The sequence below is a fragment of the Mesorhizobium sp. PL10 genome, assembly GCF_053714315.1.
In genome coordinates, this window is sequence record NZ_JBSKBR010000021.1 from 1 (window position 1) to 56680 (window position 56680).

Below are 56680 nucleotides of genomic sequence, written 5' to 3' on the forward strand. Positions count from 1 at the left end.
AGGAGCCCGACATGTCGCGCGAATGCACTACTCAATCTGGGTGCAGAGACCGGACGCTTACCGACCGAAGAGGGATGGCAAGATAAAAGGCCGCGATGTGCGGCTCGGTCGGGCGGTTGTTTTGATTGGCCTTTTTGCAATTTTCTGCACCTCGCGGGCAATGTCCGCACCTCGCGCGAGGCGACTTTCTGCAATCATTTCAATCGAGATCGCACCTCGCGGGCCAAGTGCCAGTGAGCCGCGACGAGGATTTTCGGGTCCGGCCTGGTCGCATTCGATCGCGACAGAGCCAGCGTGCAAGGCCGTTCGTGGCCCAGGCCCTGGCCGCCGCGCAGAAAGCCGGCGGTCGCATCTCACGCAACGGCAAGATCACAGCAGGTCGAGGCTCGCACTTCGGGCGAGGACGTGTGGCGAGCATCCGCGCCAATCGCTTCATCGGCAGCCACTCCCGATCCTGCACAGTCAAGGCGCTTGTCGTTCGACACAGGGGACGGAACGGCCCGCTTGTCCGGCACCTCAACTATCTGCGCCGCGAAGGTGTGACCCGTGACGGTGAGAGGGCGCGTATGTTCGGTCCAGAAACCGACAATACCGAGGTCAAGGAGTTTGCCGGACGGTGCGAGGGCGACCGACATCATTTCCGTTTCATCGTATCTCCTGAGGACGCCGTCGACATGGCTGATATGAGAGGGTTCACGCGCGATTTGATGAGCCAGGCTGAAAAGGATTTCGGCACGAAACTTGATTGGCTAGCGATCGGCCATTGGAACACCGACAATCCCCATATCCATATCATTCTTCGCGGCCGCGCCGACGATGACAAAGACCTCGTCATCTCCCGGGATTACATCAAGGAAGGCATGCGCGGTCGCGCACAAGATCTGATTACCCAGGAGCTCGGCCCGCGCAACGATCTCGACATTCGACGCGCGCTCGATCGGCAGATAGATGCCGAACGCTGGACGCAGCTCGACCGCCAACTCGTACGTGACACCAACAGCCAGGGCATCATCGTTGTCGCGCCCGCGCCAGACCGAACTCCCGACGAACACTTGAGCCAGAAGGTCGGTCGCCTGCGCAAGCTGGAAACCCTTGGGCTCGCGCGCCCAGTTGGACCCGGCCAATGGGCGATCGCCGAGGAAGCCGAAGTCACATTGCGTGCCCTGGGCGAGCGAGGCGACATCATCAAGCGCATGCACCGCAGTCTCGCTAATCATCGCCTCGATCGAGGGGCTGCGGACTTCGTTCTGGCGGGTGAAGCGGCTAACAAGCCGGTCATTGGGCGCCTGTTGGAGCGCGGCCTGGATGATGAGTTGCGGGGCTCTGCGTACGCGACTGTCGACGGTATCGATGGACGTGCTCATCACATTCGCTTCGACGATCTCGACGCCACCGGCGATTCAGAACCAGGCTCGATCGTTGAACTGCGCCGCTACGAAGATGCGAAAGGCCGTGGTCGTGTCGCGCTTGCCGTCCGTTCTGACGTCACCATCGACGACCAGATCCACGCCGGGGGAGCGACCTGGCTCGATCGCCAACTCGTTGCGCCCCTGCCGGCCAAGGTGGGCGAGGGCGGTTTTGGCGCGGACGTCAGCAAGGCGTTGCAATCGCGTATCGACCATCTCGTTGATATGGGACTTGCACAGCGTCTGGGGCAGAGGGTCATATTCGACCGGAACCTCCTCGCGACGCTACGGCAGCGCGAGCTCGAGACGGTTCGCGAGAAACTCGCGGCCGAGTTGAACCTGCCGTTTCAGGAGTCAGCGGCAGGAGATCAGATCACCGGTTCCTATCGCAAGCGGTTCACGCTCGCTTCCGGTCGTTTTGCAATGGTCGATGACGGGCTGGGTTTCAGGCTCGTTCCGTGGTCGCCTTCGCTCGAAAAGCAATTGGGCAAGCATGTCTCTGGGGCAACTCGTCCCGACGGTAGCGTGGACTGGTCCTTCGGCAAGAAGCGTGGACTGGGGCTGTGACTGACGTCTACCTATTAGATCGGCTGGTAGTCGAGACCGATATCGAGGATTGGCGCACTGTGGGTGAGCCAGCCGATGGAGATCAGGTCAACCCCGGTCGCGGCGATGGCCGGCGCCGTCGCGGGTGTGATCCTGCCCGACGCCTCGGTGATCGCCCGGCCGCCGACCATGGCCACTGCCTGGCGTAACTCGTCAACCGACATGTTGTCGAGCAGGACGGCGTCGGGGGCGAGGGCCAGGGCTTCATCCAACTGGGCCAGCATGTCGATCTCGACTTCGATCTTGACGAGATGGCCAACGCTGCTTCGTGCCCGCTCGATGGCGGGACGGATTCCGCCGGCGATGGCAATGTGGTTGTCCTTGATCAGGATCGCGTCGTCGAGGCCGAAGCGGTGATTGGAGCCCCCACCGGCGCGCACGGCGTATTTCTCGACCGCCCGCAATCCAGGCGTCGTCTTGCGCGTGCAGACGATCTTCGCTTTGTGGGCGCGGATCGCCGCGACGACCGATGCCGTCACGGTCGCGATGCCACTCAGGTGACAGAGAAAATTGAGCGCCGACCGTTCCGCGGTGAGGATAGCCCGCGCCGGGCCGCAGACAGAGGCAATGGTCTCGCCTTGCGCGACGTCGCTGCCGTCGGCGCGATGCACCGTCATATCGACATTCTGGTCGATCAGCCTGAAGGCGAGTATCGCCAGATCGAGCCCGGCGACAGTTCCGGCCTGGCGCGCCGAAAGCACCGTCGTCGCATGACGGTCCTTCGGCACGATGGCATCCGTGGTCAGGTCGCCGGCCCTGCCGAGGTCTTCGAGAAGAGCGGCCCGTACCAAAGGCTCGAGCATGATTGCGGGAAGTGGCGAAAGGTTCGTCATGTGACGCTTTCCAGCGCTGGCGAGTGTGCGATTTCCCGCGCTGCCGCCAAGGCGGCCTCAAGGGTGATTTCGGAGCGACGGGCGGCGGACGCATGGTGTGGAAAATCCGTGCGGAAATGCGCGCCGCGGCTTTCCCGGCGCAGCAAGGCGGCAATCGTGATCATCAGCCCGACAATGGCGGGATCTGACGCCGCGCCGTGCTGCTGCACCAGCGGCAACAGTGCGCTCGCAGTCTCCTTCAGCCCTTCGCCATCCCGCATCACGCCGAGCGCGCGCGACAGGAGAGGGCGCACAGGCGCTGGATCAGGCGCGGGCAGGTTGGTCGCCATCGCTCGCTTTCCACCGCCCTCAGGTGACCCGGCCACGCTTTCAGCGACCCAGCGCGCGCAGACGACGGCCTCGGTCAGCGAGTTGCTGGCCAGCCGGTTGGCGCCGTGCAGTCCTGTCGAGGCGACTTCTCCGCAAGCCCAGAGTCCCGAAACCGAGGTTCGCCCGGCCGTGTCTACGGCCACACCGCCCATATGGTAATGCTGTGCGGGGCGGATCGGAATGAGGTCACGCGCCGGATCGATGCCAATGCCGCGACAGGCCGCCGCAATCGTCAGGAAATGCTGCGCGAATGCCGCGCCTGGCTTTTCACATACGTCGAGGAAGACGCGATGGCCGTCGCCAAGATGTCGCCAGACGGCGCGCGCGACGATGTCGCGCGGCGCGAGCTCCGCACCGGGCATGCCATCGAGAAAACGCCGCCCCGTCTCGTCGACGATCTTTGCGCCTTCGCCGCGAACCGCCTCGCTGATCAGCGGCATCGGACGGCCAGGCCCGTCAAGCGCGGTTGGGTGGAACTGGATGAACTCGAGGTCGGCAAGGGTTGCACCGGCGCATGCCGCAAGCGCCAGACCTTGTCCGCAACTGCCCAATGGATTTGTCGTGTCGTGGAACAGGCCGCCGATCCCGCCGGTGGCGAGAACGACCCGTCCCGTGGCGAAGAACACCGGCTCTGTCGAAGAACTTGCCAGCACGCCGGTGACCCTGCCGTCTTCCATAGCCAACCGCCGGGCTTCGACGCCCTCGACGACCATTATGGACGGCGTGGACCGCACGGTGGCGACAAGCGCGCGCATGACTTCCCGGCCGCTGCCGTCACCTCCGGCATGAACGATACGCCGGCGGCCATGCGCGGCTTCCAGTCCAAGACGCAGCGCTCCGTCAGGTGACCGATCGAAGCTAACCCCAAGACGCGCCAGATCCTCGATCGCGGCGGGCGCCGCGTACAGGATGCACCTTGCGGCTTCCGCATCGCACAGGCCATCGCCGGCGGCCAGCGTATCGGCAAGATGGAGCGCAGGGTCGTCATCGTCGCCCAGGCTGGCGGCAAGCCCACCTTGCGCCCACGCGCTCGAAGCATCGGCCCCTAGCTGCGATCGCGACAGGAGAAGCACCGGCTCGGGCGCCAGATGGAGTGCGGTCATCAGCCCGGCGATGCCGCCGCCGATGATGACGGGCCGGCCGTCGAAATCGCGCACGTCCACGTTCATATCGCCAGCATCCGCTCGACTGCCAGCCGCGCGCGTCCGGCGATCTCAGGCTCGATGGTCACGACATGGCGGTTCTGCTCCAGCGCTGTCCAGATGTTGGCGACCGTTATCCGTTTCATGTGCGGGCAGAGATTGCAGGGCCGAATGAACTCGATTTCGGGATGCTCGACCGCGACATTGTCGCTCATCGAGCACTCCGTCATCAGTACGACGCGCGGCGGCTTTTTCTTTCCGACATAGTCGGACATGGCTGCCGTCGAGCCGGAGAAATCGGCCTCTGCCACCACTTCGGGCGGACATTCGGGATGCGCAAGCACCGTCACGCCGGGATGATCCTCGCGCAACTGGCGGATGTCGGCGGGCGTGAAGCGCTCATGCACCTCGCAATGGCCCTTCCAGGCGATGATCTCGACGTCGGTCTGGGCGGCGATGTTCTGCGCAAGATATTCGTCCGGCAGCATGATCACCTTGGAAACACCGAGGGACTCGACCACGGCTTTCGCATTGCCCGAGGTGCAGCAGATGTCCGACTCGGCCTTAACGGCGGCAGAAGTGTTGACGTAGGTGACGATGGGCACGCCCGGATAGTATTGCCGAAGCAGGCGTATATCCTTTGGTGTAATCGAATCCGCCAGCGAACAGCCCGCCCGCAGATCGGGAATGAGCACCGTCTTTTGCGGGTTGAGCAGCTTCGCCGTCTCGGCCATGAAATGCACGCCAGCCAGCACGATGACATCCGCTTCGACCGTCATCGCCTTGCGAGCGAGCGCCAGGCTGTCACCGACGATATCGGCGACGCAGTGGAAGACCTCAGGCGTCTGATAGTTGTGCGCCAGGATGACGGCGTTTCGCTGCCGCTTCAGGTCAAGAATGGCGTCGATGTCGTCGGCGAACGCCGGCCATTCGATGGCCGGAATGACGCGTCGCACCCGGTCATAGAGTCCGGAACTGGGTGTCTGATTATGCGCCATCACCATCCTACATATGCTCCATATGAGTATATATAGGGCATATGCTTATACTGAGCATAAGAAAAGTCAAGCACGTGAGAGCGGCAATTTTGTCCCTGCAACGGCGCGCTCCGCCAGCACCCCGTGCCGGAAGCGAAACAGCTGGGCCGGCCGGCCACCGGTCTCGGTGGTCATCGTGCCGGTCTCTTCGACCAGTTCCTGCTGCTCGACCAATCGCCGGAAATTCTGCTTGTGCACGAGCCGACCTGCCAGCGCCTCGACGCTGCGCTGCAGCTGAAGCAGCGTGAAAGTAGGCGGCATCAATTCGAAGACGACGGGACGGTATTTGATCTTGGCGCGCAGCCTGGCGATGCCTGTGGCCATGATACGGCGGTGATCCGCCGCCATGGCCGAGCCGAAGACCGACAGGGTGAGGTTCTTTGCCGGGTCGCGACGCGCTTCCTCGACAAGCGCCGCCTCGTAAAGCAGTTCGTAGCGCTGCAGCACCAGCTCTTCGTTCCAGCCATGGCTATCGAGGCCGAAGGCAACCGCCGTTCGCTGCTGGCGCTCACTGCGCATCGGACTGTTGTCGGCGGCTTCCGCCCAGGCGTTCAGTCGGGGGACGATCACCTCCGGCAACGCAGACGGAACGCCGTCGCGATGATCTTCCCACGGAAAATAGTCGTACCAGTTGCGCCAGGTCGCTTTGTCGGTGGGCTCTGCCTGTCCCTCGCGTGCCAGAGCGAGGTAACTGATCGAAATCACTCTCTGCGTTTCATCGTCCGCCCGGTCGCGGTCGGCGAACGTATAGAGTTGTTCGATGTAGCCAAGCGGGTGTCGCGTCTGCTGTTCGACCCAGCTTCTGAGGCCGGACTGCAGCGAACGGTGCCCAAGCTCGAATGGACCGGAGGGCAGAGCCTTGCCGTTTTGAATGGTCATGACGCGTGGTTGGCCGCTGGTCACCGCCACCAACACCGCAATCAGTTCCGCGGCAAGGGAATGTCGCTGATCGCGTTTCTCGGGCTGCTTCAAAATGTTTTCCGTTCCACTCGCCGACCGCCAGCCAAGGTAACCGCGACGCGCCTGCGAATCCCGCTTCGCAGATGGCAAGTCTTTTCACGTCTCGACATGACAAGCTGCCGTGATGACGCCTTTTCCTATTGCGCTAGGCTTCTTCGAACACTGTTTATTCGTTCCCGATTTCTGAATCGAGAACAATGATGCCAGCGACTAAGATATTGTGGGGGCAGACCCTTGCTGTTTTGGCTATCGTGCTCGTGGCCATATGGGGTGCGACGCAGTGGACCGCCTGGCGGCTTGGTTTCCAGGAGCAGCTTGGCTCGCCCTGGTTCGAACTGTTGGGTCATGCCGTTTATCCACCACCCGCATTTTTCTGGTGGTGGTTTTTCTACGACGCCTATGCGCCAGAGATTTTCATCGAGGGCGCACTGGTCGCGGCTAGCGGCAGCTTCATGGCGATCATTGTCGCCATCGGATTGTCTGTGTGGCGGGCACGGGAAGCCAAATACGCGGCTACCTACGGCTCGGCTCGCTGGGCGGCCCGAAAAGAAATCGAGACCGAGGGCCTGCTTAATCCAGATGGTGTTGTGCTCGGCAAACTTGATCGAGACTATCTTCGCCACGACGGTCCAGAGCATGTGCTGTGCTTCGCGCCGACGCGAAGCGGCAAGGGCGTTGGCCTCGTCGTGCCGTCGCTGCTGACCTGGCCGGGGAGCGCGATCGTTCACGACATCAAGGGCGAGAATTGGGAACTCACGGCTGGGTGGCGTGCGCGCTTCGGCCGCGTGCTGCTGTTCGATCCAACCAATGCCGCGTCGGCCGCCTATAACCCACTGCTCGAAGTGCGACGCGGCGAATGGGAAGTGCGCGACGTGCAGAACGTCGCCGACGTACTGGTCGATCCCGAAGGTTCGCTCGAGCGACGAAACCATTGGGAGAAGACCAGTCACGCGCTGCTGGTCGGCGCGATCCTGCATGTTCTCTACGCTGAGAAGGACAAAACGCTCGCCGGCGTTGCCAATTTTCTTTCCGATCCGCAGCGGCCGATCGAGACGACGCTGCGCACCATGATGCTCACGAAACATCTGGGCGACGCCGGTTCACATCCGGTCGTGGCGTCGGCAGCACGGGAACTGCTCAACAAGTCGGAGAATGAACGCTCAGGCGTGCTGTCCACAGCGATGAGCTTCTTGGGACTCTATCGTGACCCGGTCGTGGCTAAGGTGACGGCGAAGTGCGACTGGCGCATCGCCGACCTGGTGGAAAACGCGCGTCCGACCACGCTCTATCTCGTCGTGCCGCCATCGGACATCAGCCGCACGAAGCCGCTGATCCGTCTGGTCCTCAATCAGATTGGTCGTAGGCTTACCGAGGATCTCCACGCTAAAGAGCGACGGCATCGGCTTTTGATGATGCTCGACGAGTTCCCGGCTCTCGGCCGTCTCGACTTTTTCGAGTCTGCACTCGCCTTCATGGCCGGCTACGGCATCAAGAGCTTTCTCATCGCCCAGTCGCTCAACCAGATCGAGAAGGCCTATGGGCCGAACAATTCCATCCTCGACAACTGCCATGTGCGCGTGAGCTTCGCGACCAATGACGAGCGCACCGCCAAACGCGTCTCGGACTCCCTCGGCACTGCCACCGAAATGCGAGCCATGAAGAACTACGCCGGGCATCGCCTCTCGCCCTGGCTCGGGCATCTGATGGTGTCGCGGCAGGAGACGGCCCGGGCCCTGATGACACCCGGCGAGATCATGCAACTGCCGCCTACTGATGCCATCGTCATGGTGTCCGGCCTATTCCCGATCCGCGCGAAGAAGGCACGGTACTTTTCCGATCCACGTCTTGCCGAGCGAGTCCTGTCGCCACCGAAATTTGGAACTAGCGAAGGAATGTCGCGCCCTGATGACTGGAGCAGATTGTCGGATGTCTCCGTGCCTGCGAGGCCGTTGCAGCCGGCGCATGCTGCGGATTCGCAACAGGACAGCGACGCTGACAACAGCGGCATCCGTCGGCAGCCTGAACTGCCCGAGCATGAGGATATCGCGCCGGAGCGAATTGTGGCGCATCAGGACGAATTCGACCTCGACCGGGACGATACGGACGATGATGCGGCGCGGCGTCGCACAATTGACCAGACCATGCGTCGCACCGCGCGACAGGCCGCACTCGATCCCAAAGATGGAATCGAGCTTTGAACACCATGAAGAAGAAGCGGCGACTCTCGGCCTATCTCGATCCGGGCACGATGAACGTGCTCGCCGACTATGCCGCGAAGCGCGATGTCTCGCTGTCCCTGATTGCCGAGGCCGCCATCGCTTCATTCTTGTCCCCGGATGCCGAGGAGCGAAAAGAGGCCGCAATCACGCGAAGGCTCGACCAAATCGACCGCCGCGTTCAGCGCGTCGAGCGCGATGTAGGCATCTCCATCGAGACACTGGCTCTCTTCGTGCGCTTCTGGCTCACATCCACCCCGGCCCTGCCAGACTCAGCTCAGCCCGAAGCGCGCGCAAAAGGTGTCCAGCGCTATGATGGATTCGTCGATGCACTCGGCCGTCGATTGAGCAAAGGACCAAAGCTCAGGCAGGAGATCGCCGAGGAAATTCCTGCAGCTGATCCCGATGAACCCTCCGCAAAATAGACTGCGGAGCCGCGCCCGCGAGATCGCCACACCGCATTTCGCAAGTCGCTGCACGTCGCTGCCTTATCACCCGTTTTGCTTGTTGCAAGGCACCCTTTCCTGCCTCTTCTAATCATCCCCGTCAGCGGCGCGAACCAACTCGCCGCCAGGATTGGGGATCATCGTGGCAATCAGTCATCACGGCAGCGAAGCGATCTCACGAGGTGCGCGCATGCTGCGCACCGCGCTTGGTCCAGCCATCGCCGCCTTCCTTGAAGATCCGGCAATCGTCGAGGTGATGTTGAACCCCGACGGACGGCTTTGGGTCGACCGGCTGAAGGAAGGTCTATCCGCCACCGGGCAAGTTCTGACACCTGCCGATGGCGAGCGCATCGTTCGCCTGGTCGCACACCATGTCGGTGCCGAAGTGCATGCCGGATCTCCTCGCGTTTCGGCAGAGCTGCCCGAGACGGGTGAACGGTTCGAGGGCTTGTTGCCGCCTGTTGTCACTGCGCCGACTTTCGCTATCCGCAAGCCCGCCGTCGCCGTGTTCACGCTCGAAAATTACGTCGCCACCGGCATCATGACGGAAGCCCAAGCCAATGTGCTGCGGCTCGCCGTCGAACGGCGAAAGAACGTGCTGGTCGCCGGCGGCACCTCGACCGGCAAGACCACGCTCGTCAACGCGTTGCTGGCCGAGATCGCGAAAACGTCAGACCGCGTCGTGTTGATCGAGGATACGCGAGAACTGCAATGTTCCGCGCCCAATCTGGTGGCACTTCGGACAAAGGACGGCGTCGCCTCGCTCTCCGATCTGGTCAAGTCCTCGCTGCGGCTTCGCCCTGACCGCATCCCAATCGGCGAGGTGCGTGGCGCGGAAGCGCTCGATCTCCTGAAAGCGTGGGGCACCGGGCATCCGGGCGGCATTGGCACGATCCACGCGAGCTCCGGGCTTGGGGCGCTACGTCGGCTTGAACAGCTCGTGCAAGAAGCCGTCGTCACCGTTCCGCGCGCCATGATTGCCGAGACGATCGATCTCGTCGCCGTGCTTGCCGGCCGCGGTTCGGCCCGTCGCCTCGTCGAGATCGCGCTCGTTGACGGGCTTGATCCTACCACCGGCGACTACCGCATCCTCGAAGCCAAAATCGAGGCCAGCCCAAAACCGAATCCGCAGTCCTCCATGGAGTCTCAGAATGAATCCGATCCCCTTCATTTCATCGTCTATCCGTAGAATTGGTGCGGTCCTTCTGCCGGCCGCCGCTACTGTTGCGGCTGCGGTCACGATGATCGTGCCCGCCCATGCGGCCGGTTCTTCCATGCCCTGGGAGGAGCCGCTTCAGCAGATCCTGGAATCGATCGAGGGACCGGTTGCCAAGATCGTGGCGGTGATCATCATCATCGTCACTGGCCTGTCGCTCGCCTTCGGCGACACCTCGGGCGGCTTTCGCCGGCTGATCCAGATCGTGTTCGGACTGTCGATCGCCTTCGCGGCGAGTTCGTTCTTTCTGTCCTTCTTCTCGTTCGGCGGTGGAGCGCTGATCTGATGGAGGACGAAATCCGCGGCTTCTTCGCACCGGTTCACAGGGCGCTGACCGAACCGATCCTGCTCGGCGGCGCGCCGCGCGCGGTCGCCATTGCCAATGGCACGCTCGCCGGTGCGGTCGGCCTTGGTCTGCGCCTGTGGGTCGCCGGCATCGCGATCTGGGCGATCGGCCACTTGGCTGCCGTCTGGGCGGCTAAACGTGATGCGCAATTCGTCGACGTGGTTCGCCGGCACCTTCGCTATCCCCCGCATTTCGACTGCTGAGAGGCCTTTTTCCTATGATGAACCTCACTGAGTATCGCAAACGCTCATCCAGTCTTGCCGACTATCTGCCTTGGGCGGCATTGGTGGCGTCGGGGGCAGTCCTCAACAAAGACGGCTCGTTCCAACGAACGGCCCGTTTTCGTGGCCCCGATCTCGACAGTGCCACATCGGCCGAACTTGTCGGCACAACCGCACGGCTAAACAGCGCGCTGCGCCGTCTCGGCTCTGGCTGGGCAATCTTCGTCGAAGCCGCTCGAATTTCGGCGCAGCACTATCCGGAAGGTCATTTCCCCGACAGCGCTTCAGCACTGGTCGATCTCGAACGCCGTGAACAGTTCGAGGGCGAGGCCGACCAGGGATCGCTCCTTTGGGGCAATCACCAGCCGCGCGGTGAACTGTTCGAGAGCAGCTATTTTCTGACCTTCGTCTGGCTGCCGCCGGCCGAGGAAGCATCTCGGCTGGAAAGCTGGCTCTATGAGGGCCGGGAAAAGAGCGGCGTTGATTCTTGGGAACTCCTGAAGAGTTTTGTCGACCGCACCGACCGCGTGCTCAACCTGATTGAGGGGTTTGTTCCCGAAGTCGACTGGCTCGATGACACCGAGACGCTGACCTATCTGCATTCGACGATTTCGACCAAGCGCCATCGCGTGCGTGTTCCCGAGACACCAATGCATCTCGATGCACTGCTAGTCGATCAGCCTCTCGCCGGCGGGCTGGAGCCGCGTTTGGGCGATTTCCATCTGCGTACGCTCACCATCATCGGCTTCCCGACCACGACCTTTCCGGGGATCCTCGATGAACTCAACCGTCTTGCTTTCCCCTACCGCTGGTCGACGCGGGCAATCATGCTCGACAAGACTGACGCCACCCGCCTGCTGACAAAAATCCGCCGCCATTGGTTCGCTAAGCGGAAGTCCGTTGCCGCGATCCTCAAGGAGGTCATCACCAACGAGACGTCCGTCCTCGTCGATCCGGACGCCGCCAACAAGGCGGCCGACGCCGACGTTGCACTCCAGGATCTCGGCTCCGACCAGATCAGTGAAGCCTATACAACCGCGACTGTGACGGTGTGGGACGCCGATCCGTCGATCGCGGACGAAAAACTGCGGCTGGTGGAAAAGATCATCCAGTCCCGCGACTTCACCTGCATCATCGAAGGGGTCAACGCTGTCGAGGCCTGGCTCGGCAGCATTCCTGGCCACGTCTATGCCAACGTCCGTCAGCCGCCGCTGTCGACCTTGAATCTCGCCCACATGATCCCGCTCTCGGCGGTCTGGGCAGGACCGGCAACTGACGAGCATTTTGGTGCAGCACCTCTGTTCTTCGCCAGGACGGAAGGTGCGACGCCGTTCCGGTTCAGCTTGCACGTTGGTGATGTCGGCCACACCCTCGTGGTCGGCCCCACGGGTGCCGGCAAGTCCGTCCTGCTGGCGCTGATGGCGCTGCAGTTTCGGCGCTATGAGAATAACCAAATCTTTGCCTTCGATTTCGGCGGCTCGATCCGCGCGGCAGTGCACGCCATGGGTGGCGACTGGCACAATCTCGGCGGCAATGCGTCAAGCGGACAGAGCCACGACGACCCACTTGCTCTGCTCACCCTGGCGGATCTGTCCGACGATATCGATGCTGTTTCGCTGCAGCCTCTGGCCGGCATTCATCGCACACCCGAACGCGCCTGGGCAGCCGACTGGCTTGTCGATGTTCTCCTTCGCGAAGGCGTTCCTATCACGCCCGAGGTCAGGGAATATCTATGGTCGGCGCTCACCTCGCTGGCCTCTGCGCCGGTTCAGGAGCGAACCCTCACCGGCCTGTCGGTGCTGTTGCAATCCTCCCAGCTGAAGCAGGCGTTGCGGCCCTATTGCATTGACGGCCCCTACGGCCGGCTGCTTGACGCCGAGTGCGAACGTCTCGGCGAGGCCTCCGTTCAGGCTTTTGAGACCGAAGGCCTGATCGGCACGGGTGCCGCTCAGGCCGTGCTTGCCTATCTCTTCCATCGCATCGAACAGCGGATGGACGGACGGCCGACGCTGCTGATCATCGACGAGGGGTGGCTGGCACTCGACGATGGCGGTTTTGCCGATCAACTTCGCGAATGGCTGAAAACCCTTCGCAAGAAGAATGCTTCCGTCATTTTCGCCACGCAGTCCCTCTCCGACATCGACGGCAGCAAAATAGCGCCGGCGATTGTCGAGAGCTGCCCGACGCGGCTGTTCCTGCCGAACGAGCGCGCCATCGAGCCGCAGATCACGGATATCTATCGACGCTTTGGATTGAACGATCGCCAGATCGAGATCGTCGCCCGCGCGACGCCGAGGCGCGATTACTACTGCCAGTCGCGGCGCGGCAATCGGTTGTTTGAGCTCAGTCTTGGTCCGATCGCGCTCGCTCTTTGCGCGGCATCATCGAAGACCGATCAAGCTGCGATCGCACGCGTCATCGCCGAGACCGGCCGAGAACGCTTTCTCGAAGCCTGGCTCGCCAATCGCGGCCTCTCCTGGGCGGCCGATCTCGTTCCCCACCTCACCAATGTCATCGAGCGACCCACAGAGGAGATTCCGTCATGAATTCAGTGCGCCAGTTTCTTCGCCTTCGTCATATGGCAGCGTCAAGCGTCATCGCTATCGGCGTCACGCTGTCGTCCGGTCCTGCATCTGCGTTCATCGTCTTCGATCCCAGAAATTATGCGGAGAACGTACTCTCGGCTGCTCGCGCGCTGGAGCAGATTCAGAACCAGATCACCTCGCTTCAGAACGAGGCGCAGATGCTGATCAACCAGGCGAAGAACCTCACCTCGCTGCCGACTTCGCTGCTTGGCCAGATCGAGGGCAATTTCTCTGAGATGAAGAGCCTGCTCGGCGAGGCCGACAGGCTCGCCTATAGCGTCCAGGACATCGAAAGCCAGTTCAAGTCGACCTATGAGAATTTCGGCTCGGATCTCTCCAGCCAGCAGCTCGTCGATGGCGCGCGCGAACGCTGGCAGACCTCGGTTTCTTCATTCGAGCATTCGTTGAAGGCTGGAGCTGTCGCCGTCGACAATATCGAAGGGACGCGGGAGCAGACGAGTTCGGCGGTCGACGCCAGCCAGTCGGCGGTCGGTATCCTGCAGGCGACGCAAGCCGGCAACCAGCTTCTCGCCGTTCAGGCAAGGCAGGTCGCAGATCTCACCGCAATGATGGCCGCGCAAGGGCGAGCCGCCGCACTCGAGCAGGCGCGAAAAGCCGCAGCGCAGGAACAAGCCCAAGAGCAGTTCAGCCGCTTCATGGCGGGCAGCGGCTACAGCCCGTCCTCGGTTCGCATGTTTCACAACTGAGATTTCTCCGATGGACGTGAAGACATCCGCCCGACTGATCGGGGTGACGGCGCTCGCGATAGCGGTCGCCGTCACCATCATCTCGCGCAACGACGACAAATACAGCTCACCGCCAATCCTGCGCCCGGCCGATCCCGATGGCGGTCCGCTTGTCCACGAACTCATGCGGTGCCGCACGCTTGGCGAACAGGCTACCCACGATATCGCCTGCAAGGTGGCCTGGGAAGAAAGTCGCCGCCGCTTCTTCATGCCCGATCGCCGCGACAAACCCGCTTGGCCGGCAGATGAGCGTTTCGGTCGAATCGACCGCTCGCTCGGCGAGGACAAGACGCCATGAATGACACCGGGGTCATCGACCGCTTTTTAGAAACCTTCACCCGCTACATCGATTCCGGATTTGGCCTGCTTGGCGGCGAGGTTGCCTTTCTCACCTCGACCCTGATCGTCATCGACATCACGCTCGCCGGCCTGTTCTGGGCCTGGGGCGCGGACGAGGATGTACTGCACAGGCTTGTGAAGAAGACGCTCTACATCGGCTTCTTCGCCTTCATAATCGGCAACTTCAATCGTCTGGCCGGTATCGTCTTCGAGAGCTTTTCCGGCCTCGGCTTGAAGGCGGGGGGATCAGCACTTTCCGGTTCCGCGCTGCTGCAGCCCGGGCGCGTTGCGCAGGTCGGCATAGACGCCGGCAATCCGATCCTCGAAGCCGCCAGCCAGTTGATGGGCTACGTCTCCTTCTTCGAGAATTTTGTCCAGATTGCCGTTCTGATGATCGCCTGGGCGATTGTGCTGATCGCCTTCTTTATTCTGGCCGTCCAGATCTTCGTCACGCTGATCGAGTTCAAACTGACGACGCTCGCCGGTTTCGTGTTGCTCCCCTTCGCGCTGTTCAACCGAACCGCCTTCCTCGCGGAAAAAGTGCTCGGCAACATCGTTGCGTCCGGCGTGAAGATCCTCGTGCTCGCGGTCATAGTTGGAATCGGCTCGGGGCTCTTTGGCGAATTCACGCAAGGATTCGGCGCGGAACAACCCACCATCACCGATGCGCTCTCGCTTGTGCTTGGAGCTCTGTCGCTGATGGGTCTCTCGATCTTCGGTCCGGGCATCGCAACCGGCCTGGTCTCCGGCGCGCCGCAACTTGGCGCGGGTGCCGCCGTCGGCACAGGCCTCGCCGCCGGCGGCCTTGGCGCTGCCGGTTACGTGGCGGCGCGTGCCGGCCTGGGCGGGGCGGCAAGCGCAGTCGGTGCTGGAGGCCGCATGTCGGCTGCTTCCGCGCGTGGGGGTGCGCATCTGGCGGGAAGCATGTCGACCGCGTACGGGCTCGCCGCCGCAACGTCAGGAGAGAGCGGGGCGGGCGCCGTCGCCGCCGGTCTCGGCGGTGTCGCACGGGCCGGAGCGGGCGCGGCCGTTCAGCCTGTCAGGCAGGCCATGTCGCGTGCTGCGGCGGCGCTATCGGGCAGTAATCAATCCGGTCGCTCTGCCGCGTGGAGTGCAACCGGAGGACAGTCACCGGTTGGCAGCACCGGCGAAGCCGCAAACGATCCATCTTTTGCACGACGACCTTCCGTATCCCCTTCCGGCGCGGCACCGGAATGGGCCAGCCGGGTGAAACGCGGCCAGACCATGAGCCATGGCGCGAGCGTGGCCGCGCATTCCGTCCGCTCCGGCGATCATGGCGGCGGCTCGATGAATGTTTCTCTCAATCAGGACGACCGCCAATGAACCCTTTCAAACGACCTTCCGTCCGCTATGGCAAGACACCCCAGCCGGAGACGCCTTACCAACGTGCCGCGCAGGCCTGGGATGAGCGCATCGGCTCAGCCCGTGTGCAGGCGAAAAACTGGCGGTTGATGGCGTTCGGTTCGCTTGTGCTTGCCGCTGGTTTCGCAGCCGCATTGGTCTGGCAGTCGGCGCGGGGTTCAGTGGTTCCCTGGGTTGTGCAGGTCGACAAGTTCGGCGAGGCGCAGGTGGTCGCTTCCGCCGTTGCCGATTATCGGCCGACCGATCCGCAGATCGCATGGCATCTCGCCCGCTTCATCGAACAGGTAAGAAGCATTCCGGACGATCCAGTCATTGTCCGCCAGAACTGGTTGCGCGCTTATGACTACACGACCGACCGCGGCGCCATTTCCCTGAACGACTATGCCCGATTGAACGACCCCTTTGCCAAGGTCGGCAAAATCCAGATCGCGACTGATGTCTCCAGCGTCATCCGTGCCTCGCCGGACTCGTTTCGAGTCGCCTGGACTGAACGGCGGTACGAGAATGGCAGCCAGGCCAGTACCGAGCGCTGGACCGCCATCCTCACCATCGTGATTCAACAACCTCGTGATGCCGACCGGCTGAAGGCCAATCCACTCGGTGTCTACGTCAACGCCATCAACTGGTCGAAGGAGCTTTCACAATGAGTACGGCACGAACACGGAAGACGACCAGAAAGACTGCGCGGCGCATAACGACGATACGTATGTTTGCTGTGGCGCTGCTATCGGCGACAACGCTCGCCGGCTGTGCCTCGAAGAAATACATTCCGCCGGAGATCAACTATGACGACGCGACGCCTGCCGTGCCGAAGGTCGATCCACCCGGTGCGGTGAAGGTGGTGGAGCTTCCAAAGCCCCTTCCCCTTCCCGGACAACTAAAGCCAGTCGTGAGCGGGAAGGCGATGGCGGAATCAGCTGATCCAAAACAACGTATCGCGAGCGCAAACGAAGCTGCGAGAATGCAGCCCGTCCGCGACGGCTTCATCAACGCGATCCAGCTTTATCCCTGGAGCGAGGGCGCGCTCTACCAGATCTATGCCGCGCCTGGCCAGGTCACCGACATTGCGCTGCAGCCGGGCGAGCAATTGGTAGGTTCCGGCCCAGTCGCTGCCGGCGACACCGTGCGCTGGATCATCGGCGATACGCAAAGTGGGGCAGGGGAGCGGCTGCAGGTCCACATTCTCGTCAAACCGACGCGTCCCGATCTCCAGACCAATCTCGTCATTAACAGCGACCGGCGTACCTATCATCTCGAACTGCGCTCGACCGAAAAGACCTACATGGCCTCCGTCTCGTGGCAGTATCCGCAGGACGAGTTGATCGCGCTGCGGCGGCAGAACTCGCAAGCTTACGCCGCGCAGCCGGTCGCCTCAGGCGTCGACATCCAGAAACTCAACTTCCGCTACCGCATTGAAGGTGACGCCGCTCCCTGGAAGCCGCTGCGTGCTTTCGATGACGGTGCAAAGGTCTATGTCGAGTTTCCGTCGGGCATCGGCCAGGGCGAAATGCCGCCGCTCTTCGTCATCGGCCCCTCGGGCGGATCCGAACTGGTCAACTATCGCGCCCGTCAAAACTACTATGTCGTCGACCGGCTGTTCGCCGCAGCTGAACTCAGGCTTGGCGACAAGAGCAGCGAGAAGCGCGTCCGGATCGTTCGCGCCGACGGCAAGCCTCAACGCAGCGCGGGGCTGTTTCGATGAGCGGCGCCGTCGGTTCACCAAGCCCGGATATCGGGGCGGACCTGCGCCTTCGGCCCGAACCTACCAGGGTGACGCGACTGTCGCGCAAGGTGCTGATCGGCTTTGGCGGCGTCGCCAGTATTGCGATCCTCGGTACACTGATCTGGGCACTCGATACGAGACGGCGCGGCAATGAGGAGCCGTCTGAACTCTTCACAACGGAAAACCGCGCGACTGCCGACGGACTGCAGGGCCTGCCAAAGGACTATTCGGGCGTCCCGAAACTCGGTCCTGCTTTGCCCGGCGATCTCGGACGACCAATCCTGCGCGCGCAAGAGCGCGGACAGGAGATCCAGGTGCCGGACATCCATGCACCGCGCGCCGATCCGGAAGAGCAACGTCGCTTGGCCGAGGTCGAGGCCGCGCGCATCGCGAAGCTCTTTACTGACACCAACGCACAGGCAAATCCCGCGCGAAAGGGTGTTGGCGCAGCAGATCCCGCCGCGGAAGCCATGTCCGGATTAGCACCGCAGGCCGAAACGCCGGCGCTCGATCCGGGCGCACCTCAAAACATGCAGGACCGCAAACTCGCCTTCGTCAGTGCAGCGCCGGATCGCCGCACCGTCAGTCCCGATCGTCTCGCCGAAAAAGCGTCGCCCTACATCGTTCAGGCCGGAACGATTATTCCGGCGGCCCTCATCACTGGGATCCGTTCCGATTTGCCCGGTCAGATCACCGCCCAAGTCACCGAGAGTGTCTATGACAGCCCGGCAGGATCGTACCTCCTGATCCCCCAAGGTGCGAGACTGATTGGTCAGTACGACAGTGAGGTCGCCTTCGGCCAGTCACGCGTGCTTCTGGTCTGGAACCGGCTCATCATGCCAGATGGCACCTCGACCGTGCTGGAGCGCCAGCAGGGCGCGGACGCCGAAGGATTTGCCGGGCTTGAGGATGACGTCGACCATCACTGGGGCCAGATGTTTCGGGCCGCAGCACTCTCGACCCTGCTCGGCGTTGGGACGTCGCTTGGGTCCAGCGACAACGAAAGTGACATCGCCAAGGCAATTCGCGAAAGCGCTCAGGATTCGGCCTCCAATATCGGTCAGCAGATCGTGCGCAATCAGCTCAACGTCCAGCCAACGCTGACCATCCGGCCAGGTTTTCCTGTTCGTGTCATCGTCAATCGCGACCTCGTTCTGGCGCCGTACGGCGCGACGAAAGCTCCATCATGACGAAACTTAAACTCTCGGCAATTCCCGACGATCGGCCGGTCAAGTTCACGATTGAACTGCCGGCGGCTGTCCACCGCGATCTTATCGCCTATGCCGATGTGCTCGGACGCGAGACTGGTCAGGCAGTTGCAGATCCTGCAAAATTGGTCGCTCCGATGCTGGCCCGGTTCATGGCGACGGACCGCGCATTCGGCCGAGCGCGGCGCGACCCAAAACGTACCTGACAATGCGCTATCCGCTACCGGGGGCTCAGGTCGAATGTCGTTTCCGCTGAGACGCGATGAAAGCCACCACGTCGGGATTGTCGTCCATGAATGCGACGACAGCATCAAGAAGCTGACAACTCCAAATGGGCGCCGCCAAACCGATCGGTGGCCGGCCAATCTTCCCCAGTCCCGCTGCCTCAAGCGACGCAAGCGTATCGTCGAGATCCTTCAGGATGCGGCGTATGTTGGCCAGGAACCATTCGCCGCCAACTGTGGTCTTGACCCCGCTTGGATGGCGCTGGAATAAAGTCACGCCCAATGTCAGTTCCAAATCCTTGATGCGTCGGCTGAGTGCGGAATGATGAATTCTTAATTGTCGAGATGCGCCGAGGAAGCTGCCTTCCTCGGCGATGACAAGCGCGCAATGGAGAGTGATTAACTGGACAGAGCGGAACATCGCCATGCTTCATGCGAAGATGATATAGTCGATCACGTTATCGACGACATGTTGCGGCTCGCGTTCCGCGTTTCGCGAAGCCTTTGGAGCGTGCGTTTATCGAAGCTTGCTGTGACGGCAACGGTCTCTTCGCCGCCGATGATTTTCGGCAAACCCAGCGGTGTCACCCTGAAATGCAATTGAACCAGGCGCAGCAGCCAAAGCGGGTTCATTTCGATGATGATCGTGTCGATGCCGCTGCCCAAGCCCCACTCAACGATGCCGGACAAAAGCGCATTCGCGACAGGACTGAGCATGCGTCCCCGTTCGCGAAATTGCGGTTCGACGCAGTAGCGCGTCCATTCCCAGATGTTTGCGCCAGCCGGCCGCTCGCCTTCGCAAAGATCCGCCAGGACCTCCGACAAAAGGTGGGGTCGCGTCGAAGGCAGCATCCGTTGGTAGCCGACAACGCGGTTCTCGACGGAAATGAGCATATGGACGGCATGCGTATCATCGAAGCGGTCTATCTCACGGCCGTCTTCGCGCCGTAGATCCGTCCAGCCCTTTTCTTCGACAAACACCTTGTGGCGAAGACGAAATGCCTGGTCCAACTCTGCCTGATACTCTTCTGCATTCTGCGCCGTAACGATAAGAACCATCTCGGTTGTCTCCAGTTTCGAGGTCAACCAATGGTCGTTTCCGGAAGGAGGCGGCATCACGTAATTGCGTGAGTTAGGCAATCAAACCGTGGCGAAAAGCTTCCGCGACAGCATGTACGGTGTTTGCTACTCCGAGCCTCTCCCGCGCCGATCGCAGATGAGTATCTGCCGTATTGCGACTGATGCTGAGGCGATCAGCGATTTCGTCCACCGTGAAGCCTTCAGAAGCCCAGCGCAGAACGTCCCTTTGTCGTGGAGAAAGGTGCACCGGTTTCGAATGCCATTTTCCAGCCGCGAGAGTAACCGCGCAGCCGAAAGCGCAGGCGGCAACGAATTGAAAGGCGAGACGGTCGTGAGGGTCGGGATCCAGCTTTTCACCGGCGACGGAAAAGCCAACCGCCTGTCGTTCCAATGTCGCGAACGGTATTGTGAAGCCTTCGCACAATTTGAACTCGGTTGCTTCGTCCATGACCCGCCGACCGACAGGACCCACCCCGCACATCTCACCTATTTCGCTCCAGCGGAAGGGGCTGCTACCACGACTAACAAGCTGGATGGTTGGATCACGATAGAGGTAGCCGTTTGAGAAATAGCGCTCCGACCATTGTTCTGGCCAAGCGTCGAGCAGGACATGCGAAAGCTGCTCGCGCCTTAAGGCACGAGGTGGGGGAATTGGTCCTGCCAGCAAGTTCGTAGCGCCAAATCGTTCGGCGTAACAAAGCAGGTGACGACATATTTCTTGTTGGGTTGAACTCCGCCGAATTTTACACATAAATTCAAGCGTATCATCAAGACATCTGCGCCAAATTGCAGTTTCTTTCATCGCTGTTAGTTGTCATCTCTGCGAGACTGGAGCGGCAACTGTCGGTCCAGGCGCCCTCCGGCCGCTCTCCTTTCCCAACAGACCCGTGGACGCTCTCATCGGACAATCACTCCGGCCACCGTCTCGCTCCGCAGGGATGACGCCAGCCCACGTGGGCAGGTTCCAGGTACGTGCTCCTCCTGTTGTTAAAACGCCAAAGGGGCGGAAATGACGCCAACGGGTATGACCAGGGTGACGGACGCTTTGCTGCCAAGCGACCGGACGCGGTGCGTCAGAGCCGTTTGAATCCTAGATGCATGCCCAATCCCGAGACGGAACAACGAGTAGCCACTCCAGCACATTGAGAAATTTGGGCGGCCGAGGCCGCCCACTTCTCGGGCTATAGAGCAGTGCAGAGTTTAAACGCCTGGCTTGAGGTTGTTTGAATTCGGCATCGGCTTCATAAACTGCGGCACCGGAGACGCCTCACCGATATAAACTCGAGCAGGGCGTGTGACGATGAACGCTACGTAGTCTGCCACGTCCTCGGGAAGGAGCAGCTTCGAATGATCATCGATATGGTTTTCGGCTCGCTGCTGGGTGTCGACCGCACCTGGGCAGAGTGCGGTGGCCTTGACGCCGAACTCAACTCCCTCGGCATCGGTCGTCTGGGTGAAGCCAAGCATGCCAAATTTTGACGCCGCGTAGGCACCGAACTTAGCCGATGCCACCTTGCCAGCGCGCGAAACAATATTGACGATGTGGCCGCTTTTTCTCTCGCACATATGCTGGAAGAAGGCCTGGGTGCAAAGGAATGTGCCCTTGAGATTGATCGCCATCATCCAATCCCAGTCTTCTTCCTTGATATTGGGAATAGCGTTGTGAATCGCCACACCGGCGTTGTTTACGAGAATGTCCACCGCATCGAAGCGCTCGAATGCGGCCTGGGCCAATGCCGTGACCTGAGCTTTATGCTGGATGTCGGTCTGGACAGCCAGCGCCTCGCGACCGATCGCACGGACTTCGGCTGCGACTGCCTCGATCTGGTCTATTTCGGGCGCCGCGAGAACGATGTTAGCGCCTTCCCTGGCCAGGGCATGGGCGGTAGCACGCCCGATCCCACGGCCAGCGCCAGTGATGACGGCAGTTTTGCCTTCCAATTTCATGAAAGATCACCTTTAACGTTGAGATCCCTGTCCCGGGCATAGTAGCCCAGATGGGATCGTTGGGGTTGGTCGTTGAGCATCACCTGGAACAGCGACACCTTCTGCGAACGGCACCAGCGAAATTGAATGGGCATTTCTATGGTGATTGGTATATACCAATCTGTCAAGTGCTTTGCGGCTGAATGGAACACATGATGGTTCGTGAAATCCGATTAATTCGGATCCTTCAACAACCGGGCAACTATTGACGTTTCGCGGTATCCGCGACGCTTGAGGAAGGAAGGCTTATGGCAGCCAAGGACAACGCCGTCGACAACGTTCCGATATACGTGCGGGTCCAGAAAGATCTGCTCAGGCTCATTCATGACGGAGAGGTTGCGCGGGGCGGGCGCTTCCCCTCGGAGCGGGAGCTTTCGGTCCGGTTTGGCGCTAGCCGCATGACGATGCGCAAAGCCGTCGACCGTCTCGTCGAAGCGGGAGCCCTCGAACGACGAGGGACCAGCGGGACCTATGTCCCGGACCGACTGTTCGACAGGCCATTGAGCGATCACACCTTCTATAGTCTCTCTGATGTCGTGGAGAACGCTGGGCACACTCCGGGTTCAAAACTGCTTTTCTTCGAGCGTAAGGAAGCGGATGAATTTATCGCGTCCAAGCTTGGGCTGTCGCCAGGCGATCCGGTCATCTCGATAGAGCGTTTGCGAACGGTTGACGGCGTTCCTGTGTGCCTCGAACTTACCCATTTCCCGGCGCTCCTTGTCCCCGGATTGTCAGCGAGCGACGTAATTGAAAACAAATCCCTCTACAGGCTTTTCCGGGACAACTATCAGTTGGAACTGAACAACGATGTCAGGGTTATCAGCATACACTACGCAACGAAGAGTGAGGCCGAACTCCTCGACCTACGACCTGGCGCTCCGGTGTTGAATTTCGAAGGGTTGGCGGTCACCGGTGACGGCCAGCCATTCGAGTATCTGCGCTCTTTGAATAACCCAGACCGCGTGAGTCTCACGATCAATCCATCGCGAGAGAAACAAGGTCCCAAGCAGAGCAACGCGATCGGCTGGACGCTGCGCGGCCAGGGCGTGATTGCTGGATCACCAATCTAGTATTGTGAGGCAGTGGTCCGTGAGGGGGCGTCGTTAGCTAAGGGCACCGCGCGATGAGACGGCTAGATCGGTTTCCGGTTTATCGCCGACAACGAGCCTATCGTAGAGGTTCACAACAGGACACGAGTGGTTGGGCAGGACGAGAAGCCGTGTACCTATGGGCAGGTCTGTATCCTCCCTCGGTACGAAGCCGTGCTCCTCTGAGAGACGGCTGATAGTCAAGCGGGTTCCTACATCCTGACCGTCCGCGAGCAGAACGCGGCCGTAACCTGCGAGCCCGCCACTCGAATGCGGACCTAGGTCGCTGGTAAGCGCCTTCGATCCGGCATCGACTATGTAGTGCTGAGAGCTTCGACTAACCACGGTTGTAACCACGCAAAGCGCGATTTCATCCTCCGTCGCCACCCCAAGACGCTCAGCAGTGAGATCGAACAGGGCGTAGTTGCCCGGTCGAATCTCGTCGATACCTGAAAAGTCGTCTGTCGCGAGTACGGTCGGCGTGGAACCAACGGTGATCCGCAGAGGGAGGTCTAGCGGGGCAAGCCTCTCCCGGGTTTCGAGCATCAGTAGCCGCTCTTGGCGAGAGATCTCGGCGAGCATGGAACGGCTTGTGGCACCGTATCCGTGTCCAGCATGAGAAATCAGCCCGGTTAGACGAAGCTTTGGGTTCCGCGCAACAACTTCTCCAAGACCTGTCAGTGCGGACGACATCGGAAGAACGCCGATACGGCCGAGGCCCACATCAATTTTGATGTGGACGTCGAATATCCGGCCAGCCCGTCGGGCAGCGTCGGCCAAGGCATCGACCCCTGCTCCGCTATCCAGGATGAAGGTAGTCGCGGTCCCATGCTGAGCCGCCAGCGCAGACAGACAACGCAGGCGTTCCGCGTCGATGATAGGAAAAGCGAGCAACAGCGACGGCGCCCCGGCTTGAATGAATGGAAGGGCCTCTGATGGTTTGGACGCAGTTACTCCGATGGCTCCCAAAGCTAGCTGTAGCCGCCCGATTTCGATCGACTTGTGGGTCTTGATATGCGGGCGCAACGCTACTCCATGCCGATCAGCGATCGCCTGCATTCGGGCGAGGTTCCGGCGCAGCCGATGCATGTCCAGGTAGGCAAAGGGCGTTGGCCTGTGCGGCGGTTCGCGTTGATCAATCAGCATAAATGCACCTCCGCCCGGAGCCTGCTTCGAAGCCAAACGCACTATTTCGCGTCGGGCGTTTTCCTAAAGTTGTTGGTATATACCAATCTACGGTCGTGACAATGGCCCTTTCAGTTCTCCCGGATATCGCGAGCTTTAGGATCAATGAACTGTCGGTGAGCAAGATTCCGAGGCGCTGACAAAATCACCGTTGACACATCATCACAGCGATCGTAGGTTGGTATATACCAAGATGGGGAACAGGTAGATCTGGATAAATGACGGCCTTCATATGCGAGGCGGGCTTTAGTAGGCTGCAACGCTTATACTTTGGCGGGACGGCTGCCTAGGTTCAACGCGCAGTGAGGGCTGCGGAGGGCCTCGGGCCGACGAATTCTTGGTACATACCAACCACTCGTGGAAGCAAACAAAAAAGGGAGTAGGACTATGAAGCTGGTAAGTGAGCATATCGCGGCGTTGATGATTTCGTGCGCCTTTCTGACATCGGGCGGAATGGCAATTGCGCAGGCCGCCGACGTTGTGATCGTTGCGAACGGCGGAGCAACCCAGGACGCTGAACGGAAAGCCGTCTGGGAGCCTGCGGCAAAGGCTCTGGGCTTTAAGTTCGATGAAGACACCTCGCAAAGCTGGACCGAGGGAAAGGCGCAGGTGGATTCCGGCGCCGTGACTTGGGATATTGTCTCGCTTAATATGGGCGAGGTCCCGCTGGCGGTGAAATCCGATATCCTCACCAAGCTGCCCGCCGACGTTGTCGATCGAAAAGACTTCGTTCCAGGCGCGGTCAACGACTACTGCGTCGGAAACACAGTGTTTTCGACGAACATCGCGTATAGCACCAAAAAGTACGGTGACGCAGGCCCCGCGAGTTTTGCGGACTTCTGGGACGTGAAGAAGTTTCCCGGCAAGAGGCTGATGTTCAAGAGCCCGCGCGGCAATATGGAAGCGGCTGCTCTCGCGCTCGGTCATCCACGGGCTGAGGTCTACAAGTTCCTGTCGACCGAAGAGGGTCGCAAGGCGGCCCTCGACAAAATCGGTGAACTCAAGGCCTACGCCGTCTGGTTCGATAGCGGCGCCCAGTCCACCCAGCTCATCAAGGACGGGGAGGTCGACATGGCATACGGATGGAACGGCCGCATCATCGGTGCCATCGACGCCGGAGCGCCGTTCAAGATCAACTACAAAGACGGTCTCCTGGATATCGACTGCTATGCCGTTCTCAAGGGCGCTCCGCATGTCGACAATGCGATCAAGTTCCTCTCGGAAATCTCGAAGGCCGAATACGTCAAGGATCTGCCCAAGTATATCGCCTACGGCAGCCCCAACCTCAAGGCAAACCCGAGCTACGACGAAAAGACTCTGGACCGTCTGACGACGTCACCGCAGAATGTCAAAGAACAGTACACGACCGATTTTGACTTCTGGGGTAAGTACGGCACGACGTTATCCGAAGCGTTCGACCACATGCTTGCGTCCAACTGACCGGCGCACGAAGCAGCAGCAGCCTCCTCCTCCCATGGCTGCGGCCCGAAGTGGCCGACGGATGGCGGACCAAGGATCCGTCGGCCACTTCTCATCTGCTCTTACAGCACGTCAGAATCTTGGAACGAGATTATGGAAGTAGAAGCAAGTAACGGTAACGCAGCGGCGAAATCTCTACCTATCACTATACGCTCTGTGAGCAAATCGTACGGCGCTGTCGTGGCTCTCAAGGATATCGACATTGATATCAAGAGCGGGGAGTTCATGACGCTGCTCGGCCCGTCGGGGTCGGGCAAGACGACGCTTCTGATGGTGCTGGCAGGATTTGTGCGGCCCGAGTCCGGCTCGGTGAAATTTGGCGACGAAGAAGTCATCGCCAAAGCCCCTCATGAGCGGGGCATCGGGATGATGTTCCAGAACTACGCTTTGTTTCCGCACATGAGTGTGTCGTCCAACATTGCCTATCCCCTGAAAATTCGGAAATGGTCCAAAGAGAGGATCGAGGCCGCGGTGGATGAAGTTCTCGCTACGGTGCAGCTCTCTGGCTACCAATCGCGCCGGATATCCCAACTGTCCGGCGGACAGAAGCAACGCGTGGCCCTGGCCCGAGCGATCGTCTTCAAGCCCCAGATCTTGCTTATGGACGAGCCACTTTCGGCGCTCGATAAAAATTTGCGCGAAACGATGCAGGTCGAGCTGCGCAGTATGCATGAACGATTGGGATTGACCACGGTTCTCGTCACCCATGACCAGCGAGAGGCCCTGACGATGTCTGACCGTGTCGCGGTCCTGCGCGACGGCAAGATCGCGCAGATAGATACCCCTGCAACCCTCTACAATGCCCCGAAAACCGCATTCATCGCCGACTTCATCGGCGAGTCCACGTTGCTCAGCGTCTCGATCCGAGATGGCGCGCCCTACTATCGCGAACAGTTGCTCGATGTCGCCGACAGCACGGCGGGGCAAACAACTGGCCTTCTGGTCGTTAGGCCGGAGAAACTAGAGGTTGGAAACGCCGACCAAAGGCGGCCGGACCGCAATTACTTTGACGGCTCGTTGGAGCGTGTCCTTTTCCAGGGCGAAAGCAGCCTGGCATTCGTCCGCCTCGCTGGGGGAGAGTTGATAACGGTTCGACGCCATCTCAACGAAGCAAGCAATTCGGACCTGCCTGCAGTCGGCAGTCCGATCGTTCTCAGCCTGCACAAGAGCGAGAGCCGGGTCGTAAGCGACGACAGGGGGCGTTGACATGTCTACGAGCATCACCCCTACGCAGTCGAGCGGCTTAAACCGTGAAGTGCTTCGAAAGGCCGACAGGCGGGAACGCCTCAGTCTTGAGGCCCTTCTCGTGCCAGGCATTGCTCTCCTCGCGTGCGCTATCCTCTTGCCGATTGGAGTCATGCTCTACCTTTCCTTTGTTGGAGAGGACGGCTCCTTCAGCCTCGAAAATTACGTGAGACTTTGGACGACTCCGGTCTATGGCGAGGTCTTTAACATCACCTTCCGGATCTCGCTTCTCACCACAATCATGGTGGCTGCGATTGGCTATCCGCTGGCGTTCATTTTAGCGCATCTGCCGGAGCGTCTGCAGAATTGGGCATTGCTCTTCGTCCTCTTGCCCTTCTGGACCCCGGTACTCGTCCGGACATACGCGTGGCTCGTTTTGCTGCAGGACCACGGCCTCATAAACAATGGCCTGATTGGGCTTGGGCTGATCAAGGAGCCGCTGGAGTTAAGTCACAACGTGACGGGTGCCATTATTGGCATGGTGCAGATTATGTTGCCCTTCCTGGTCCTGCCCCTTTTCTCCTCGATGAAAGCGATAGACCAAAATTTGATCGCCGCCGCCTCTAACCTCGGCGCCACACCCGCACGGGCCTTTCGCGACGTCTTCTTCCCGCTTTCGTTACCCGGGTTCCTCGCAGGCATCCTGATGGTGTTCGTTCTGTGCCTGGGCTTCTACGTCACCCCAGCGGTGCTGGGCGGTGGCAGGGTGATCATGGCTGCGATGCGCATCGATGCAACTGTACGCCTCTATACGAACTGGGGCGCTGCCAGTTCGCTCGGAATCGTGCTGCTAGTGATCACCATTCTACTGATCCTCGTGGCGACCTACGTCGGCAGAAGAGCCGGACAGGGGATGTTCCAATGAAATGGTTGCTTCAACCCGCGTCACTGACGCAGGTCACCCATCTGCAGCGCCTCTGGCTGTACATCATCACCATCTTCGCGATAGCGTTTCTTGTAGCGCCCACCTTGATTGTTATCCCGATGTCGTTCTCGGGATCGGAATTTCTGGAGTTCCCGCCCGAGCACTTCTCTCTTCGGTGGTACGAGAGCTACTTCACGTCGCCGGCGTGGATGCGCGCAACATTGATTTCGGTCACCGTTGCCATCCTCAGCATGTTATCCGCCACGATCATCGGAACGGCCGCTGCGTATGCCCTCTGGGTTGGCAGGATACGCTTCAAGACCGCGCTGTGGGGCTTGTTCGCTCTACCGATCGCTATCCCCGTCATCCTTCTTGCCGTTGGTTCTCTATTCGTCTTTGCGCGTCTCGGCCTCGTAAACACGACCCTCGGCCTGACTCTCATGCACGCTGCCATGGCGCTGCCGTTCGTCATGATTGTCATGACGTCGGGGTTCGCCTCCTACGACATGAACCAGGAGCAAGCGGCCCGCAGCCTTGGCGCGACCCGGTTATACGCTTTCGTTACCGTTACCCTGCCACAGATAAGATTCTCAATAGTATCGGCGATGTTGTTTTCCTTCTTCTCGTCTTTCGATGAAGTCGTGGTGGCAATGTTCATCTCGACAGGATCGGGTGCCACCCTGAATCGCAAGATGTTCAATTCACTACGGGATCAGGTCGATCCGACGATCGCCGCGATCTCCACCTGTCTCGTCACCGTTTCGATACTGCTGATCGTGATCGGTCAGCTTTCGAGATCCCGCGCGCCCAGATAGCGCGGTTTACATAGCGCAAATGCGCGCCTTTAACCTCGTCAAAACAAGTAAGGACTCGACATGACTGCCGAACAAACCGACACGCAAATTGCGAATGCGTTGAATGCCGTGGCGGCTCGGGAAAATGTCACTGACATCTTCTTCGTTGCCTGTGGCGGCTCCTATGCCCAAATGCTCCCCAACCAGTACATCGTGGAGCGCGAGGCAAAGGCCATCATCGGCAACGCCCTTAATGCGGCCGAGTTCAAGGCGCGGGCACCGAAACGCCTCGGCAAGAATTCGATCGTCATTACCCTTTCTCATTCGGGCACGACCCCCGAAACGGTCGAAGCCGTCGAAATCGCGCGCGCCGCGGGTGCGTTGACGATCTCGCTGACGCATGACCTTGGCAGCCCTCTCGATCAAGCTTCCGAATTTACCGTCTCCTATTTTTTCTCGCCCATGACCATGTCGCCGATACACCAGGCCGCAGTGTTGGCGAGACTGACTTTTGGCATTCTCAAAATTCGTGAAGGCAACACCAAGGTCGATGATCTCGACAAGGGCCTGGCGGCGCTGCCTGCTTTAGTGGACAACCTCGTCTCGCAGCATCTTGGAAAGGTCGCTGAATTTGCAGAGGCCCACAAACGTGAGGCTGTCATTTATACGATGGCCTCGGGAGCGAATTACGGCCCGGCCTACTCTTTCGCCATTTGCCTTTTGCAAGAAATGCAGTGGGTTCACTCAGCAGCGATTCACGCCGGCGAATACTTCCACGGGCCGTTCGAGATCACAGACTTCGACGTGCCATTCATCCAGCTTCTTGGCGTGGGACCATCCCGTCCGATGGATGAGCGCGCGCTTACCTTCGTGCAGAAATACAGTAAGCGCGTGACTGTTTTGGACGCGGAGGATCTCGGGGTTAGCTCGCTGCCTGGAACAGTGTCTGAGTACCTTGCACCTCTGGTTTTCTCGCCCGTCCTGCGGGTTTACGCGGACAAGCTGTCAGAAGCCAAGGGCCATCCGCTGACTGTTCGTCGCTTCATGTGGAAGATGGAATACTAGGAACAAAGGGAGGCGGAACCCACCGCGGTTCCGCCTTTTTCTTTCTCTTCGTCATAGGCATCAAAATGACTTCGAACTCTTACCGCGAACGCGGCTTGGTCGGCATCGGCGACAATGTCGTGGACCACTATCTCGACCAGGGCGTCTACTATCCGGGTGGAAATGCGCTCAACGTGGCCGTTCTCGCTCGAAGGTTCGGACTGGCAAATACGGTCTATCTCGGAATTCTGGCGGACGACGAGGAAGGCAGGCACATTCAATCCTGCCTGGCCGCCGAGGGCCTCTCCGACGATTATATGCGTTACGTTCGGGGCGAAACGGGCAAAGCCAAAGTCACTCTCGTGGACGGCGATCGTATGTTCGTCGGATCCAACCACGGTGGCGTGCGAAAACGTCTCGCGCTGCGGATGGATGAACCCGATCTGTCCCTGATTAAGCGGCTCGGAAACGTCCACTCGTCGCGCTTCAGCTACTTTGAGCCAGAGTTGCCCCGGATACGCCCGCACGCCGAGAACGTTTCCTTCGATTTTTCGACCGGTCGCGAGAGAGACTACCTAGCCTCGATCTGTCCGCTCGTGACGACGGCCTTCTTTTCGGGTGCTGACATGAATGACCTAGAGACAGAGGCGTTCATCCGAGACGTGCATTCCCTCGGCGCACGGATGGTCTGCGTTACCCAAGGCGTACGCGGCGCTGTCTTCAGCGACGGCACATCCACTTTCCGCCAAGGGATCGTGCAAGCCAATGTGGTCGACACAATGGGGGCAGGCGACGCGTTCACAGCGGGCTTCCTTTCCGCCACAATCCAGGGAGCTGCCATTGAGGCATCTCTCCTGCATGGAGCGAAGTCAGCGGCCGCTGCTTGCGAGTGGGAAGGGGCGTTTGGCTATCCACACCCAGCAAAATAGTGTCCGCGTTTCCGCTGGTTGCTGCCTGCATAGCGCAGGCTGCACGCAGCCCGTTCTGCTCAAGCGAACGGTCAAGCATTCTCGACCATCGCCATCATCTATCACCCTGTGGGCATTCTCAACTACGCACTCGCCGACCCGCTCGAGGAACCGCACCGGTACAAGGTGGTGGTCGTCTGATGAAAAGAACCGCGCCCAAGGCCCAGTCGATAACAGTCAGCGACGTCGCCCGCGTGGCAAAAGTGTCGAAAGCGACAGCCTCTCGTGTACTCGGTGGATACGGCGTCGTCAGCGATACGATCCGCGCGGACGTCATGGCCGCGGCCAAGGCACTGGACTACCGTCCGAACGAACTGGCTCGCGCATGACGACCGGCCGGTCCAAGCATCATCGAGGTACGCAGTTTCCCGCGCCAAGCGGCGCGCCGCGTAGCGTCGCCAGACTGGGTGACAAAGCTGCCGCCCAAGGACTTTACAAGTCCGAACAGCGCCGCGGAAGGTGAAGCCGAACTGAGTGCCTCCTTAGTGGCGCGTTGAATGTTGTGCTGCAGCCGACTTGCTCCCGCCGACCAGTTGCCTGAAACACGTCCAGCAAATCGGGCACGGGATTACGCCAGCCCACGTGGCCAGGTTCCAGATCCGGTGCTCCTCCTCTTGCATCGCCAATCGGGCGGAATCACATATCGGGTATGGCTAGGATGAAGGGCGCCTTGCTCAAGGGCGCCCTTCGCATCGGCGGCACGCTTCGATCCGGGGAGTACGGACCTTGGCATTCTGGGAGGCGCCGCCGATGAACATTGTTTGGTATTCCGCTTCGCCAACGCTGGCTGGATCAGCGAAACCTGGTGTCCGCAACCGCAATGCTGCAGACAGCGACTTCATGTGTCCGATCTGCTAGTCTAGAACGACCGCTGGAAACGAAGAACACCGCCGATGCTGCTCTTCTTATCGGCGCCGGTCCAGTTGCTGAAATCCGCCGCACCGTACTTGCCTGCGTTGAGGTAGTCGACTTCGGCCGTGATCGTGAAGCCGGGTACAACGGTGTAGGCGACGTTCGCCGCGATAGCGAGATTCTTCCCCTGGTCATAGGAAATCTGGGTATTGAAGGCGGTTTTGTCGTTGAACTTGTAGGTGCCGCCGCCCCAGATCGCCCAATGACCGTACCACTGCTTGTAGAAGCCGCGACCGCCATTGCCGAGGTAGCTCGACAGGTTGTTGTCCGTACCATAGCCGCCCATCACCCAGAGCGACAGTTGGCTGGTAGCAATTACGTCCAAGCGAACCTTGCCGGCAACTTCTTCGTAGTTGCTGTCGTAGGAAACGACACCGGTGATCGCACCCCAGTCCTGCTTGTATTTCACGCCGCCGACGACGTGCGGGACATAGCTGTCGATCGTGAATGCCTTGGAGCCTTCTTCGAGGGAGACCACGGCCGTAAAGCCATTGCCGGCGTCGAAGTAGTACTGGATGACGTTGGTGTCGAAGGAACCGAAGGGAACCAGGGTGTCGGCGATGACGCTACCGGCATAACCGATGAACGTATTGAAGGCCGATTCGTCCTTGCCGACGCGCAACCCGCCGAGCTGAATCCAGGCGAAGTTCAGCGAGACCGGCTTGTTGTAGGCGCCGACCCCGCCATTGGAGTCGGGACCGAGACCACTTTTGGCAGTGTTACCGAAATTGAAGCGGGTCTCCGTGTAAGTCTTCAACGTGCCGAGTTCGGTTTCTTGGGCGGTCCAGGTCTTCAGGTTGAAGCGGGCGTTCTTGGCCCAAGTATCGTTGATGCCACCGTCCTCGCGGTCGAGCGCTCGGGCGCCGTCGAAGCTGCCAAGGTCGCCGCCACGAATGTCGTAGCGGATATAGCCGCCAATGCGCAGGCAGGTTTCAGTGCCAGGGATGTAGAAGTAGCCGGCGCCATAGACGTCGCAGATCTTGACGTATTCGGCCGGTTCGGGCTCGGCGACGACAACCGCGTCAGCGGCGCGCGCGCCGGTGACCGCGGCCAAAGCCGCAGCGGAGCCGAGAAGAAGGCTCTTGATGTTCATTTTGATCTCCACTCCAAAGATTAAAAAAGGGGCCAGGGTATTTCTGCTGAAGACAGCGCCCCTCCCCATTCCCCACGATCGAGAAAACCATGCGCATCGCGCTGCTCCCTCGCAGTTTGACGCTACCGGTCGTCGTGATTTATTCAAGATGTATAGCGCGCAATGCGACGATATACGTAATAACAGTGGCAGTTATGTCACGAAATTCGAAGTATATACTGGACTAATAGTACAGACCATACAAATAGAACAATCTGCACAATTGGACATATGCCGCGAGATACACCATTCAAGTGGCGCGCGCGTCTACACGGGTAGGCTCAGTGGCCAGCCTATTGCCGGTGCATTGATTTGCAGCTGGTTTCGTCAGCTGGCGTTATGTCGAGGTAAAATCTCGCGCAGCCAAAACGACTTCTTCAGCCAAGTCTTGTCTGAGCATTTCTATGGGAATGCGACCATCGAGAAGAGGCGAAGGGCGGATCAGCCAAAGCCACGCCAGTCTGGGATTGGCAATGAAGGAGAGCACTTGCCGTATCCCTGGTGCGGGCCTGCCGTCGACAAATTGAGCCAACGGAAATACGTGCTTGCGGGCGCCTTTGCGCAATGCGATCACGTCGTTGTGCCGCTGCCACCAATGCAATGTCGATCGCGGTATGCCGAAGTGTTCTTCCAGATATGTTGGCCCTGCAACCTGACCCGCCCAGTCTTCAATGCGCGTGGAATTGCGTTGCTGATCTCGCGCCTTTGAGTCTGCGCACTGATGTGCGCCCTCGGTTCGCGTCGTGAGAGGAGCCATCTCACGGACGCTTTCATCGAAACGCCGCGCCGCTTCGGTCGCCAGCCGGTGAACAAATTCAGACGCCAGGGCGCTCAAATCGTCATGGATAGCTTGGTGGCAATTTGGCGACAGCAGATCGGCAGTAGCGATTTTGCCATCCCCCATGCGCGATGAGATTGAATTGTGTTCCCTCATAACCTCATCGTGCCGAGCCAGGACGCGTTGGACCTCTTGTGCAACCAAGCTTGAGAGCTCGTCTTGGCGAGGTCCATTTCCAATATCAAATGATCCGATCATCTGTGGCTCCCCGTGCCAAAAAAGCGTTAGACCGCAAAAACCTCACGCATCAAAACATCCCAGCTATCGAGGTCGGTTGCTCCAAGTAGGGCACCCGTGCGCTTGGTCATGTCGTAGGGCGATCCGTCGAAGCAGGCGATGTGGCCCCCGGCTTCGGTTGCAATGAGCGCGCCGGCGAGGTGATCCCAGGGGGTCAGCCTGTCGAGCATCATAAAATGCGCATGGCCGCCGGAAAATCCGCGATACATATGCGCGGCGCAGCGATGGCTGGCGAACATGCGCGGCTTGGCGAGATTGGCCAGAACCCTGGGTTTGATTTCGGCAGGCAGATAGTCGGTGGAAACATAGCCAGTCATCTGTGGGAGTGGGACGGGAGCGGCAACATCCAGCCGGTGCTTGTCGCCCGGCGGTCGCACGAGGAAGGCACCGCTCCCTTTTTCCGCCAGCACCCAGTCGTCACCCATCGGATCGTATATAACGCCAGCGACGGTCTCACCGCGCCGTATGATCGCGGCCATCACACCGAAGAGCGGCATACCGGCGACGAAATTGGCCGTTCCATCGATGGGATCGACCACCACGGCCAGTTCGGCATCAAGCGCCATGTCCAGCAAGGCGGGATCAGCGGCCGCCGATTCCTCGCCGAGGAACAGCGCCTCGGGCATTTTTTCCGCCAGCGCGCGCTTCAAGAACCGCTCCGCGGCCTCATCACCCTCGGTTACCAAGTCTGTCGCCTCGGTCTTCGTGCGGATATCGCCCTCGCCGAGCCGGCCGAACCGAGGCAGGATTTCGGCTTTCGCTGCCGCCCGCAGGACGTCTCCGAGTTTGTGAATGTCGAATGTCATCGGTCATTCGTCTTTCAAAATCAAAACACGCAGCTTCATAGGGCCAAGGCCTTCTTGCTCTTCGCGTGGTCGGCGATGAAGGCCTTCAGAACCTCTGCGTGATCAGTCTGGATGGCGGAGATACCCGCGTCGATCAGGCGGCCCCAGATCGCTTCCGGATCCTTGAGCGCCGCCGTGTCGGTGAAACCGGCGCAGGAAACCGGATCGAGCGTGTTGTACCAGAGGGCGATGCCGGCATCGCGGCATCTATCCTTGAGTGCGGCTACTTGGTCCAGCCGATCGAAGTAGATTTCGCACAGGGCAGGGGAAAGCTTGAACAACAGGTCGAGGTGACTGTCGGCGTCCGGATGGTCGAGGTGGGTCTTGGCCATGAAGAGAACACCGTGCGGTTCCACCGCCTCACGGATCCAGGCAAGGTCTGCTTGCGTCTTCAGGTCGCCCCAATAATCGACTTGGCTGTCGACGCCCATCGAGCGGGCGAGGGCCATGACCTCCGGCAGCATCTGCCTGTGCTTGATGTCGAGGTGAATGAAAATGCGGCCCCGCGTGAGATCGAACACCTCCTGCAGGCTTGGCAGTTTTTCGCTCGTCAAGAGATTGGACGCGCCGCCGTCACGATTGCGCAGATTCAGGCTGCGCAATTCCTGCAGTCTCAGCGCCTCAGGCCTCTGATCGACGCCCGCCATTCGTTCGAGCGTGTCATCGTGCAAGAGGAAAAACTCGCCGTCGGCACTGCGCCGCACGTCGATCTCGACCACTTCGCAACCGACTGCGATGGCCTTCCAAATTGCCAGCAGACTGTTCTCCGGGGCCTCATGCCAAACACCGCGGTGGGCGATGATGGCACAGGCCCGATCTGGGTTGGCGATATGGTCGGCATAGGAACGCGTAGGCAAATCCATGAACTCGTGCTCTTTCAGTTGTTGAAGGCGTTGGGGATCGCCCGGCCGGTATCCGATGCGAACAGGTGGAGGCGGTCGCGCGGCAGGGCGATACGGACCGCGTCGGTTGTCTCGAACGGTCCGCCTTGGGACGTTGCAATGCGGAGCATAGTCTGCGGCGCGAGTTCCGCTGTCAGGACCCGGTGCGAGCCAACGTCCTCGGTCCGTCTCACGGGGAGATAGAAGACCTGCTCTTTCTCCGACGGCTCCTCGTCGACCAGCAAGATGTTCTCCGGCCGCACGCCCAGGAGGGCAGAACCAGAAAAAGCGCATCGCACCAGTTCCTGGCCGTTCGACAGCCTTAGGCTGCCGCCGTTTCCGTCGACTGGAATCAGGTTCATCGGGGGCGCGCCTATGAAGCTGGCGACAAACACCGAGGCCGGCCTGCGATAGACTTCCTGTGGCGTGTCGAACTGCTCGATGCGTCCGCGGTTCATAACCATGATCCGGTCAGCCAAAGTCAGCGCTTCGACCTGGTCATGCGTGACGAACACGCTGGTGGCGCCTATGCGCTTGTGCAGGTCCGCCAGTTCGATCCGCATATCGTGCCGCAACTGCGCGTCGAGGTTGGACAGCGGCTCGTCGAAAAGAAGGACTTTGGGCTCGCGCACAATCGCCCGGCCGATCGCGACGCGCTGCCGCTGCCCGCCCGACAGATGCCCCGGACGCTTCGCTAGTTGATCAGAGAGGCCGAGCATTGCAGCGACATCCGCGATGCGCCGCTGCCGTTCGACCTTGCCGACACCGGCAATCCTCAGACTGTAGCCGATATTGTCGGCGACGTTCATATGCGGATAGAGAGCGTAGTTCTGAAACACCATGGCGCAGCCGCGAAACCTTGGTTCCAGATCCTGCACCGGGCGGTCGCCAAACAGGATACTGCCGCCAGTGACCCGCTCAAGACCGGCGATCATCATCAGAAGCGTCGACTTCCCGCAGCCGGAGGGGCCGAGGATCACGGTGAATTCACCCGATCTCAACTCTGCCGTAAGCGGCGGGATCACCTCCTGGCGACCGTAGGATTTGGCGAGGTCCAAAAGGCTGATACTGGCTGCAGAAGAAGACATGATTATTTCTCTGATAGGATGAGGCCGCGGACCATGTAGCGCTGCAGGAGCGCAATCACCGTGAGAGGGATGGCTGCGACAAGCGCGGCCCCGGCCATGATCATCGGGAAGTTCGGAATGAAGCTGTCGTCGTCCGGCACCAGATGGGCGAGGCCTACAACCGCCGTCTGCATATCGGCCTTGGAACTGGCGACAAGCGGCCACAGATACTGTGTCCAGCCGGAGAGAAACTCGAGCACGAACAGGCTGGCAAACGGGGTCAGCGAGAGCGGCAGCAGAATATCGATCATGAATCGAAGTGGTACCGCGCCGTCCATCTTTGCCGCCTTGACCAGGTCGGCCGGCAGCGTGCGGAAAAACTGGCGGAACAGGAACACGCCGGTTCCTTGCGCGATCAGCGGGGCGGCAAGACCGAAATAGGTATTGAGCACACTGAGCTGAAAATGGATCGGCGCGCCCCAGGCCCTGGCAACAAGCCCGTTGAGGCCGGTGATGTCGAGCAGGGTGTTGACCGGTGACAGGATGTTCGACGCAACGCCATAGGTCGTGATGACGCGCACTTCAATCGGCAGCATGATCGTCAACAATATCAGGGCGAAAATGAGCGAGCGTTGGCGTATTTCGAAGAAGACGAGCACAAAGGCTGCCGCAAAGGAGAGGATGCATTTGCCGGTCGCGACCGACAGGGCCACCACAACGCTGTTCCACAATTGCCTGGGAATGGCCGTCTCAGTCAGCACCGAGCGAAAATTCTCAACGAGCTGATCGCCCGGCAGATAGGCCAGGCCATGGCTCAGAACATACTCGTATGACTGCGTGGCTGTTATCAGCATGAGCACAAGCGGACCGACGATATACAGCATCCCGAGAGCGAGAATGACGGTCGCGGCGATGTTCAGGGAGCGTGCGTTTTCGACCATGTCAGCGTTCGTACTGCACGCGGCGTTCGAGATAGAGGAAGTGGAACGCGGTGACCGCCAACATGAAGATCATCAGCAGCACAGTCTGTGTTGCCGCACCCGACAGGTCGAAGCCGAGAAAGCCATCGACATAGATCTTGTAAACGAGAAGAGTTGTGGCGCCGCCAGGACCTCCCTTCGTCATCGTATCGACCAGCGAGAAGGCCGACACCACGCTGTCGGTGAACTCAAGCACCAGCGTCAGGAAGATCTGTGGCGTGATCAGCGGCAGCTGGATGTCGAAGATGCGCCGCCAGGGTCCGGCTCCGTCCATGGCTGCTGCCTGCTGCAGCGGTGCGGGAATGGCCAGAAGGCCGGCAAGTAGGATCACGAAATTGAACGGAATGCCGCCCCAGATATGGGCGGCGACCAGCATGATGAATGCATCGGTTCCGTTGATGCCAGGGTTCCAGATTCCCGGAAACCAATGGTTGAGCGGCATCAGGATGCCTACGAAGGGGTTGAAGATGAAGTTGAAGACCACGCCAATCGAGGCGCCTGCCACGGCTTTCGGCCACACAAGAATGTTGCGCGCGGGATAAGACAGGCGGATATGCCGGTCGGCCGCAAGCGCAAGCACCAATGGGACGAGGACGGCAAGCGTAGACGCGACGATCATGAAGACGATGGTCTTCCGCAGACTTTCCCAGAACGCCGGGTCCGAAAGGACGCGGGCGAAATTATCTAGTCCAACGAAGCTCGCTCCACCGAACGGCCGCTCGAGAAAGAAGGACCAGTAGAAGGCGTTGATGACCGGCAGATAGAAGAAGATCAGGATAAGCAACAGGAGCGGCGCCATCAGGGCAAACGCCGTCCAGCGACCCGAAAACAGGGTGGAAGACATGGGTGAGCCTTTGCGGTGGCGCGGGGAGCACGCTCCCCGCGCATTTTTGCAATCAGGGAAGCTTGGCGCCGCTATAAGTCGCCGCGAAGCGATTCAAAAGTTCGTCACCGCGGGTCTTGGCGTTGTCGAGCGCTTGCTGCATGGTCTGCTCGCCGTTGAACGCCTTCTGGACTTCTTCGGTCCAGCCGGCCCGGAACTGCGTGTAGAAGCCCAACCGGATGCCCCTGCTTGCCGGGGTCGCAGGCTTGTTGAGGGACTCAATGCCCAGGGCAGCCGCCTTGAATGCTGGCTGGTCCTGCTTGCCGCTTGCCCGCACGCTATCGAGCGCGCTCTGGGTGACCGGCACATAGCCGGTTGCCTCGGTCAAAGCAAGCTGCTGCACGGGCTGACGCAGGAAGTCCAGGAACGCTTTTGATGCCGCGTTTTCCTCGTCGCTGTGGCCCTTCATCAGCCAGATCGAACCGCCACCCACCAAGGTGTTGTGGCGTTCATGTCCTGCGTACATCGGGGTCAAACTTACTGTAAGCTCATACTTGTCTCCGAGACCGGCGAGCGCTGTCGTGTAGGAGCCCGAGGATCCTTCCATCATCGCGCATTCGCCACTGGTGAAGGCGGAGACGAACTTGCCGGCTTTGGTGTCGACGTCGAGGCGGACCAACCCTTCGTCGCGCCACTCTTTCAGGTTCTGCATGTGCTGGGCGATCAGGCCTTTGTTGAACACATATTTGGCATCCAACCCGCCGTATCCGTTGTCCTTGGTCGCGATCGGCTCACCGTGACGGGCGGCGAACTGCTCGAAGATGATCCAGGGCTCGGCGTTGGTGCCGTACGGGCAGCTGACGCCGGAAGCCTTGAGCTTGCGGGCCGCGTCGATGACCTCTTCCCAAGTTTCCGGCGTCTTGGTCACGCCAGCCTTCTCGAGCAGGGTCTTGTTGGTGTAGAACACCAGCGTCGATGCGTTGTAGGGCTGGGAGAACAGCCGACCGTCCGATGTCTGATAGTAGGACCGCGCGCCGCTGATATAGTCGTCCCACTTGACGTCGGGCAGCGCCTCGGAAAGCGGTACCGCTGCATCCGACAGCATGATGTCAAGCGTACCTGCGTCGAAGACCTGAAGCAGGGCCGGAGCGTTGCCGGCGCGGAAGGCGGCGATGGCCTTCTGCATTGCCACTTCGTAGCTGCCTTGGCCGACGCAGGTTACTTTGTCCTTTTCCTGTGACTTGTTGAATGCTGCGCAGGCAGCCTGAACGGCCTCCTCCGGCTTGCCGGTGTTGCCGTACCAGAACTCGATACTGGCCGCTTGGGCCGCTCCGGTGCCCAACATGGCCACCGCGACAGCCGTCGCTAACGTGTGCTGCTTCATGAATATTCCTCCCTTTGTTATGGCCCCCTTGATGGGCAGGACGTGTTATTACTACACCTTAAGAGTGACATTAACATGACACTTTAAGTGTGACAACACTTGGCCTGCCGGTAACGCCTGACGCTTCAAGCGTTGGAAAATGGGTTGACCGACCGCGTTGACGCATGCAGAACCCGTATTTGTGGTGAAGGTTTTTCACTCCCAGAATGTAAAACTCCGCGCCCGATCCTCGTAGCGTGCAATCCATGAGCTATTCCCCCACCGGGCAAATCGCCCACCGCTTCCTCAGAACGGCTCACGGAGACGTTGTGTCGACCAACGAGCGCTGGGTCCTACGCCAGATATGGCTGCACCCCGGAATTTCGCGCTCCGAAATCACGTCCCGCAGCGACCTCGCCCAGCAATCCATCCATCGCATCCTTGATCATCTTGGTGAGCGCGGTGTGATTAGCTTTGGTGAGCCGAAGAGCGGGCTTGGCCGTGGTCAACCGAGCCCGATGTTGTCGCTGAACGGCAGCTATGCCTATTCATGCGGCATCTCGGTGAATACCGATGTCATGGGCATCTGCCTGATGAATCTGGCAGGTGAAGTTCTTGGGCAGGGCAGCATTTCCCTGCATGGCCAGCCGGTCGATGATGCTCTGGCGGAAGCCCAGGAGAAAATCGCCAATCTGCGTCAAGCTCGCGATCTCGACCAAGAACGCTGCTTTGGTGTGGGCTTTGGCATCGCGGGCTACTATGTCGGCGGAACGCGCTACAATGCATCACTGCCGCTGCATCAGTGGTCGCTGATCGAACTCGGCCCAATGCTGACCGATTTCTTCCGTAGGCCGGTCTGGGTACACAGGGCGGGCAACGCCGGCGCCATCGCCGAGGCGCTGTTTGGCGTCGGCCGCCACATCAGGCACTTCGCCTATCTGTCCTTCAACTTTGGCTTCGGCGGCGGAATGATCAGCGACGGCGAGCTGATGGTGGGTGGGAATGGCAATGCCGGTGAGTTCGGCCATATTCTGAAGAGCGATGAGCCCCGTCCGGCGCTACAGTTCCTGATCGAGAGACTGCGTGCAAACGGCATCGATATACATTCAATTACCCAATTGCAGCGAGAATTCAAACCTGACTGGCCAGGGACTGCCGAATGGGTCGACGAAGCCACCCCTGCTTACAATCGGCTGATCGACGCTATCGTCGACATCTTCGACCCACAGGCGATCGTCTTCGGTGGTCAGGTGCCACCCGCTCTTGCGGAAATGTTCATCGCACGACGCAAGAGCGTCAGCAGCGCCCGGTATGGGGTTCCGCGCACGGTGGCCAAGCTGATTGTTTCCGAAATCGGCGGTGACGCGGCGGCGCTTGGTGCAGCCGCGGTGCCGTTCAAGGCCGAATTCTTCTAAAGCCTTGTTTGGTGCGCGGGTTCTCGATCAACGGCTGATCCCGGTCGAGCGTTTCTGTTGCCACGCTGGGCGCTTTTGGATTTAGGCAGAATATATTCGAGTGACCAGGACGGTTTCGCCGCGCCGGTCGGCGGCGTCGAGAATCTCAGCGAGCATGGGAGTTACCGGAACGAAAAGGCGCTTGCCGCCGGTCCTTCCCTTGTTCTTGGCCTGTATATTATCAAGTCCGTCGAATTGACGCTCGACACCATCGATCAGGACTCGGAGGGTTACGCGCTGGTCCCATCGCAGGTCTGCGACATCGCCTCGACGATTGCCAAGCCAAAGTGCAAGCCCGTAGCACGTGCGCGCGGAAGTGCCGACCGGCCAGCGCCGTTCAAATTGTTCCATTGCTTCGCGAAGCCACGCCTTCCAGCCGGTATAGGCAGGCCGCCATTCCACCGAGGCGGTAGGGTCTAGACCAATTTTCGCGCTGGCAAGTACTAGCAGTCAGGACCATAAATGGTCGGCGAGATCAGCCAGACGGTCGACGATCACATCCGGCCGGAAAGGAAAACGGGCCACGTCGGCCCGTGCCGTCGAACCGGTAAGAACAAGTGCGGATCGCATCCCGCATTCGAGGCCGGCAAGAATATCGGTGTCCATCCTGTCACCGACCAGCACAGTCTGCTCTGCACTGACGCCCAGTCTTTCCAGGGCACACCTGGTCATGAAGGAATTCGGCTTGCCGATGAAATAGGGCTTCACGCCAGTTGCTTTGGCAATCAGGGCAGCAACCGCCCCGCATGCCGGATGCAGCCCCTTTTCGGCTGGCACCGCAGGGTCCGGACTGGTCGCGATGAACCGCGCTCCTGCAGAAATAAGCTGCGCGCCTGTGGTGATCTCCTCGTAGTGATATGAGTCTGCGTCCCCGAGCACGACATAGTCGGGGGAAAGTTCCGTAAAACGGCTGCCCGCTGCCTGCAGCGCCGAAATCAACCCCTGATCGCCGATGGCATAGGCTGAGGCGCCTGGGAGCTGTTCGCTGACAAACCGCGCCGTTGCCAGGGCCGAAGTGTATATGTGGTGAGGTTCGACGGGAAATCCCATCCCACGTAGTCGGTGCGCGTGATCCTCCGGCGTGTACCGGGAATTGTTCGTGAAGATCTGAAAGGCCCGCATGTTTTCGACTAGGGCACCGACGAAGTTGGCTGATCCTTCGACAGGAGTTCCTCCGCGTACAAGTACCCCGTCCATATCCAGAAGATAGGCGATTTCCATCGTTGTCTCGACCTCCTTGAGTTGCAATCGCATACATGCAAAGGCAGCCCACCGTGGGAAGTCAGCTCATTTGCTCAGCGTAGAAATGGGATACTTCAACCTGAAAAAGGCGAGACAGGCCGGCGACTTGGACTTCGGCGTCATCGAACTCACGGTGATCTCGTCGAACAGGTCAAGGCAGAGCCAAGGCTGGGCGGGGTAGACGGTCACTTTACTGGGGGTGGGTCCCGATGGATGCATTCCCGGTGTGGCGGGACCGCCGGTGGGATCATGCTGACGAAACTGTGGCCTGCTGCCGGTTTTTGGGACAGGAGGTTAAGCTAACATAGCTTATTCCTCGAACTTCACGGGCCCAGACAGCCCAGTGTCGAGTGTCTCCGTGGAGGGTTGTCGAAGTGCTCAATGTAGTCGAACACATCCGCCCTGGCGGCGTCTCTCGTCCTGCAAACCTTGCGGGCCGTGCGTTCGGTTTGTCAATGACGAGAAGAGGCTCTCTATGGACGCATTGTCCCAGACATTGCCCGACCGGCTGATCCATCATTGCCATATCCTAGAAACCGGAAACGACAGCTTCCGGTTCAAAAACAGCTCGGCACATAGTGCTATCAACCATCTCGGGATAGGTGCCGTGTTCACAGTCCTTGGTAGTGCGACAGCTTCGGCAGCGCCTGGATATTTGCGAGGTCCAAGCAGGAGGGTGGCGTAATTGCGACCGCCCGAGGTGTGCCGTATCGCGTCGTCAGCCAAACTCTAACTGGCATAAAAGTATCAGCTTTTGAATGGGCCGGCCTAGAGTCAAGTGCAAGCTGTCCCTATTTTTGTCACGAACAAGCTTGGACCCGGTGCGGCCCGGTCCAACTACCCATATGCAAAAATTGGAATCGCTGCGCACTGCGCTTGGTCGGTGGAGGATGCCGTGCCTGTTGAAGTGACACGTCGTGACTACAGCCTTATCGGAAGGGATACCAGGGCAGCGATCGAGAGCGGACTGTCTGCCGCCACGTGGTATGCCTGCCCCATTTCCCGCAAGGATCTGAAGGAACTGATGAAGCGCACGGATGGTCCGGCGATCAGAGACACGATAATCTGGCTCTCGCTCTTGTTCGTATCCGGCGTTCTCGGTTTTTTCGCTTGGGGGACGCTATGGGCGGTCCCCTGCTTCGTCGTATACGGTGTGCTCTATGGGTCGGCTTCTGACTCGCGCTGGCACGAATGCGGTCACGGCACAGCGTTCAAGACGCGCTGGATGAACGATGTCGTTTATCACATCGCAAGCTTCATGCTGCTGCATGAGCCAACTGTGTGGAAGTGGAGCCACACCCGGCATCATACCGATACAATAATTGTGGGCCGTGATCCGGAAATTGCGGTACCGCGCCCACCGGATGTTTTCGGCATACTGTTGGACACGCTGGTGCTGAAGCGCGGGTTCGCCGCCTTCAAGAACTTGTTGTTGCACGCCGCTGGCCGATTGACCGAAGGGGAAAAGACCTTCATTCCCGAAATGGAGCAGTGGAAGGTCTATCTGGTTGCACGTATTTATGTGGCGATCTACTTCGCGGTAATTGCCGCATGCGTCTACACCAACAGCATCCTGCCCGCGATGTATGTAGGGCTTCCGAGCTTCTACGGCGGCTTCTTCACGCTTTTTTTTGGTCTAACGCAACACGCCGGACTTTCGGAGGATGTGCTCGACCATCGGCTCAACAGCCGCACCGTATACATGAACCCTGTCTTCCGGTTCATCTACTGGAACATGAATTACCACGTCGAGCATCACATGTTCCCGATGGTGCCCTACCACGCCTTGCCGAGGCTGCATGAGGCCGTCAAGGTCGATTGTCCACCAGCCTACACCAGCTGTTTCGTCGCTTACAAAGAAATCATTCCTGCGATCTGGCGGCAGGTGAAGGACCCAACCTATTTCGTAAAGCGCGAGCTGCCATCCGGTGCAAAGCCAGTTCCCTACAATCACGGGACCCAGATCATCGCCGGGTAACCAGATCGGAGCGTTTCAGATTTCGCTGGTGATGTTAACCCAGCCAGAGGACGAGTGGCCACTAACGCCGAGAACCGGGAGGGCAATGTGAAGAAACGGCCATCCGTCTACGACCTGCTGCAGCTTAAAGGCAAACGGCAGTTGCTCGAGCTGCATGTCGATGATGAATGTGAGGGTGCTGCCGCCGAAGCCGCCGGCATCGATATTTTCAGCTGCGAGGTGAACGCCAAACTGCCTCTCATTCGAGAGGCGGCACCGGCCACCTTCATTCAGGCCGCCATCCCCCACGGCTCCATCTCTGGACCGGAGACTGGGGTACGCAAAGGCTTTGAGGTTCTCGCCCTGGGGGCCGATGCTGTCTACTGCACAGCCAGCCCCAAAGTCATCGAAGCGATGGCCAACGAGGGGATTCCCGTCACCAGCCATGTAGGGCTGGTACCCAACTGGTCGACGTGGACCAACTACCGCGCCATCGGCAAGACACCGATCGAGGCCATGCAGGTCTACCGCAAGATGAAAACCCTTGAGAGTGCGGGCGCATGGGCCGTCGAGGTCGAGGTCGTGCCGGTCAAGATTGCAGCCTTTCTCACTGCAAACACGTCGATGCTGACAGAGGGAATGGGCAGCGGTTCCGTCTGCGACACCCAGTACCTTTTCAGCAGCGATGTGCTTGGCACCAACACCGGCCATTATCCACGCCACGCCAAGCGGTACGCCGATCTTGCAAGCGAGCTCGAACGACTTCAGGAAATGCGCGTGCGCGCGATTGCCGCCTTCGTGGCAGACGTCAAGAACGGCACCTATCCTGAGCCGAAGCATGGTGTTGATGTGAACGAGGACGTGTTTGAAGAGTTCCTGACACTCATCGGTTCGCCGCGGGCGAGCTGAAGTTCTGAGGCATCATGAGCCCCGTACATTCACGGCAACGGGATCCCCTTTGTGTTTCCGGATCGCGTAGCAGCCTCGCCTAAGCGCATACAAGTATCATTTTTTGACAAACCGGTGGCTAGAAGCATCAGGCAAAGTCAATAAGCTTTGGGCTGGGTGCAGGCTGGGAGGAAGCGGTCAACCCGCTCCAGCTGGCACTTTTGAACCGCAGCTGATCGCTGCCAAAGGGAGGTTATAAATGCGAATCTTCATCAAGGGCGCCCTCGGCGCTCTGTTTTCCGCTGCCCTGGCATCCACGGCTCTTGCAGAGACCATTACGATCGCCACCGTGAACAACGGTGACATGATCCGTATGCAGACGATGACGGACGATTTCACCAAAAAGAACCCGGACATCCAGCTGAACTGGGTGACGCTCGAAGAGAACGTCCTGCGCGAGCGTGTCACTACCGACATCGCCACCAAGGGTGGCCAGTACGACATTATGACGATAGGCACCTATGAGACGCCGATCTGGGCCAAGCTCGGCTGGCTGATCCCGCTCGAGAACCTGGGCGCTGACTACGATGTCGATGACCTGTTGCCGGCAGTCCGGACGGCGCTTTCAACTGACGGCAAGCTTTATGCTGCCCCGTTCTACGCCGAAAGCTCCCTGATCATGTACCGCAAGGATCTCTTCGAGAAGGCCGGCTTGAAGATGCCTGAGAAGCCAACTTGGGACTTTGTCGCTGATGCCGCGCGCAAGACTACGGATCGCGCCAACGGTGTGAACGGCATCTGCCTGCGCGGAAAGGCCGGCTGGGGTGAAAACATGGGCTTTCTCAATGCTCTCGCTCATTCCTTCGGCACCCACTATTTTGCCGACGACTGGACACCCCAGTTCGATCAGAAGGGCTGGAAGGATGTGCTTACCTTCTATGTCAACCTGATGAAGGACGCTGGGCCTACTGGCGCGGTCTCCAACGGATTCAACGAGAACCTCGCGCTGTTCCAGCAGGGCAAATGCGGCATGTGGATCGACGCCTCGGTCGCCGCCAGCTTCGTCTCCGATCCGAAAAACTCGAAGGTAGCCGACAAGGTTGGCTTCTCGATCGCTCCCGATCAGAACGGGACCGGCAACCGCGGCAACTGGCTGTGGTCGTGGGCGCTCGCCGTTCCAGCTGGATCCAAGAAAGTCGACGCCGCCCAGAAGTTCATCTCATGGGCGACCAGCAAGAGCTACACTGAACTCGTCGCCGCCAAAGAAGGATGGGCAAACGTTCCACCCGGTACCCGCAAATCTCTATACGAGAATAAGGATTACCTGGCTGCGGCGCCGTTTGCGCAGATGACTCTGGATGCAATGAACGCAGTCACCGACGACGTGCCGCATGAAAGCGGCAACTTCCCCACTATCGCTGAATACCAGGGCATCGGCACGACTGTGGGACAGCTGTTCTCGGCTGCACTCGCAGGTGACAAGACAATCGACGATGCTCTCACCGAGGCGCAGGCCGCGACGGTCGCCGCCATGAAGGAGGCCGGCTATATCAAGTAGCCTGCGTGACGCGGCCGTCACACCCTCCCTGTGGCGGCCGCGGCAGCTTTCTGGACGACCCGTGCCAACACGACTGATTGGATACAGTCCTCCAATGTCTGTGATATCGACGAGGGAGGCGTCATCCGTGGGACGGAAAAACCTGTGCTAATCTACGGGTCGCCGGAACCCCTTGGCGACCTAGGCGTCGCTCTCGCTCACGCCGGCACCAGCCACTTGCTGTGCGCCAATTTTCTATACGCCGACGGGGTCTTTCCGACCTGATTCAAAAATATCCGGTTGAAATTCGACAGGTTGGAATACCCTACTTCGAAGCAGATCTCAGCGATTGGCTTCGCTGTCTCCGACAGAAGGCGGCATGCCCTGCCGACGCGCAGGCTAGTGACATAGTCGGTGAAGCTGCGGCCACTGTTTTTCTTGAAGAAACGACTGAAGGTGCTTTCCGACATGTTGACGAGACCTGCTACCTCCGGGACGTAGACGTTACCCGTGAAATGCTCGTGTATGTAGCGGATTGATTTCTGCATCTTGTCGAGCGCGGCCGGATCGTTGTCAGGGAAAAAGTCCGGCGAGGAGAGTACCTCGAAGCTCTCGGCATTGGCGAGAAAATTGAGCAGTTCGAAGAACCTGGTGAGGCGCAGCATGCCGCTGGCCGAGCCGATCGCTTCGAGCATTTCGCCGCCTAGATGAGCTGCGTTGCCTTTGAAAAGGATGCCTCGCTTTGCGGTCAAAAGAAACGCTGCGAGCCCATTGATCTCCGGGAAATATGGGCTCGCTTGCCGCAGCCGTTCGGGGTCGAATTGCAACACCACGTCGCGCCCGCTGATCGTTTCGCCCTGTTCGATATGCGATATCCAATCGTGAGGCAGTCCGCCGCCGATAACGGTGAGCTGACCCGGTAGAAACTCACCGATGTAATCTCCCACGAAGGCGGTTCCTGCCGACTTCCGGATCAGATGGATTTCGTATTCCGGATGAAAATTCCACACGGATCGCGCCCATGGGTAATCATCGATGCGCCATATGAAGGAGTGTCCCTCGGGCGTCAGTATCTGCTCGAACTTGGGGCGCGCAGCAGAAAGATTGGGAGCGCAGCGGCGTTTCGGTGTCTCAACGCGCCTGTCGTCTGGACCGGTCATGACAATAGCGCTTTGAGTTTGAAATCGGCTAACCGCAGCTGTGCGGGCGGAGGGGAGGCTCTTTTTGCTATCAGCATCTCAGACAGCCTGATGTCGCGCGCCACCACATTGCCCTGGCCGATGCCGCTTGCCGCGACCAGGCGGCCGTCCCCAGCCAGATGGAACAGGATGAATGCGCCGTCATCGAGGTCGCGGCGCACGACGCTGCTGCCTTCGTCCGAGAGCCCGGCAATCTGCAGAGTGAGGCCGTACTGATCCGACCAGAACCAGGGCACAGCGGCATGGAACTCGCCGGCGCCCAGCATGTTCCTAGCCGCCAGTGCGCCCTGCTCCTGGGCATTGCGCCAGGCTTCCAGCCGCACCCGCCTTCCGCCATAGACGGCAAGCGGGAACGAACAGCAATCGCCAGCGGCGAAGACGTCCGGATCGCCGGTGCGAAGTTCGGCGTCGACGGCGATGCCGTTGTCGATGGACAATCCCGCTTCCGCGGCCAGCCCGGTCACCGGCACGGCGCCGATGCCGATCACTGCGAGATCGGCGACGATTTCCTTGCCGTCGACAAGGGTAATGCGCACCTCGGCACCGTCATCGGCAATGGCCGCGATGCCCTGACCGGCGAGGATCGTCACGCCCTCGGCTTTGTGCTGCGTGTGGATGATCGCGGCGATTTCGGCCGGTACGCCGCGCATCAGGATGCGCGGTTGGGCTTCTATGACGGTGACGGTGGCGCCGAGCTTGCGCGCCGAGGCGGCGAGCTCGAGGCCGATGAAGCCGCCACCGACGATTGCCACGCGGTTTCCGGACCTGAGATGAGCACGGATGGCCAGTGCATCGTTGAAGGTTCTGAGATACACGCAGCGCGCGCCGACGCCCGGCATAGGCAGCTTGCGCGGCAGCGAGCCGGTCGCCAGCAGGAGTTTGTCGTACGGCAGCTCTGAGTCGTCCGACAGGCGCACGACATGGGCTGCGCGGTCGATCGCCACGGCCTGAACCGAATGGATATGCCGGATCGATCGCTCGGCCAGCAGTTCTTCGCTGGTGATCGCCTTGATCGCCAGCGCATCGCCGGTCATCGCCTCTTTCGACAGCGGCGGCCGCTCATAGGGCAGGTGCGGCTCGTCGCCGACCAACGTCACGGGACCCTCGTAGCCGAGATCGCGTAGCGCAAGCGCCGCGCGTCCGCCGCATTCGCCGGCGCCGATGATGACCATCCCCTTCGTCATCACAGTCATCCGATCTGAATGAGGACTTTGCCCGCGTCGACCTTGACCGGATAGGTCCTGAGGTTGACGCAGACCGGCGCGCCTCTTGCGTCGCCGGTCTTGTAGTTGAAGCGGCCATTGTGCTTCGGGCATTCGATGATGTCGTCCATCACCAGCCCATCGGCCAGGTGCACTTTCTCATGCGTGCAGAGGCCGTCGGTGGCGAAATATTCGTCGTCCGGGCTGCGATAGATGGCGAAGGTGCGGCCGCCATGGTCGAACCGCATCACGTCTTCTTCGTCGATGTCTCCGGCTGTGCACGCTTCGATCCAAGCCACGGGTTCCTCCAACTTGATTGCTGATGGTGTGCAGACAGCGGACTGCTGCGGTAAGACGGTTCGTCAGTAGCCGTTGCCGAGAGCGGAATGCCGCCACCATGTCGGCGCACGTCGACGTGCGGGAGGCCTTGGCCGGCCCGCCTTATGCCTGTTGAACGCTTTGGTCTGAAGCTCGCTACTCAACCGGTGCGGCGGCGTCTTGCTTCCTGTCAAGGCGTTCGCGCTTGCGGAGGAAGCGTTCTTGCATTCGCCGTTCACCCTCCGCCGAGCCGTCGTGCCAGGTGCCAAACCACCTATCCCACGGCAATGCACCGTCGTCGCAGTAGTTCACCTCGAAGTACTTGTGGTGGAGGTAGTGTGCGTAGGCGTGGCTGTTGACGGTGGTATTTTCAGCCACCTCCATTTTGTCGAACCCGATATGACCAACGACGGCGCCGAATGCTGCCAGGTTCCACTGGTAGACCACGATAAACGGGTTGGAGAACAGAACCAGGTGCCAGAACGTGGAGGCGAAGTAGAGGAAGCCCTCGACCGGATGCATGGACAGCGACGACCAGGGTGACGGATTGACGGAATTGTGGTGGACCGAATGAACATACCTGTACATCGGTCCCCAGTGGATAAAGCGGTGAATGAAGAAGAAATTCGCCTCGTGGATGATGGGAGCGACCAGCACGAGGACTGCAAACCAAATCGGATGCTGAGCGAACGCAATCATAGGCACCGTGCCATTCGCGAACGCCCATAGAGCAACCACCTCGACTGCGGTTCCTACAGGCACGCAAATCAGGAAGCTGCGGATGAAGTTGTCGATGTTCTGGCTCTTGAACATGAATACGTCGGACGGCTGCTCGGATGGGAACTTGCCATTGAACTTGAACCGCCGGTCCTGAGCCCGCCGAACGTAGAAACGCCATTCAAGGAAACCGTAGAACGCAACGATCGCGACCCAATTGAGCACTAAGAGGTGGAGTATCCACCCCCATGAGAACGTGGCCATGGCCTGAAAATCGGGCATCAGCCAGACCCACCAGACAAGCGATGTGACGAAGAAAAGAAAGTTGAAGCCGAAGAGATAGTCTCGCAGCCACAGTAGGGTCTTCGTGGCACTGAATGGCAGGCTTGTTATTGGCGGAAGGCTCAGCGGTTCGTTCGGCTGGTAATCGCCGCGTTTGTTGCGCGTTCCGTATTGGAGATCGTCAACCATGTCGGGCCTCCCGAGTTGTGGCGGTCACGGCTTGTTCGTAATTCTCATGCCACATTGACCTACAGCGGCTCAAGAGATAGGTTCATTTAAGAACCATATTGGATCATTTGGATCATGTTTCGATATGCTTTGATCCAAAGAAGTTCACGATTCACCCAGTTCATGAGCCGTTTTGACCTCGACGGAGCCTTTATATGGCGCGCCCCACCATCAGCGATCTAGCCGACGCGGCCGGATTGTCGACTTCAACTGTAAAAAGGGTCATCAGTGGCGGAGGCTTGGTTCGGGCGGATACCATGGAACGGGTCCGCGCCGCGGCTGAAGAGATTGGTTTCTATGGTCTAGGTTCGATCCGCGGCAGCATCGCGTCGCGACGGCCACAGCACACATTCGGCATCATTTTGCAGCAACCTAACCATGCCTTCGGTCAGTCAGCCACCGAAGGCCTGGAGGTCGCGGCGAAGGCAATCATTGACAGGGATATCCGGCTCCGGGTCTACCAACTCGACGACCTGTCGCCCGAGCATGTTGCAGCCCAAATCTCAAATCTTGATGCAGACGTGGAAGCGGTGGCAATCGTTGCGGCGGAGCATCCAATCGTCACGGAGGCTATCGACCGCCTTGCTGAACGCGGGGTACCCGTCTTCGCGCTCGTCTCGCCTCTTTCAGCCCGCTTACTAAGCGGCTACATCGGGCTTGATGGCTGGAAGGTCGGTCGAACTGCTGCCTGGGCTTTCGAAACGGCGTGCCGGCAACCCGGAAAGCTGGGTATTCTCGTCGGAACCCACCGATATCGGTGTCATGAACTCAATGAGGCAGGCTTTCGCTCCTACTTCCGGGAGCATGGAGGCGACTTCACCCTGCTCGAGGCCGTGTCAACGTTTGAGTCGGAAGGCATTGCCCGCGAGGTCACCGATAAATTGCTTCGCGAGCACGACGACGTGGTCGGGATTTATGCCGCGAGCGGCGGAATTGCGGGTGTTGTTGGTGCCATTCGGGACGCCGGCAAAAAGGGGAAGATCGTGGTCGTAACATACGACCTTTCTGCCGCGACAAAGGAGGGGCTGCTGAACAAATCCCTTACCTTGGTGATCTCCCATCCTTTCATGAAAATCGGTCAGGAAGCGATCACAGCGATGCTGCGCGCGGTGCAAAGCTCCTCGGACGTGGGTCTGCAAACAGTCTACCTGCCGTTCGATGTGCTTACGCCGGAAAACCTATGAGGTGCCTCGTTACAGGCCAAGGGGGGCGCCGCCTCGGGTCAAAGGTCGAAGTTGCTGGGCATCATGACCACATCCCGGATAGTCATTCCGCGCGGCCGAGTCAGCATGAACAGCACTACGTTGGCCACTTCGCTGGCCTCCAACAAACTTCCCGCTTCCTTCGCCTCTTTCAGTTTCTCGGGCGGCCAATCGGCCAGCAGGGCGCTGATCACGGGGCCGGGCGAGACAGAGCCTACGCGGATCCCGTGCTTGAACACCTGGCGACGGACGGTTTGAACAAAGCAGTTGATTGCCCATTTGGAGGAAGCGTAGACCGGCTCCCACGGTGTGGGAAAGTGAGCTGCCAACGAACTCGTCACGATGACATCGCCGCCGCCGCGCTCGATCATGTGCGGCAGCACATCGTGTACGTTCTTCATCACGACGTTCACGTTCAAATTCAGCATGCGATCGATAGCAGCAGTGTCGTTGTCGATCAGGTCGCCTCCGACGTAGATGCCGGCGTTTGCGTGGAAGATGTCAAGCTGACCGGCAGCTTCCAGAACTCTCGGAAGCAGTGTCGCGCAGTCCTTTACGTCGAGGAGATCAATAACGACTGGCATGAGCGCAGCGCCATGTTTCTCGCGCAATCGATTGAGGGCTGCCTCATCACGGTCAATCATAACCACGCGGGCGCCTGCACCGAGCATCGCCTCGGCACTGGCCAAGCCGATCCCAGATGCGGCGCCAGTCACGGCAGCGACCTTGCCCCTCAATTCATTTGTCATGGATTGACGCTCACTATCTGATAACCGCCCTAAACTTGAATACTATCGTCGCCCCAACGGCGCGCTCTACCGCGCGCTATGCAATGGATGATACTTTTCTGTTCGCTGCGCTAGCCGGCGGTTGAGGAGGTATCCCGATTGGCTTAGAGGTGTGTCTAAATGCACAGAAATTGATTTCGCGAGGACACCGTCGTCGAAATGATACGGCTGAGCGGCGTGCAAATCAGGGCAGGCGGCTCCGTTCTGCCTGGCTAACCATCCGCTAAACCATTGATTTTCCTTCGCAGTCTCACGCCCTTCCTGGCCAACCATTATCGTTATTTATCAATGGCTTAGCGCCAGTTTCTTCCTTCGGTTAGCCAGGTTCGAGTGGCGAACCTCCGCGCATCGCTTTGATTTTGTTGAGTTATGGTGGGCTGCTGAGGACTCGGTTGCAACGGAGGCGGAATGCACGCAGGCGCCAAGAGGCGCGCCGAGATCAAAAGCCCGATCGCGATTGGGTCTGAAGCTTCTCTTGGCTAGCGGGTCCAATGATCGCGGCGGAGCGCCCATGCGAGCCCGAGCTTCTGACTTGGCAATGAGACACTGACGAATGGCGGCTCCTGACGCAGGCGCGTACGTCATAGAGATCGCTGCACTTAGGGCTCCAAGCAGCGCGTCTATGCACTCACCAAGCTCGACCGGATTGGGCAGTTGCCAACTGCGGGTAGAGCCAATCATACCGCAGCAGGTGTCAACCAGGACGGATTCCCGGCGCTTGCGCTGTCTACCACGGCATCGACAAATGCCACACCTTTCAGGCCGTCATAGGCGGTCGGTATATCGCAGCCTATCGCACTGGGTTCACGCTTTTCCCGCTTGGCGTGGATCGCCTCCGCAAACCCGGCGTACAGGTTGGCGAACGCTTCCAAGTAACCCTCGGGATGTCCGGGCGGCGTGCGGGTGCGGGCCCTCGCTCCGTCGCTGAGATTGTCCGCGCCGCGTTTGATGATCTCGGTTCTTCCGCCGAGGCGCGCATGGACAAGCTCATTCGGCTGTTCCTGGAACCAGGTCAGCGAAGCTTTCTCCCCGAATACGCGCAGCCGCACGCCGTTTGACGATCCCAGCGCCACCTGGGAAGACCATAGAAGCCCGCGGGCGCCACCTTGATAGCGGAGCATCACATGCGCGTTGTCATCGAGCGCTCGCCCTTGGACGAACGTGGCGAGATCTGCCGTAAGAGACTCGAGCTGAAGGCCGGAGACGAAACCTGCGAGGTGATAGGCATGGGTGCCGATGTCGCCGATCGAGCCGCCTCTGCCGTTCTTCTTCGGGTCGGTGCGCCATGCCGCCTGAGCGTTGCCCTCGGCTTCGATCGCCGTCGCCATCCATTCGAGCGGATATTCGACCTGGATGGTCCGGATCTTTCCCAGTTGTCCGGTCGCGACCATGTGCCGGGCCTCATGCACCATCGGATAGCCCGAATAGGTATAGGTCACGCCCATGAACCTGCCGCTGTCCCGCACCAGCTTCTCGAGTGCGACGGCGTCGACCAGTGTCGCTGTCAGAGGCTTCTCGCAAATCACGTCAAAGCCGGCTTCCAAGAATGCCTTGCTGATCGGAAAATGCGTGAAGTTTGGTGTGCAGATGGCGACTGCGTCGATCCGGTCGTCGCGAGACAACTCTCCGGCGATCATCGCGTTGTAATCGTCGTAAGATCGAGCGCGATCGAGCCCCTCGCTGGTCGCGAAGGCATGCCCGCGGGCCGCGTCGACGTCGAACGCGCCGGCCACAAGTTGCCAAGCGCCGTCCTGCCTCGCAGCAATGCGGTGAATGTTGCCGATGTAGGCTCCCTGGCCACCTCCCACCATACCCAGCCGGAGGGGCCTCTTTGTCGTTTTGTCGGACATTCTGTCTATGCCTTATTCAAGCCCGAGCATCGCTCGGTTCGCGGCCTTGTTGGCGCCAGATTTCACAAAATCGTCGAAAGCTCGGTCGGCGACGCGGATGATGTATTCGCGAATGAACTTGGCGCCTTCGGCTGCGCCGTCTTCAGGGTTCTTGATGAAACATTCCCACTCGAGAGTGGCCCAGCCGTCGAAGCCGTAGGTGGAGAGCTTCGTAAAGATAGTCCCGAAGTCTACCTGGCCGTCGCCGAGCGACCGGAAACGCCCCGCGCGCTTGGACCATGGCTGGAACCCACCATAAGCGCCGGTCTTGCCGTCGGGCCGGAACTCCGCGTCCTTGACGTGGAACATCTTGATCCGCTCATGGTAATGATCGATGAAGGCCAGATAGTCCAAAGCCTGCAGGACAAAATGGCTCGGGTCGTAGAGGATGTTGCAGCGCGGGTGGTTGCCGACCCGCTCAAGGAACATCTCGAACGTCAGCCCGTCATGAACGTCTTCGCAGGGATGGATCTCGAAGCAGAGGTCGACACCCTGTTCGTCGAAATCGTTGAGGATTGGCAGCCAGCGACGGGCAAGTTCGTCGAAGGCATCGTCGACCAGACCTTCTGGCCACTGCGGATAAGGATAGAGGTAAGGCCAGAGTAGCGTGCCTGTGAAACTCACGTGACGGTCGATGCCGAGATTACGCGAGGCCCGCGCCGCAAACCTCATCTGTTCCTCCGCCCAGGCGCGCCGCGCGGCCGGATTGTTGTGAACGACTGCCGGCGCGAAGCTATCCATGATCCGGTCGTGAGCCGGATGCACAGCCACCAGCTGACCGGTGATGTGTGATCCGAGTTCTGGAAGTTCGAGACCTTCCTCGCCAAGGACGCCCTTGAGTTCATCGCAGTACGTCTTGCTCTCGGCCGCACGCTTCATATCGATGAGGCGCGTGTCCCAGGTCGGAATCTGTACCCCGGCGAAGCCCTTGTTGGCGACCCAGCCGGCAATGTCGGGGAGGGTGTTGAAAGGCGCGTCGTCGGTTGCGAACTGGGCCAGGTATATGCCAGGCCCCTTTATCGTTCTCATGGTTGCCTCCTCATGCGGATAAAGCCGCTGCGGGAGCCGGCGGGCCGCCGTCATAAGCTCCCCAGACTGATTGATCGAAATGGACCACGGCGCCGGTCATCATCCCGGAATCGTCAGATGCCAGGAAGAGAACGGCGCGAGCAACTTCCTCGGGCGCGAGCAGGCGACCAAATGGCTGAGCCGCCGCGGCTTTGGCAAGCCAGTCGGGCTCCGCATGGTGGTACTCCCGCTGTACCTTGTCCTCCCCGTCTGAAGCCATCCAGCCGATATCGAGCTGGTTCACGCGGATCTGGTTGCGCATGAGAGCGTAGCCCGAGTTCCGGGTAAGAGTCGCGAGCGCTCCCTTCGATGCTGAGTAGGAGGAAAGGAAGGGTTGTCCCGCCCGTTCAGACGCCGAGCCGATGTTGACGATACTTCCCTTGATGCCGCGGCCTATCATCAGCCTGGCGGCTTCCTGCATCAGGAAGAACGGAGCCCGCACGTTGATTGCGAACATGCGATTGAAGAGTTCGGGAGACGTATTGAGCAGATTTCCTCGGTCGGTGAGGCCAGCCGCATTCACGAGGATGTCGACGCGCTCGTGTTTGGCTTCTGCGTAGGCCAAAACAGCCCGGCAATGGTCGACATTCTGAAGGTCGGCCACGACGAACGAGATCTCAGCACCGGTATCATCAGCGATCGTTTTGGCGACAGCTTCGCCTTTGTCGCGATCGCGACCGCACGTGACGATTCCCGCCGCGCCCGCTTGTGCAAAAAGCCTAGCAATGGCCGCGCCAAGTCCCTGCGTGCCGCCGGTGACGACCGCTATTTTCCCGTCAATTCGGTTCACGTCAGACTCCGACCCGCTGCTTCTTGCGGATTTCGATTTGCTGGATGCGTGCCTTCTGCACGGCCTCCCTTTCGGAGACCTCGGGCACGCCGACATCCCAG

54 protein-coding genes and 3 pseudogenes (1 of these 57 cut by a window edge) are annotated in these 56680 nt (G+C 59.9%); 28 read left to right on the top strand and 29 right to left on the bottom strand.

Annotated elements, in window-relative coordinates; all coding sequences use genetic code 11:
- The first annotated feature begins 233 nt into the window (after positions 1–233).
- Entirely contained in the window at positions 234–1973 is a 1740-nt protein-coding gene (locus ACWGTO_RS26125; protein WP_454577680.1) for a relaxase/mobilization nuclease domain-containing protein, read from the top strand.
- A 14-nt stretch (positions 1974–1987) separates the two neighbouring features.
- Here ACWGTO_RS26125 and nadC read toward each other — a convergent pair whose 3' ends face one another.
- From nadC to ACWGTO_RS26145, 4 genes are all read right to left on the bottom strand, one after another.
- A complete protein-coding gene (gene nadC, locus ACWGTO_RS26130) occupies positions 1988–2845 on the bottom strand; it encodes a carboxylating nicotinate-nucleotide diphosphorylase (protein WP_454577681.1) in 858 nt (285 codons plus the stop codon).
- Positions 2842–4383: an L-aspartate oxidase gene (locus ACWGTO_RS26135; protein ID WP_454577682.1), complete on the bottom strand. Its 1542-nt coding sequence runs from the start codon at positions 4381–4383 to the stop codon at positions 2842–2844. Before ACWGTO_RS26135 ends, nadC begins: the two co-directional genes overlap by 4 nt.
- Positions 4380–5354 carry a quinolinate synthase NadA gene (nadA, locus tag ACWGTO_RS26140; RefSeq protein WP_454577683.1) on the bottom strand — a complete coding sequence of 325 codons (975 nt, stop codon included), beginning with the start codon at positions 5352–5354 and terminating at the stop codon, positions 4380–4382. The genes ACWGTO_RS26135 and nadA overlap by 4 nt, the downstream gene beginning before the upstream one ends.
- A 66-nt stretch (positions 5355–5420) precedes the next feature.
- Entirely contained in the window at positions 5421–6368 is a 948-nt protein-coding gene (locus tag ACWGTO_RS26145; RefSeq protein WP_454577744.1) for an NUDIX hydrolase, read from the bottom strand.
- Between the two features lie 185 nt (positions 6369–6553).
- Here ACWGTO_RS26145 and ACWGTO_RS26150 point away from each other — a divergent pair, with 185 nt between their 5' ends.
- From ACWGTO_RS26150 to ACWGTO_RS26210, 13 genes are all read left to right on the top strand, one after another.
- Positions 6554–8551 (top strand): conjugal transfer protein TraG, encoded by a 1998-nt coding sequence (locus ACWGTO_RS26150; protein WP_454577745.1) that lies wholly within the window; start codon positions 6554–6556, stop codon positions 8549–8551.
- Positions 8548–8994, top strand: coding sequence for a CopG family transcriptional regulator (locus tag ACWGTO_RS26155; protein WP_454577684.1), 447 nt, complete (start codon positions 8548–8550; stop codon positions 8992–8994). Before ACWGTO_RS26150 ends, ACWGTO_RS26155 begins: the two co-directional genes overlap by 4 nt.
- A gap of 211 nt (positions 8995–9205) precedes the next feature.
- The gene (trbB, locus tag ACWGTO_RS26160; RefSeq protein WP_454577746.1) at positions 9206–10204 is read left to right on the top strand and encodes a P-type conjugative transfer ATPase TrbB; all 999 of its coding nucleotides are present in this window, start codon (positions 9206–9208) and stop codon (positions 10202–10204) included.
- A 52-nt stretch (positions 10205–10256) separates the two neighbouring features.
- Positions 10257–10517, top strand: coding sequence for a TrbC/VirB2 family protein (locus ACWGTO_RS26165; RefSeq protein ID WP_454577685.1), 261 nt, complete (start codon positions 10257–10259; stop codon positions 10515–10517).
- Positions 10517–10780 carry a VirB3 family type IV secretion system protein gene (locus ACWGTO_RS26170; RefSeq protein ID WP_454577686.1) on the top strand — a complete coding sequence of 88 codons (264 nt, stop codon included), beginning with the start codon at positions 10517–10519 and terminating at the stop codon, positions 10778–10780. The genes ACWGTO_RS26165 and ACWGTO_RS26170 overlap by 1 nt, the downstream gene beginning before the upstream one ends.
- Positions 10781–10794: 14 nt before the next feature.
- Complete coding sequence (trbE, locus tag ACWGTO_RS26175; protein ID WP_454577687.1) at positions 10795–13344, top strand: conjugal transfer protein TrbE; 2550 nt, start codon at positions 10795–10797, stop codon at positions 13342–13344.
- On the top strand, positions 13341–14090 hold the full coding sequence (trbJ, locus tag ACWGTO_RS26180) for a P-type conjugative transfer protein TrbJ (protein ID WP_454577688.1): 750 nt from the start codon (positions 13341–13343) through the stop codon (positions 14088–14090). Before trbE ends, trbJ begins: the two co-directional genes overlap by 4 nt.
- A gap of 10 nt (positions 14091–14100) precedes the next feature.
- Positions 14101–14427, top strand: a complete 327-nt coding sequence (gene trbK-alt / locus ACWGTO_RS26185; RefSeq protein ID WP_454577689.1) for a putative entry exclusion protein TrbK-alt — start codon at positions 14101–14103, stop codon at positions 14425–14427.
- Positions 14424–15812, top strand: a complete 1389-nt coding sequence (gene trbL / locus ACWGTO_RS26190) for a P-type conjugative transfer protein TrbL (protein WP_454577690.1) — start codon at positions 14424–14426, stop codon at positions 15810–15812. The genes trbK-alt and trbL overlap by 4 nt, the downstream gene beginning before the upstream one ends.
- Positions 15809–16498, top strand: coding sequence for a conjugal transfer protein TrbF (trbF, locus tag ACWGTO_RS26195; protein WP_454577691.1), 690 nt, complete (start codon positions 15809–15811; stop codon positions 16496–16498). Before trbL ends, trbF begins: the two co-directional genes overlap by 4 nt.
- Before the next feature lie 59 nt (positions 16499–16557).
- Positions 16558–17553, top strand: coding sequence for a P-type conjugative transfer protein TrbG (trbG, locus tag ACWGTO_RS26200; protein ID WP_454577692.1), 996 nt, complete (start codon positions 16558–16560; stop codon positions 17551–17553).
- Positions 17550–18764 carry a TrbI/VirB10 family protein gene (locus tag ACWGTO_RS26205; RefSeq protein ID WP_454577693.1) on the top strand — a complete coding sequence of 405 codons (1215 nt, stop codon included), beginning with the start codon at positions 17550–17552 and terminating at the stop codon, positions 18762–18764. Before trbG ends, ACWGTO_RS26205 begins: the two co-directional genes overlap by 4 nt.
- Positions 18761–18988: a DUF2274 domain-containing protein gene (locus ACWGTO_RS26210; protein WP_454577694.1), complete on the top strand. Its 228-nt coding sequence runs from the start codon at positions 18761–18763 to the stop codon at positions 18986–18988. Before ACWGTO_RS26205 ends, ACWGTO_RS26210 begins: the two co-directional genes overlap by 4 nt.
- A gap of 25 nt (positions 18989–19013) precedes the next feature.
- Here ACWGTO_RS26210 and ACWGTO_RS26215 read toward each other — a convergent pair whose 3' ends face one another.
- The 4 genes from ACWGTO_RS26215 to ACWGTO_RS26230 all read right to left on the bottom strand — a co-directional run bounded on the left by ACWGTO_RS26215 (position 19014) and on the right by ACWGTO_RS26230 (position 22033).
- Positions 19014–19433, bottom strand: coding sequence for a LysR family transcriptional regulator (locus tag ACWGTO_RS26215; RefSeq protein WP_454577695.1), 420 nt, complete (start codon positions 19431–19433; stop codon positions 19014–19016).
- A gap of 26 nt (positions 19434–19459) precedes the next feature.
- Entirely contained in the window at positions 19460–20065 is a 606-nt protein-coding gene (locus ACWGTO_RS26220; protein ID WP_454577747.1) for an acyl-homoserine-lactone synthase, read from the bottom strand.
- Between the two features lie 73 nt (positions 20066–20138).
- Positions 20139–20888, bottom strand: coding sequence for a helix-turn-helix transcriptional regulator (locus ACWGTO_RS26225; protein ID WP_454577696.1), 750 nt, complete (start codon positions 20886–20888; stop codon positions 20139–20141).
- A gap of 398 nt (positions 20889–21286) precedes the next feature.
- Positions 21287–22033, bottom strand: a complete 747-nt coding sequence (locus ACWGTO_RS26230; protein WP_454577697.1) for an SDR family oxidoreductase — start codon at positions 22031–22033, stop codon at positions 21287–21289.
- A 287-nt stretch (positions 22034–22320) separates the two neighbouring features.
- Between ACWGTO_RS26230 and ACWGTO_RS26235 the strand changes: the two genes are divergently transcribed.
- Positions 22321–23142: a GntR family transcriptional regulator gene (locus ACWGTO_RS26235; RefSeq protein ID WP_454577698.1), complete on the top strand. Its 822-nt coding sequence runs from the start codon at positions 22321–22323 to the stop codon at positions 23140–23142.
- 33 nt (positions 23143–23175) lie between these two features.
- On the opposite strand, the gene ACWGTO_RS26240 is transcribed toward ACWGTO_RS26235, so the two are convergent.
- Positions 23176–24306, bottom strand: a complete 1131-nt coding sequence (locus ACWGTO_RS26240) for an alanine racemase (protein WP_454577699.1) — start codon at positions 24304–24306, stop codon at positions 23176–23178.
- Between the two features lie 426 nt (positions 24307–24732).
- Between ACWGTO_RS26240 and ACWGTO_RS26245 the strand changes: the two genes are divergently transcribed.
- From ACWGTO_RS26245 to ACWGTO_RS26275, 7 genes and pseudogenes are all read left to right on the top strand, one after another.
- On the top strand, positions 24733–25785 hold the full coding sequence (locus ACWGTO_RS26245; RefSeq protein ID WP_454577700.1) for an ABC transporter substrate-binding protein: 1053 nt from the start codon (positions 24733–24735) through the stop codon (positions 25783–25785).
- Positions 25786–25917: 132 nt separating this feature from the next.
- Complete coding sequence (locus ACWGTO_RS26250) at positions 25918–27030, top strand: ABC transporter ATP-binding protein (protein ID WP_454577701.1); 1113 nt, start codon at positions 25918–25920, stop codon at positions 27028–27030.
- 1 nt (position 27031) lies between these two features.
- Complete coding sequence (locus ACWGTO_RS26255; protein WP_454577702.1) at positions 27032–27934, top strand: ABC transporter permease; 903 nt, start codon at positions 27032–27034, stop codon at positions 27932–27934.
- Positions 27931–28749, top strand: coding sequence for an ABC transporter permease (locus tag ACWGTO_RS26260; RefSeq protein ID WP_454577703.1), 819 nt, complete (start codon positions 27931–27933; stop codon positions 28747–28749). The genes ACWGTO_RS26255 and ACWGTO_RS26260 overlap by 4 nt, the downstream gene beginning before the upstream one ends.
- Positions 28750–28809: 60 nt before the next feature.
- A complete protein-coding gene (locus ACWGTO_RS26265) occupies positions 28810–29793 on the top strand; it encodes an SIS domain-containing protein (protein ID WP_454577704.1) in 984 nt (327 codons plus the stop codon).
- A complete protein-coding gene (locus tag ACWGTO_RS26270; RefSeq protein ID WP_454577705.1) occupies positions 29775–30701 on the top strand; it encodes a PfkB family carbohydrate kinase in 927 nt (308 codons plus the stop codon). Before ACWGTO_RS26265 ends, ACWGTO_RS26270 begins: the two co-directional genes overlap by 19 nt.
- Before the next feature lie 179 nt (positions 30702–30880).
- Positions 30881–31083, top strand: a pseudogene (locus tag ACWGTO_RS26275) (LacI family DNA-binding transcriptional regulator); the annotation flags it as partial.
- A gap of 516 nt (positions 31084–31599) precedes the next feature.
- On the opposite strand, the gene ACWGTO_RS26280 reads toward ACWGTO_RS26275, so the two are convergent.
- The 8 genes from ACWGTO_RS26280 to ACWGTO_RS26315 all read right to left on the bottom strand — a co-directional run bounded on the left by ACWGTO_RS26280 (position 31600) and on the right by ACWGTO_RS26315 (position 39839).
- Positions 31600–32745 (bottom strand): porin, encoded by a 1146-nt coding sequence (locus tag ACWGTO_RS26280; RefSeq protein WP_454577706.1) that lies wholly within the window; start codon positions 32743–32745, stop codon positions 31600–31602.
- Between the two features lie 376 nt (positions 32746–33121).
- Positions 33122–33820 (bottom strand): antitoxin Xre/MbcA/ParS-like domain-containing protein, encoded by a 699-nt coding sequence (locus ACWGTO_RS26285; RefSeq protein WP_454577707.1) that lies wholly within the window; start codon positions 33818–33820, stop codon positions 33122–33124.
- Between the two features lie 26 nt (positions 33821–33846).
- A complete protein-coding gene (locus tag ACWGTO_RS26290) occupies positions 33847–34665 on the bottom strand; it encodes an inositol monophosphatase family protein (RefSeq protein WP_454577708.1) in 819 nt (272 codons plus the stop codon).
- A 35-nt stretch (positions 34666–34700) separates the two neighbouring features.
- Positions 34701–35567: a glycerophosphodiester phosphodiesterase family protein gene (locus ACWGTO_RS26295; RefSeq protein ID WP_454577709.1), complete on the bottom strand. Its 867-nt coding sequence runs from the start codon at positions 35565–35567 to the stop codon at positions 34701–34703.
- A gap of 14 nt (positions 35568–35581) precedes the next feature.
- Positions 35582–36673, bottom strand: coding sequence for an ABC transporter ATP-binding protein (locus tag ACWGTO_RS26300; RefSeq protein WP_454577710.1), 1092 nt, complete (start codon positions 36671–36673; stop codon positions 35582–35584).
- Between the two features lie 2 nt (positions 36674–36675).
- Positions 36676–37593 carry an ABC transporter permease subunit gene (locus ACWGTO_RS26305; protein ID WP_454577711.1) on the bottom strand — a complete coding sequence of 306 codons (918 nt, stop codon included), beginning with the start codon at positions 37591–37593 and terminating at the stop codon, positions 36676–36678.
- A gap of 1 nt (position 37594) precedes the next feature.
- Positions 37595–38476, bottom strand: a complete 882-nt coding sequence (locus ACWGTO_RS26310; RefSeq protein ID WP_454577712.1) for a carbohydrate ABC transporter permease — start codon at positions 38474–38476, stop codon at positions 37595–37597.
- A 52-nt stretch (positions 38477–38528) separates the two neighbouring features.
- Positions 38529–39839 carry an extracellular solute-binding protein gene (locus ACWGTO_RS26315; protein WP_454577713.1) on the bottom strand — a complete coding sequence of 437 codons (1311 nt, stop codon included), beginning with the start codon at positions 39837–39839 and terminating at the stop codon, positions 38529–38531.
- A 245-nt stretch (positions 39840–40084) separates the two neighbouring features.
- Between ACWGTO_RS26315 and ACWGTO_RS26320 the strand changes: the two genes are divergently transcribed.
- Positions 40085–41233 (top strand): ROK family transcriptional regulator, encoded by a 1149-nt coding sequence (locus tag ACWGTO_RS26320; protein ID WP_454577714.1) that lies wholly within the window; start codon positions 40085–40087, stop codon positions 41231–41233.
- Between the two features lie 81 nt (positions 41234–41314).
- On the opposite strand, the gene ACWGTO_RS26325 is transcribed toward ACWGTO_RS26320, so the two are convergent.
- The 3 genes and pseudogenes from ACWGTO_RS26325 to ACWGTO_RS26335 form a co-directional block, all read right to left on the bottom strand.
- Positions 41315–41623 carry a hypothetical protein gene (locus ACWGTO_RS26325; RefSeq protein ID WP_454577715.1) on the bottom strand — a complete coding sequence of 103 codons (309 nt, stop codon included), beginning with the start codon at positions 41621–41623 and terminating at the stop codon, positions 41315–41317.
- A 99-nt stretch (positions 41624–41722) separates the two neighbouring features.
- A complete protein-coding gene (locus ACWGTO_RS26330; RefSeq protein ID WP_454577716.1) occupies positions 41723–42493 on the bottom strand; it encodes an HAD-IIA family hydrolase in 771 nt (256 codons plus the stop codon).
- 344 nt (positions 42494–42837) lie between these two features.
- A pseudogene (locus tag ACWGTO_RS26335) lies at positions 42838–43027 on the bottom strand (IS3 family transposase); the annotation flags it as partial.
- Here ACWGTO_RS26335 and ACWGTO_RS26340 point away from each other — a divergent pair.
- The 4 genes and pseudogenes from ACWGTO_RS26340 to ACWGTO_RS26355 all read left to right on the top strand — a co-directional run.
- Positions 43011–43199 (top strand): annotated as a pseudogene (locus ACWGTO_RS26340) (ATP-binding protein); the annotation flags it as partial. The pseudogenes ACWGTO_RS26335 and ACWGTO_RS26340 sit on opposite strands and share 17 nt — an antisense overlap.
- 210 nt (positions 43200–43409) lie before the next feature.
- Entirely contained in the window at positions 43410–44492 is a 1083-nt protein-coding gene (locus ACWGTO_RS26345; RefSeq protein ID WP_454577717.1) for a fatty acid desaturase family protein, read from the top strand.
- Positions 44493–44546: 54 nt separating this feature from the next.
- Positions 44547–45380, top strand: coding sequence for a 3-methyl-2-oxobutanoate hydroxymethyltransferase (locus ACWGTO_RS26350; protein WP_454577718.1), 834 nt, complete (start codon positions 44547–44549; stop codon positions 45378–45380).
- Positions 45381–45618: 238 nt separating this feature from the next.
- Positions 45619–46917 carry an ABC transporter substrate-binding protein gene (locus tag ACWGTO_RS26355; protein WP_454577719.1) on the top strand — a complete coding sequence of 433 codons (1299 nt, stop codon included), beginning with the start codon at positions 45619–45621 and terminating at the stop codon, positions 46915–46917.
- Positions 46918–47114: 197 nt separating this feature from the next.
- On the opposite strand, the gene ACWGTO_RS26360 is transcribed toward ACWGTO_RS26355, so the two are convergent.
- The 4 genes from ACWGTO_RS26360 to ACWGTO_RS26375 form a co-directional block, all read right to left on the bottom strand.
- A complete protein-coding gene (locus ACWGTO_RS26360) occupies positions 47115–48056 on the bottom strand; it encodes an AraC family transcriptional regulator (protein WP_454577720.1) in 942 nt (313 codons plus the stop codon).
- Complete coding sequence (locus tag ACWGTO_RS26365; RefSeq protein ID WP_454577721.1) at positions 48053–49288, bottom strand: NAD(P)/FAD-dependent oxidoreductase; 1236 nt, start codon at positions 49286–49288, stop codon at positions 48053–48055. The genes ACWGTO_RS26360 and ACWGTO_RS26365 overlap by 4 nt, the downstream gene beginning before the upstream one ends.
- The gene (locus ACWGTO_RS26370; protein ID WP_454577722.1) at positions 49285–49596 is read right to left on the bottom strand and encodes a MocE family 2Fe-2S type ferredoxin; all 312 of its coding nucleotides are present in this window, start codon (positions 49594–49596) and stop codon (positions 49285–49287) included. The genes ACWGTO_RS26365 and ACWGTO_RS26370 overlap by 4 nt, the downstream gene beginning before the upstream one ends.
- Before the next feature lie 175 nt (positions 49597–49771).
- Entirely contained in the window at positions 49772–50803 is a 1032-nt protein-coding gene (locus ACWGTO_RS26375; RefSeq protein WP_454577723.1) for a sterol desaturase family protein, read from the bottom strand.
- Positions 50804–50997: 194 nt separating this feature from the next.
- Between ACWGTO_RS26375 and ACWGTO_RS26380 the strand changes: the two genes are divergently transcribed.
- Positions 50998–52026: a LacI family DNA-binding transcriptional regulator gene (locus ACWGTO_RS26380; RefSeq protein WP_454577724.1), complete on the top strand. Its 1029-nt coding sequence runs from the start codon at positions 50998–51000 to the stop codon at positions 52024–52026.
- A gap of 38 nt (positions 52027–52064) precedes the next feature.
- Here the strand turns inward: ACWGTO_RS26380 and ACWGTO_RS26385 are convergent, their stop codons facing one another.
- From ACWGTO_RS26385 to iolD, 5 genes are all read right to left on the bottom strand, one after another.
- Positions 52065–52793, bottom strand: a complete 729-nt coding sequence (locus ACWGTO_RS26385; protein ID WP_454577725.1) for an SDR family oxidoreductase — start codon at positions 52791–52793, stop codon at positions 52065–52067.
- A 716-nt stretch (positions 52794–53509) separates the two neighbouring features.
- Positions 53510–54682 (bottom strand): Gfo/Idh/MocA family protein, encoded by a 1173-nt coding sequence (locus ACWGTO_RS26390; protein WP_454577726.1) that lies wholly within the window; start codon positions 54680–54682, stop codon positions 53510–53512.
- Positions 54683–54694: 12 nt separating this feature from the next.
- Positions 54695–55750, bottom strand: a complete 1056-nt coding sequence (locus ACWGTO_RS26395) for a sugar phosphate isomerase/epimerase family protein (protein ID WP_454577748.1) — start codon at positions 55748–55750, stop codon at positions 54695–54697.
- Between the two features lie 10 nt (positions 55751–55760).
- Positions 55761–56579, bottom strand: a complete 819-nt coding sequence (locus ACWGTO_RS26400; protein WP_454577727.1) for an SDR family oxidoreductase — start codon at positions 56577–56579, stop codon at positions 55761–55763.
- A 1-nt stretch (position 56580) separates the two neighbouring features.
- Positions 56581–56680: the 3' portion of a 3D-(3,5/4)-trihydroxycyclohexane-1,2-dione acylhydrolase (decyclizing) gene (iolD, locus tag ACWGTO_RS26405; RefSeq protein WP_454577728.1), read on the bottom strand. 1751 nt of this gene lie beyond the right edge of the window; only the last 100 of its 1851 coding nucleotides appear in the window; the start codon falls outside the window, past its right edge; its stop codon occupies positions 56581–56583.

Excerpts from the sequence above, each read along its gene's own strand:
- ACWGTO_RS26170 (WP_454577686.1), top strand. The coding sequence starts at position 10,517 with ATGGAGGACGAAATCCGCGGCTTCTTCGCACCGGTTCACAGGGCGCTG.
- ACWGTO_RS26210 (WP_454577694.1), top strand. The coding sequence starts at position 18,761 with ATGACGAAACTTAAACTCTCGGCAATTCCCGACGATCGGCCGGTCAAG.
- ACWGTO_RS26360 (WP_454577720.1), bottom strand. The coding sequence starts at position 48,056 with ATGACCGGTCCAGACGACAGGCGCGTTGAGACACCGAAACGCCGCTGC.
- ACWGTO_RS26305 (WP_454577711.1), bottom strand. The coding sequence starts at position 37,593 with ATGGTCGAAAACGCACGCTCCCTGAACATCGCCGCGACCGTCATTCTC.
- ACWGTO_RS26295 (WP_454577709.1), bottom strand. The coding sequence starts at position 35,567 with ATGGATTTGCCTACGCGTTCCTATGCCGACCATATCGCCAACCCAGAT.
- ACWGTO_RS26230 (WP_454577697.1), bottom strand. The coding sequence starts at position 22,033 with ATGAAATTGGAAGGCAAAACTGCCGTCATCACTGGCGCTGGCCGTGGG.
- ACWGTO_RS26215 (WP_454577695.1), bottom strand. The coding sequence starts at position 19,433 with ATGGCGATGTTCCGCTCTGTCCAGTTAATCACTCTCCATTGCGCGCTT.
- nadA (WP_454577683.1), bottom strand. The coding sequence starts at position 5,354 with ATGGCGCATAATCAGACACCCAGTTCCGGACTCTATGACCGGGTGCGA.
- trbE (WP_454577687.1), top strand. The coding sequence starts at position 10,795 with ATGATGAACCTCACTGAGTATCGCAAACGCTCATCCAGTCTTGCCGAC.
- ACWGTO_RS26300 (WP_454577710.1), bottom strand. The coding sequence starts at position 36,673 with ATGTCTTCTTCTGCAGCCAGTATCAGCCTTTTGGACCTCGCCAAATCC.
- ACWGTO_RS26260 (WP_454577703.1), top strand. The coding sequence starts at position 27,931 with ATGAAATGGTTGCTTCAACCCGCGTCACTGACGCAGGTCACCCATCTG.
- ACWGTO_RS26245 (WP_454577700.1), top strand. The coding sequence starts at position 24,733 with ATGAAGCTGGTAAGTGAGCATATCGCGGCGTTGATGATTTCGTGCGCC.
- ACWGTO_RS26265 (WP_454577704.1), top strand. The coding sequence starts at position 28,810 with ATGACTGCCGAACAAACCGACACGCAAATTGCGAATGCGTTGAATGCC.
- trbL (WP_454577690.1), top strand. The coding sequence starts at position 14,424 with ATGAATGACACCGGGGTCATCGACCGCTTTTTAGAAACCTTCACCCGC.
- ACWGTO_RS26285 (WP_454577707.1), bottom strand. The coding sequence starts at position 33,820 with ATGATCGGATCATTTGATATTGGAAATGGACCTCGCCAAGACGAGCTC.
- ACWGTO_RS26380 (WP_454577724.1), top strand. The coding sequence starts at position 50,998 with ATGGCGCGCCCCACCATCAGCGATCTAGCCGACGCGGCCGGATTGTCG.
- trbK-alt (WP_454577689.1), top strand. The coding sequence starts at position 14,101 with ATGGACGTGAAGACATCCGCCCGACTGATCGGGGTGACGGCGCTCGCG.
- trbJ (WP_454577688.1), top strand. The coding sequence starts at position 13,341 with ATGAATTCAGTGCGCCAGTTTCTTCGCCTTCGTCATATGGCAGCGTCA.
- ACWGTO_RS26150 (WP_454577745.1), top strand. The coding sequence starts at position 6,554 with ATGCCAGCGACTAAGATATTGTGGGGGCAGACCCTTGCTGTTTTGGCT.
- ACWGTO_RS26385 (WP_454577725.1), bottom strand. The coding sequence starts at position 52,793 with ATGACAAATGAATTGAGGGGCAAGGTCGCTGCCGTGACTGGCGCCGCA.
- ACWGTO_RS26280 (WP_454577706.1), bottom strand. The coding sequence starts at position 32,745 with ATGAACATCAAGAGCCTTCTTCTCGGCTCCGCTGCGGCTTTGGCCGCG.
- ACWGTO_RS26255 (WP_454577702.1), top strand. The coding sequence starts at position 27,032 with ATGTCTACGAGCATCACCCCTACGCAGTCGAGCGGCTTAAACCGTGAA.
- ACWGTO_RS26355 (WP_454577719.1), top strand. The coding sequence starts at position 45,619 with ATGCGAATCTTCATCAAGGGCGCCCTCGGCGCTCTGTTTTCCGCTGCC.
- ACWGTO_RS26310 (WP_454577712.1), bottom strand. The coding sequence starts at position 38,476 with ATGTCTTCCACCCTGTTTTCGGGTCGCTGGACGGCGTTTGCCCTGATG.
- ACWGTO_RS26220 (WP_454577747.1), bottom strand. The coding sequence starts at position 20,065 with ATGGTTCTTATCGTTACGGCGCAGAATGCAGAAGAGTATCAGGCAGAG.
- ACWGTO_RS26235 (WP_454577698.1), top strand. The coding sequence starts at position 22,321 with ATGGCAGCCAAGGACAACGCCGTCGACAACGTTCCGATATACGTGCGG.
- ACWGTO_RS26325 (WP_454577715.1), bottom strand. The coding sequence starts at position 41,623 with ATGGAACAATTTGAACGGCGCTGGCCGGTCGGCACTTCCGCGCGCACG.
- ACWGTO_RS26395 (WP_454577748.1), bottom strand. The coding sequence starts at position 55,750 with ATGAGAACGATAAAGGGGCCTGGCATATACCTGGCCCAGTTCGCAACC.
- ACWGTO_RS26135 (WP_454577682.1), bottom strand. The coding sequence starts at position 4,383 with ATGAACGTGGACGTGCGCGATTTCGACGGCCGGCCCGTCATCATCGGC.
- ACWGTO_RS26240 (WP_454577699.1), bottom strand. The coding sequence starts at position 24,306 with ATGCTGATTGATCAACGCGAACCGCCGCACAGGCCAACGCCCTTTGCC.
- ACWGTO_RS26320 (WP_454577714.1), top strand. The coding sequence starts at position 40,085 with ATGAGCTATTCCCCCACCGGGCAAATCGCCCACCGCTTCCTCAGAACG.
- ACWGTO_RS26165 (WP_454577685.1), top strand. The coding sequence starts at position 10,257 with ATGATCGTGCCCGCCCATGCGGCCGGTTCTTCCATGCCCTGGGAGGAG.
- ACWGTO_RS26290 (WP_454577708.1), bottom strand. The coding sequence starts at position 34,665 with ATGACATTCGACATTCACAAACTCGGAGACGTCCTGCGGGCGGCAGCG.
- trbG (WP_454577692.1), top strand. The coding sequence starts at position 16,558 with ATGTTTGCTGTGGCGCTGCTATCGGCGACAACGCTCGCCGGCTGTGCC.
- ACWGTO_RS26375 (WP_454577723.1), bottom strand. The coding sequence starts at position 50,803 with ATGGTTGACGATCTCCAATACGGAACGCGCAACAAACGCGGCGATTAC.
- ACWGTO_RS26365 (WP_454577721.1), bottom strand. The coding sequence starts at position 49,288 with ATGACTGTGATGACGAAGGGGATGGTCATCATCGGCGCCGGCGAATGC.
- ACWGTO_RS26315 (WP_454577713.1), bottom strand. The coding sequence starts at position 39,839 with ATGAAGCAGCACACGTTAGCGACGGCTGTCGCGGTGGCCATGTTGGGC.
- ACWGTO_RS26205 (WP_454577693.1), top strand. The coding sequence starts at position 17,550 with ATGAGCGGCGCCGTCGGTTCACCAAGCCCGGATATCGGGGCGGACCTG.
- ACWGTO_RS26250 (WP_454577701.1), top strand. The coding sequence starts at position 25,918 with ATGGAAGTAGAAGCAAGTAACGGTAACGCAGCGGCGAAATCTCTACCT.
- trbF (WP_454577691.1), top strand. The coding sequence starts at position 15,809 with ATGAACCCTTTCAAACGACCTTCCGTCCGCTATGGCAAGACACCCCAG.
- trbB (WP_454577746.1), top strand. The coding sequence starts at position 9,206 with ATGCTGCGCACCGCGCTTGGTCCAGCCATCGCCGCCTTCCTTGAAGAT.
- ACWGTO_RS26330 (WP_454577716.1), bottom strand. The coding sequence starts at position 42,493 with ATGGAAATCGCCTATCTTCTGGATATGGACGGGGTACTTGTACGCGGA.
- nadC (WP_454577681.1), bottom strand. The coding sequence starts at position 2,845 with ATGACGAACCTTTCGCCACTTCCCGCAATCATGCTCGAGCCTTTGGTA.
- ACWGTO_RS26225 (WP_454577696.1), bottom strand. The coding sequence starts at position 20,888 with ATGAAAGAAACTGCAATTTGGCGCAGATGTCTTGATGATACGCTTGAA.
- ACWGTO_RS26390 (WP_454577726.1), bottom strand. The coding sequence starts at position 54,682 with ATGTCCGACAAAACGACAAAGAGGCCCCTCCGGCTGGGTATGGTGGGA.